This is a genomic window from Vibrio sp. R11-SG3-ISO9 (assembly GCF_059834255.1).
The window spans coordinates 1-51,875 of sequence record NZ_JCBDGU010000041.1 but is presented as its reverse complement, the minus strand read 5'-3'; the positions used below and the strand labels follow the sequence as shown (position 1 = coordinate 51,875).

At 45.4% G+C, this 51,875-nt stretch carries 43 protein-coding genes, 1 rRNA gene and 1 other annotated feature; of the genes, 26 read left to right on the top strand and 18 right to left on the bottom strand.

The features are described from left to right. The first annotated feature begins 372 nt into the window (after nucleotides 1-372). The 3 genes from AC6R05_RS13620 (at nucleotide 373) to AC6R05_RS13610 (ending at nucleotide 1,357) form a co-directional block, all read left to right on the top strand. On the top strand, nucleotides 373-495 hold the full coding sequence (locus AC6R05_RS13620) for a hypothetical protein (RefSeq protein WP_263641666.1): 123 nt from the start codon (nucleotides 373-375) through the stop codon (nucleotides 493-495). Nucleotides 496-602: 107 nt separating this feature from the next. Beyond that, the gene (locus tag AC6R05_RS13615) at nucleotides 603-854 is read left to right on the top strand and encodes a hypothetical protein (protein ID WP_032553167.1); all 252 of its coding nucleotides are present in this window, start codon (nucleotides 603-605) and stop codon (nucleotides 852-854) included. A 191-nt stretch (nucleotides 855-1,045) separates the two neighbouring features. Continuing rightward, a complete protein-coding gene (locus AC6R05_RS13610; protein ID WP_032553168.1) occupies nucleotides 1,046-1,357 on the top strand; it encodes a DUF6482 family protein in 312 nt (103 codons plus the stop codon). Between the two features lie 22 nt (nucleotides 1,358-1,379). On the opposite strand, the gene mutH is transcribed toward AC6R05_RS13610, so the two are convergent. Further along, nucleotides 1,380-2,045, bottom strand: a complete 666-nt coding sequence (gene mutH / locus AC6R05_RS13605; protein ID WP_032553169.1) for a DNA mismatch repair endonuclease MutH — start codon at nucleotides 2,043-2,045, stop codon at nucleotides 1,380-1,382. A 614-nt stretch (nucleotides 2,046-2,659) separates the two neighbouring features. On the opposite strand from mutH, the gene rppH reads away from it, so the two are divergent. From rppH to AC6R05_RS13580, 5 genes are read left to right on the top strand one after another with little or no spacing between them, the layout of a single operon-like run. Continuing rightward, nucleotides 2,660-3,178 carry an RNA pyrophosphohydrolase gene (rppH, locus tag AC6R05_RS13600; protein WP_032553170.1) on the top strand — a complete coding sequence of 173 codons (519 nt, stop codon included), beginning with the start codon at nucleotides 2,660-2,662 and terminating at the stop codon, nucleotides 3,176-3,178. 2 nt (nucleotides 3,179-3,180) lie between these two features. Continuing rightward, nucleotides 3,181-5,430, top strand: coding sequence for a phosphoenolpyruvate--protein phosphotransferase (gene ptsP / locus AC6R05_RS13595; RefSeq protein ID WP_500647679.1), 2,250 nt, complete (start codon nucleotides 3,181-3,183; stop codon nucleotides 5,428-5,430). A gap of 8 nt (nucleotides 5,431-5,438) precedes the next feature. After that, complete coding sequence (locus tag AC6R05_RS13590) at nucleotides 5,439-6,230, top strand: sulfite exporter TauE/SafE family protein (protein WP_500647678.1); 792 nt, start codon at nucleotides 5,439-5,441, stop codon at nucleotides 6,228-6,230. A gap of 53 nt (nucleotides 6,231-6,283) precedes the next feature. Then, nucleotides 6,284-7,105 carry a prolipoprotein diacylglyceryl transferase gene (gene lgt, locus AC6R05_RS13585; RefSeq protein WP_032553173.1) on the top strand — a complete coding sequence of 274 codons (822 nt, stop codon included), beginning with the start codon at nucleotides 6,284-6,286 and terminating at the stop codon, nucleotides 7,103-7,105. Nucleotides 7,106-7,114: 9 nt separating this feature from the next. Further along, nucleotides 7,115-7,966 carry a thymidylate synthase gene (locus tag AC6R05_RS13580; protein WP_032553174.1) on the top strand — a complete coding sequence of 284 codons (852 nt, stop codon included), beginning with the start codon at nucleotides 7,115-7,117 and terminating at the stop codon, nucleotides 7,964-7,966. A gap of 801 nt (nucleotides 7,967-8,767) precedes the next feature. Here the strand turns inward: AC6R05_RS13580 and AC6R05_RS13575 are convergent. After that, the gene (locus tag AC6R05_RS13575; RefSeq protein ID WP_285467718.1) at nucleotides 8,768-9,913 is read right to left on the bottom strand and encodes a Na/Pi symporter; all 1,146 of its coding nucleotides are present in this window, start codon (nucleotides 9,911-9,913) and stop codon (nucleotides 8,768-8,770) included. Between the two features lie 388 nt (nucleotides 9,914-10,301). Between AC6R05_RS13575 and nhaR the strand changes: the two genes are divergently transcribed. Both nhaR and AC6R05_RS13565 read left to right on the top strand, forming a co-directional pair. Next, a complete protein-coding gene (gene nhaR / locus AC6R05_RS13570) occupies nucleotides 10,302-11,192 on the top strand; it encodes a transcriptional activator NhaR (RefSeq protein ID WP_032553176.1) in 891 nt (296 codons plus the stop codon). A gap of 104 nt (nucleotides 11,193-11,296) precedes the next feature. Next, nucleotides 11,297-11,593 carry an ArsR/SmtB family transcription factor gene (locus tag AC6R05_RS13565; RefSeq protein ID WP_150870993.1) on the top strand — a complete coding sequence of 99 codons (297 nt, stop codon included), beginning with the start codon at nucleotides 11,297-11,299 and terminating at the stop codon, nucleotides 11,591-11,593. A 134-nt stretch (nucleotides 11,594-11,727) separates the two neighbouring features. On the opposite strand, the gene rpsT is transcribed toward AC6R05_RS13565, so the two are convergent. Further along, nucleotides 11,728-11,988: a 30S ribosomal protein S20 gene (rpsT, locus tag AC6R05_RS13560; RefSeq protein WP_032553178.1), complete on the bottom strand. Its 261-nt coding sequence runs from the start codon at nucleotides 11,986-11,988 to the stop codon at nucleotides 11,728-11,730. Nucleotides 11,989-12,239: 251 nt separating this feature from the next. Between rpsT and murJ the strand changes: the two genes are divergently transcribed. From murJ to ispH, 6 genes are all read left to right on the top strand, one after another. Beyond that, nucleotides 12,240-13,802, top strand: coding sequence for a murein biosynthesis integral membrane protein MurJ (murJ, locus tag AC6R05_RS13555; protein ID WP_032553218.1), 1,563 nt, complete (start codon nucleotides 12,240-12,242; stop codon nucleotides 13,800-13,802). A 70-nt stretch (nucleotides 13,803-13,872) separates the two neighbouring features. Further along, nucleotides 13,873-14,808, top strand: a complete 936-nt coding sequence (gene ribF / locus AC6R05_RS13550; RefSeq protein ID WP_150895806.1) for a bifunctional riboflavin kinase/FAD synthetase — start codon at nucleotides 13,873-13,875, stop codon at nucleotides 14,806-14,808. A gap of 63 nt (nucleotides 14,809-14,871) precedes the next feature. Further along, on the top strand, nucleotides 14,872-17,709 hold the full coding sequence (ileS, locus tag AC6R05_RS13545) for an isoleucine--tRNA ligase (RefSeq protein ID WP_150871002.1): 2,838 nt from the start codon (nucleotides 14,872-14,874) through the stop codon (nucleotides 17,707-17,709). Between the two features lie 219 nt (nucleotides 17,710-17,928). Beyond that, the gene (gene lspA / locus AC6R05_RS13540) at nucleotides 17,929-18,429 is read left to right on the top strand and encodes a signal peptidase II (RefSeq protein ID WP_032553182.1); all 501 of its coding nucleotides are present in this window, start codon (nucleotides 17,929-17,931) and stop codon (nucleotides 18,427-18,429) included. Nucleotides 18,430-18,556: 127 nt separating this feature from the next. After that, complete coding sequence (fkpB, locus tag AC6R05_RS13535) at nucleotides 18,557-18,988, top strand: FKBP-type peptidyl-prolyl cis-trans isomerase (protein WP_150895804.1); 432 nt, start codon at nucleotides 18,557-18,559, stop codon at nucleotides 18,986-18,988. Nucleotides 18,989-19,117: 129 nt separating this feature from the next. Beyond that, entirely contained in the window at nucleotides 19,118-20,074 is a 957-nt protein-coding gene (gene ispH / locus AC6R05_RS13530; RefSeq protein WP_500647680.1) for a 4-hydroxy-3-methylbut-2-enyl diphosphate reductase, read from the top strand. A gap of 98 nt (nucleotides 20,075-20,172) precedes the next feature. Here the strand turns inward: ispH and btsR are convergent, their stop codons facing one another. The 3 genes from btsR to AC6R05_RS13515 form a co-directional block, all read right to left on the bottom strand. Beyond that, nucleotides 20,173-20,904 carry a two-component system response regulator BtsR gene (btsR, locus tag AC6R05_RS13525; RefSeq protein ID WP_032553185.1) on the bottom strand — a complete coding sequence of 244 codons (732 nt, stop codon included), beginning with the start codon at nucleotides 20,902-20,904 and terminating at the stop codon, nucleotides 20,173-20,175. Nucleotides 20,905-20,962: 58 nt separating this feature from the next. Further along, entirely contained in the window at nucleotides 20,963-22,633 is a 1,671-nt protein-coding gene (locus AC6R05_RS13520; protein ID WP_500647677.1) for a LytS/YhcK type 5TM receptor domain-containing protein, read from the bottom strand. Between the two features lie 198 nt (nucleotides 22,634-22,831). Continuing rightward, nucleotides 22,832-24,319, bottom strand: coding sequence for a carbon starvation CstA family protein (locus AC6R05_RS13515; protein ID WP_032553187.1), 1,488 nt, complete (start codon nucleotides 24,317-24,319; stop codon nucleotides 22,832-22,834). A 290-nt stretch (nucleotides 24,320-24,609) separates the two neighbouring features. Here AC6R05_RS13515 and AC6R05_RS13510 point away from each other — a divergent pair, with 290 nt between their 5' ends. After that, a complete protein-coding gene (locus AC6R05_RS13510) occupies nucleotides 24,610-24,960 on the top strand; it encodes a DUF2799 domain-containing protein (RefSeq protein ID WP_500647676.1) in 351 nt (116 codons plus the stop codon). 59 nt (nucleotides 24,961-25,019) lie between these two features. On the opposite strand, the gene murQ is transcribed toward AC6R05_RS13510, so the two are convergent. Together murQ and AC6R05_RS13500 are read right to left on the bottom strand one after the other, a co-directional pair. After that, nucleotides 25,020-25,946, bottom strand: coding sequence for an N-acetylmuramic acid 6-phosphate etherase (murQ, locus tag AC6R05_RS13505; RefSeq protein WP_500647675.1), 927 nt, complete (start codon nucleotides 25,944-25,946; stop codon nucleotides 25,020-25,022). Nucleotides 25,947-25,977: 31 nt separating this feature from the next. Continuing rightward, nucleotides 25,978-27,093: an anhydro-N-acetylmuramic acid kinase gene (locus AC6R05_RS13500; RefSeq protein ID WP_500647674.1), complete on the bottom strand. Its 1,116-nt coding sequence runs from the start codon at nucleotides 27,091-27,093 to the stop codon at nucleotides 25,978-25,980. A 99-nt stretch (nucleotides 27,094-27,192) separates the two neighbouring features. On the opposite strand from AC6R05_RS13500, the gene nagZ reads away from it, so the two are divergent. From nagZ to tyrA, 3 genes are all read left to right on the top strand, one after another. Further along, nucleotides 27,193-28,185, top strand: coding sequence for a beta-N-acetylhexosaminidase (gene nagZ, locus AC6R05_RS13495; protein WP_500647673.1), 993 nt, complete (start codon nucleotides 27,193-27,195; stop codon nucleotides 28,183-28,185). Between the two features lie 244 nt (nucleotides 28,186-28,429). Next, on the top strand, nucleotides 28,430-29,503 hold the full coding sequence (locus AC6R05_RS13490; protein ID WP_150895798.1) for a 3-deoxy-7-phosphoheptulonate synthase: 1,074 nt from the start codon (nucleotides 28,430-28,432) through the stop codon (nucleotides 29,501-29,503). A 42-nt stretch (nucleotides 29,504-29,545) separates the two neighbouring features. Continuing rightward, nucleotides 29,546-30,673: a bifunctional chorismate mutase/prephenate dehydrogenase gene (gene tyrA / locus AC6R05_RS13485; protein WP_500647672.1), complete on the top strand. Its 1,128-nt coding sequence runs from the start codon at nucleotides 29,546-29,548 to the stop codon at nucleotides 30,671-30,673. 158 nt (nucleotides 30,674-30,831) lie between these two features. On the opposite strand, the gene AC6R05_RS13480 is transcribed toward tyrA, so the two are convergent. From AC6R05_RS13480 to ettA, 3 genes are all read right to left on the bottom strand, one after another. After that, a complete protein-coding gene (locus tag AC6R05_RS13480; RefSeq protein WP_500647671.1) occupies nucleotides 30,832-31,869 on the bottom strand; it encodes a M23 family metallopeptidase in 1,038 nt (345 codons plus the stop codon). A 38-nt stretch (nucleotides 31,870-31,907) separates the two neighbouring features. Then, entirely contained in the window at nucleotides 31,908-32,285 is a 378-nt protein-coding gene (locus AC6R05_RS13475) for a PilZ domain-containing protein (RefSeq protein ID WP_032553196.1), read from the bottom strand. Nucleotides 32,286-32,370: 85 nt separating this feature from the next. Continuing rightward, nucleotides 32,371-34,038 carry an energy-dependent translational throttle protein EttA gene (gene ettA / locus AC6R05_RS13470; RefSeq protein ID WP_032553197.1) on the bottom strand — a complete coding sequence of 556 codons (1,668 nt, stop codon included), beginning with the start codon at nucleotides 34,036-34,038 and terminating at the stop codon, nucleotides 32,371-32,373. A 264-nt stretch (nucleotides 34,039-34,302) separates the two neighbouring features. On the opposite strand from ettA, the gene sltY reads away from it, so the two are divergent. Together sltY and trpR are read left to right on the top strand one after the other, a co-directional pair. Then, complete coding sequence (gene sltY / locus AC6R05_RS13465; RefSeq protein WP_500647670.1) at nucleotides 34,303-36,252, top strand: murein transglycosylase; 1,950 nt, start codon at nucleotides 34,303-34,305, stop codon at nucleotides 36,250-36,252. A gap of 141 nt (nucleotides 36,253-36,393) precedes the next feature. Then, nucleotides 36,394-36,687, top strand: a complete 294-nt coding sequence (trpR, locus tag AC6R05_RS13460) for a trp operon repressor (RefSeq protein ID WP_032553199.1) — start codon at nucleotides 36,394-36,396, stop codon at nucleotides 36,685-36,687. Nucleotides 36,688-36,789: 102 nt separating this feature from the next. On the opposite strand, the gene yjjX is transcribed toward trpR, so the two are convergent. From yjjX to AC6R05_RS13425, 7 genes are all read right to left on the bottom strand, one after another. After that, nucleotides 36,790-37,314, bottom strand: a complete 525-nt coding sequence (gene yjjX / locus AC6R05_RS13455; protein WP_390519974.1) for an inosine/xanthosine triphosphatase — start codon at nucleotides 37,312-37,314, stop codon at nucleotides 36,790-36,792. 17 nt (nucleotides 37,315-37,331) lie between these two features. Next, a complete protein-coding gene (locus tag AC6R05_RS13450; protein ID WP_500647669.1) occupies nucleotides 37,332-39,680 on the bottom strand; it encodes an EAL domain-containing protein in 2,349 nt (782 codons plus the stop codon). Between the two features lie 188 nt (nucleotides 39,681-39,868). After that, entirely contained in the window at nucleotides 39,869-40,945 is a 1,077-nt protein-coding gene (locus AC6R05_RS13445) for an ABC transporter substrate-binding protein (RefSeq protein WP_500647668.1), read from the bottom strand. Between the two features lie 125 nt (nucleotides 40,946-41,070). Beyond that, entirely contained in the window at nucleotides 41,071-42,246 is a 1,176-nt protein-coding gene (pheA, locus tag AC6R05_RS13440) for a prephenate dehydratase (protein WP_032553201.1), read from the bottom strand. Between the two features lie 12 nt (nucleotides 42,247-42,258). Continuing rightward, nucleotides 42,259-42,380 (bottom strand) — a sequence feature (Phe leader region). A 111-nt stretch (nucleotides 42,381-42,491) separates the two neighbouring features. Next, nucleotides 42,492-42,827, bottom strand: a complete 336-nt coding sequence (gene hpf / locus AC6R05_RS13435; protein WP_032553202.1) for a ribosome hibernation-promoting factor, HPF/YfiA family — start codon at nucleotides 42,825-42,827, stop codon at nucleotides 42,492-42,494. Between the two features lie 424 nt (nucleotides 42,828-43,251). Next, a complete protein-coding gene (locus tag AC6R05_RS13430) occupies nucleotides 43,252-44,673 on the bottom strand; it encodes an MltF family protein (protein ID WP_500647667.1) in 1,422 nt (473 codons plus the stop codon). A 142-nt stretch (nucleotides 44,674-44,815) separates the two neighbouring features. Then, nucleotides 44,816-45,544 carry an outer membrane protein assembly factor BamD gene (locus AC6R05_RS13425; protein WP_032553203.1) on the bottom strand — a complete coding sequence of 243 codons (729 nt, stop codon included), beginning with the start codon at nucleotides 45,542-45,544 and terminating at the stop codon, nucleotides 44,816-44,818. A 138-nt stretch (nucleotides 45,545-45,682) separates the two neighbouring features. Here AC6R05_RS13425 and rluD point away from each other — a divergent pair, with 138 nt between their 5' ends. The 4 genes from rluD to AC6R05_RS13405 form a co-directional block, all read left to right on the top strand. Then, a complete protein-coding gene (gene rluD, locus AC6R05_RS13420; RefSeq protein WP_032553205.1) occupies nucleotides 45,683-46,657 on the top strand; it encodes a 23S rRNA pseudouridine(1911/1915/1917) synthase RluD in 975 nt (324 codons plus the stop codon). 2 nt (nucleotides 46,658-46,659) lie between these two features. Then, complete coding sequence (pgeF, locus tag AC6R05_RS13415; protein WP_500647666.1) at nucleotides 46,660-47,400, top strand: peptidoglycan editing factor PgeF; 741 nt, start codon at nucleotides 46,660-46,662, stop codon at nucleotides 47,398-47,400. Between the two features lie 116 nt (nucleotides 47,401-47,516). Then, entirely contained in the window at nucleotides 47,517-50,090 is a 2,574-nt protein-coding gene (gene clpB / locus AC6R05_RS13410) for an ATP-dependent chaperone ClpB (protein WP_032553208.1), read from the top strand. Nucleotides 50,091-50,588: 498 nt separating this feature from the next. Continuing rightward, nucleotides 50,589-51,875: ribosomal RNA gene (locus AC6R05_RS13405) — 16S ribosomal RNA — on the top strand; the annotation flags it as partial.

Here is a 51,875-nt window from a genome sequence, read left to right as displayed (position 1 = left end):
CGCGCTACCATGTATCGCTTGCTCAATAAACACAGCCTGATATCTGAAGGGCTAGTCTAAGCAATACTATTATTTGAAAGCCACGCACAGCGTGGCTTTTTTTTGTTTTTGCTCGAAGCTTTCTATCTGACTGAAAAGTTTGAACAGAGATAAGCTCTACAGATTTATATAATCATAGTGAATATCTTATGCTCAATGTTATATGCAACTAAGATTTTAGGTGAATGCTTTGTTTTAAGATTGTTAATAGATAAGTGGTTGAATAATGTTCTCGTTTGGATAGAATTTAATCGTGAAAGCAATGGTTTAATATCAAACCAAAAGCATTCGAATCACATCTTTTTGGATTAATTAATTAGCTTGGAGGCGCAAATGAAACATTTCGATTTTATTCAGCACATTTGCGCGTCGTTTGATCCTAGCACTGACATGGTGGCCGCTATGCCACGTCTATCAGTGATGGCCGATCGCAACACCCAAGATAAATCTAACTAATTAATCCGTATCCTTACTTGGCTGCGGAAAAATAGCAGCTAAGACATCTCTATCTCTTATTTCACGCTATTTTTCCCCAGTTTAATTCCACTACTGGAGAATACATTATGCGTCACTCAGTTTACCTAAAATTAGCCACAGTTCTTATTCGCGCCGATCTTCGTCATGAAGAGCGAGCCTGGAAACGGAAAGTGCGTCGTAGTGCTTACGATCTTCCATGGGAGAACGCACACTTACTTAAAGATATCGGTTTAGAAGCCGATGGACGACCAATCGGATTTTCAGAGCCTGAAGCTGTCACTATTGAACGTCGTGTTCGTCACCTTCGTCGTGTTCTAAGTGCGCGAATACTGACGTAATCAGAGGGAGTGATGGCACCTGTCACTCCCTAGGATAATGAAATAGGTGCTGGTTATGGCGTCGGAGGGAGATCTCTGAATCAGTACCGCTAAAAAGAGGAGCAATAGACTCCTCTTTGCATATTTTTTAAAGGGTTATTTAGCAAACAAAAGCAGTTCGACTAAGCTAAAGATATTGAGGGAGGTGAGGTATGCAAAAGCATCAACTAGATATGTGGTTGCATGGCGATCACAAAGACTCTTATCGAACACCTAAGGTTTATGTTATCGGGTGTTCTGATATCCCAGAGTACCTATTAGCAGTGGAATACAAGCATAAATTAGAGCCGGTGAAGCAAGGTGGAGAGCCAGTACACTTTGGATCACTTGATCAAGTCAAAGAGGAGCTCCTCAGACTTGGTTTCGATAAGGCCTATTTACGCCTCCACAACACGTATGACGAGTTTGGTAGTGAGCCCAGTCAACGCTATTGCGATATAGAGTTAGCGCTTAATCCACATTAAGTTATTGTAAAGTAGCTCGTTATCAAGCGTAGTGTTTTGTCAGTAGCTGGTGAGTAAACTGAGTTCTCAGATAGAAGCCGCGTGGCTTGGTCTTAATTGGCTTGCCACTCGCCCCGTAGGCCTCGGTTAAGACTCGGCTGTGTGCCGCTTTTGGACGAAGATGCAATGCTTCACCATGACGTGCAGTGATCTGCTCGACGTTACCTAAAACGATCAACTCCATCAGTTCTTCCCAATCTCGTTTGAGAATCTCTTCTTCCTCTTCACTTGGTGTCCACAACAGTGGTGATCCTACGTGACGATCTGCCAACGGGATCTCACGCTCTCCCTCAACTGGGATCCACAAAACTTTGGATAACTTGTTGCGAACGTGACTGGTTTCCCAGGTCAGGCCTTGAACGCCCATCAGAGGTGCCACACACACAAAAGTGGTCTCTAATGGCTTGCCACTGTAACTGATCGGAATACTTTTAAGTTCAATACCTAAATGCGCGAAGTCCTGCTCTGGTTTACTCCCAGCGGGGGCGCCTAGGTGCCACTCCAATAGCTGCCCAACCCACCCTTTATCTCGCTTAAGATCTTTAGGCATGGTCATTTCAGCTTCCTCTGCCAGTTCTTGAAAGGTCATACCGGCAATGGCGTAGGCTCGGTCTAGCAGCTCAGCTTCAGTTTGTGGTTCAGGTTTCATAAGACTTCGAGTTGGTAAAACGCCGATTTTATCAGATTCAACTGAAAATGCAGTGTGGTTAATAAATGATCACAGTGGCGATTTACGGATCAATCCTACGGTTATCCACAGGCTGAGAGGCTAAAATCCAATAAAAACAAACTAATGGATAAATAAACAGGGGTTTTAAGGGGATAAAATGCTTGCTAAATGGCGTACAAAATGAATCTTTTAGTGATGAGTGTGGATAAAGCTAAGGGTGGTTGATCTTTAACCATGTTGAGTTTTTAAAAGATCATTTGAAAAATGTAATTTTTGTTTAGCGTAAGATTTGTTTTAAGTTCATGATTATTATGTTTTATTTACTTTGGTTGGTTGCAGCTTGTTTTGGTTGTTGATGAAAGTATGGATTAAAAAAAACGTTTGCGGTGAATTCTTCACATAGTTATTCACAGAAAAGGTGAATAAATGTGGTCTATGTCTCACTATTGTGTGGGTAACTATTTTATGAGCAAAAGTTATCCAGTTTTAAGAAATTATTCATAAATATCGCCCTAATCACGTCACGAAGTTTGCTCCGCTTGGGGATATGTGGAAAAATCAGTGTAATTAAAAATTTAAATAGAGGTTGGCCAGTGATAGATGGCGATGGTTACCGATTAAACGTTGGTATTGTAATCTGTAACAACCATGGTCAGGTCTTCTGGGCTAAACGATACGGGCAACATTCATGGCAATTCCCTCAAGGGGGAATCGATGAAGGTGAAACTCCGGAACAGGCAATGTACCGTGAGTTATATGAAGAGGTTGGCCTTACCAAAAAGGATGTAAAGATCGTCGCGACAAGTCGTCATTGGTTACGCTATAAGCTACCCAAACGACTGGTTCGATGGGATTCAAAACCTGTCTGTATTGGACAAAAACAGAAGTGGTTTCTTCTGCGTTTAGACTGCGATGAATCGCGTATTAACATGCAGCGCGGAAGTACACCTGAGTTTGATGGTTGGCGTTGGGTAAGTTACTGGTACCCAGTTCGACAAGTTGTTTCTTTCAAGCGAGATGTTTACCGTCGTGCAATGAAAGAGTTCGCTTCTTTAGCTATGCCATTTAAAGAGCGAAAAATAAAAGGAAAACGCAAACAGCGTAGAGGTTAAGCATGCTCAGTCAACTAAGGGAAATAGTTGAACACGTATCTAGGGTTGAAGATGTCTCAACCGCATTGGATATTTTAGTTAAAGAGACGTGCAGCGCGATGCAGACTGAGTGCTGCACTGTGTACTTAGCCAACAATGATATGCAGCGCCTTGAGTTGATGGCAACTCAAGGCCTCATTTTTGAAGGGAACAGCATCCATATCGGGTTTAACGAGGGCTTAGTCGGCTTGGTTAAACGAAGTGCTGAGCCTATCAACCTAGCGCAAGCTTCTGCGCATCCTGCTTATAAGTTTTTCCCGGAACTTGGGGAAGACGTTTATCACTCATTTCTTGGTACTCCTATCATTCACCGCAAGCAAGTGCTTGGGGTTCTGGTTATTCAGCAAAAATCACCTCGCTTGTTCAGTGAAATGGAGGAGTCGTTTCTCGTTACTCTCTCTGCACAGCTGGCGGTTATTGTCGCTCATGCTCAAACGCAAGGTCTGTGGCTGCTTGAGCATCAAGATCAACCTTCGACTAAAGGTATCGCTGCTTCATCAGGTGTCGCCATTGGTGAGTTGTGGTGGGATAACACCCAGCCAGAGTTAACCGATGTTTATCCTGCTTCAACGCTTGATATCGAACGCGAACATGAATTGCTCGCGGTCGCAGTTGAGAACGCACTTAATGACTTTAAGCGCATGCGTAAGCGCTTAGACAGTGATATTAACAAAGACGCTCTGGCGATTTTCGACCTGTTTACGCACCTTTTGAATGACCCGATGCTGCGAAATGATCTCAAGGCACAGGTTCAGAAAGGGGATAAAGCCGATTGGGCACTGAGACAAGTGGTGGAGAGCTACTCAAGTCGTTTTGCTCGTATGTCTGATCTCTATCTGCGTGAACGAGCGCAAGACATTAGAGAGCTTGGACAGCGTCTGCTCTATTTCTTGCACAACTCAGAGCAAGAGCAGCGTTATTTAGAGAAGCCGATCGTATTAGTAGTACGTGAACTTACTGCCTCCGTGTTGGCTTCGATCCCGAAAGAGAAGCTACTTGCGGTGATCTCGCTAGAAGGGGCGGCTAACTCTCACGCTGCGATTTTGTCACGAGCATTAGGCATTCCATCGGTGATGGGGGTGACTCTTAATCTTGCTAATGTGAATGGCAAGCAGGTGATTGTTGATGGCTACAGTGGCGAGATCTTCATTGAGCCTACCCAGAATCTACTGAAAGAGTACCGAGAGCTGATCCTTGAAGAGACTGAACTCTCTTCAATGGTGAACCGTGATATTCACCTACCAGCCAAAACACAAGACGATCATCAGGTCGAGATTCTCCTAAATGCTGGCTTGAGTGCCGATACCAACATCGCGCTCAATCAAGGGGTTGATGGTGTCGGTCTGTATCGAACTGAGATCTCTTTCCTTCTGCAACAGCGTTTTCCTTCCGAAGACGAACAAGTAAAGCAGTATCAATCGGTACTCGAGAGTTACCCGGATAAACAAGTGGTGATGCGTACTCTGGATATCGGTGGTGATAAGGCTCTGCCTTACTTCCCGATTGAAGAGGACAACCCATTCTTGGGCTGGCGTGGTATTCGATTCACGCTCGACCATCCAGATATCTTTATCATTCAGCTAAGAGCCATGCTGAGAGCCAGCTGTGGCAGTCAGAACCTCAGCATTCTTCTGCCGATGATTTCTGGTGCTCGCGAGCTTGATGATGCATTGCAGCTTATCGAGCAGGCTTACGAAGAGGTGCATGAGCTTGATGACCGTGTTCGTATGCCACGTATCGGAATCATGCTTGAAGTTCCGTCAATGCTCTACTTGTTGCCATTGATTGCTGACCGTGTCGACTTCGTATCTGTCGGTACCAATGATTTAACCCAATATTTATTGGCGGTTGATCGGAACAATTCTCGTGTCTCTGATGTCTATGAATCCATGCACCCTGCAGTGATCATGGCGCTTAAGCAGATCCACGATACTTGTAAGCAGTATCAGCTGCCGGTGTGTATCTGTGGCGAGTTAGCAGGTGACCCGATGGGCGCGCTGTTATTGATCGGTCTTGGTTATCAAACCTTGAGTATGAACACCTCGAACGTGGCAAGAACCAAATATTTGATACGTCAGTCCTCATTGAGTGATTTACAAGATTTAGCAAATAATGCACTTGTACAGCCGTACGGCAGTGACATCTATAGTATGATGCTGTCCTATTTCGAACAGCGTGAATTTACCGGCTTTATCAGAGCGGGCAAAAAATAGGATTAAACGTGTCATACGAACTCATTGGTTTGCTAGCGGGCCTTGGCGCCGTCGTTGGTGTATTGGCTGGCTTATTGGGCATCGGCGGTGGCTTATTGGTAGTCCCTGCATTGTTGTTCTTATTGCCTAAAGCGGGTATCGCACAAGAGATTGCGATGCAAATGGCGCTGGCAACTTCCTTGTCGACCATTATTGTCACTTCTGGCTCTTCAGCATTGAACCACCTTAAACTTGGCAATGTTGAGATGTTCGTGGTGAAGTGGTTGATGCCTGGCGTTGTGCTTGGCGGCTTTATGGGTTCTTTTATTGCCGATTCGATTCCGTCTCAATATCTACCTAAAGTGTTTGGCATCATCGTGTTGCTACTGGCATTACAAATGCTGCTGTCGATACGCTCTAGCAGTCAAAAGGCCATGCCGGCACCGGCAAAAACAGTCGCGTGCGGTGGCGGTATTGGGGTGATCTCGAGCTTAGCTGGAATCGGCGGTGGTTCATTGTCTGTGCCTTTTCTGAATCACCATGGGGTTGAGATGCGTAAGGCGGTCGGCTCTTCGTCGGTCTGCGGTTGCGTGATTGCCATTTCGGGTATGATTGGCTTTATTTGGCACGGTTCGTCGGTTGAATCTTTGCCTGCGTACAGCTTGGGTTATGTTTACGTGCCTGCGCTGGTGGCTATCTCTTGCACTTCGGTGCTCACCACTCGAATTGGTGCTAAGTTAGCAACGCAGCTACCAACGCCCGTATTAAAGAAAGTGTTCGCCGTCTTTTTAATGTTTATAGCCGCGACCATGCTGCTGTAGTGTATTCCTCTTAGCCGTTGGCTAATTCTTTTATATTAGATAGAGAGCTAAATATGTCTCAGGGTTTTATCGAATTCCCCAATATCGATCCTGTTCTGATTGAACTAGGGCCAATTTCTGTTCGTTGGTATGGCTTGATGTACCTTGTCGGTTTTGTCTTTGCGATGTGGCTGGCTAATCGTCGTGCAGACCAACCAAACAGCGGCTGGACTCGTGAGCAAGTATCAGATCTGTTGTTTGCTGGTTTCTTAGGTGTTGTCATCGGCGGCCGTGTTGGTTACGTGCTGTTTTACAACTTCGACCTTTTCTTAGCGGATCCTCTGTACCTCTTTAAAGTATGGACTGGCGGCATGTCATTCCACGGTGGTCTGCTAGGTGTTATCACCGCAATGTTCTGGTATGCGAAAAAGAACGGTCGAACCTTCTTTGGTGTAGCCGACATGATCGCGCCATTGGTGCCGTTTGGCTTGGGTATGGGGCGTTTAGGTAACTTCATGAACAGCGAATTATGGGGCCGCGTGACGGATGTGCCGTGGGGCGTGGTATTCCCGAACGGTGGTCCGCTGCCACGTCACCCATCTCAACTGTACGAGATGGCGCTTGAAGGTATCGTCCTGTTCTTCATCTTGAACTGGTTTATTAAGAAGCCTCGTCCTCTAGGTTCGGTTTCTGGCCTGTTCCTTGCGGGTTACGGAAGCTTCCGTTTCCTAGTAGAATACGTGCGCGAACCTGATGCACACCTAGGTCTGTTTGGCGGATTTATCTCGATGGGTCAAATCCTGTCTCTACCTATGGTCATTATCGGTGTTCTTATGGTGGTTTGGGCTTACAAGCGCGGTCACTACAAAGATGAAGTCCCACAACAAACGAAGTAAGGAATTGGTGTGAAGCAGTATTTAGAACTCTGTCAGCGAATCGTTGATGAAGGCACGTGGATTGAAAACGAGCGTACAGGCAAACGCTGCCTAACGGTGATCAATGCAGACCTGACTTACGATGTTGGCAACAACCAGTTCCCACTTGTGACGACGCGTAAGAGCTTTTGGAAAGCGGCAGTCGCTGAGCTGCTAGGCTACATCCGTGGTTATGATAACGCTGAAGATTTCCGTAAGCTGGGCACCAAAACATGGGACGCGAACGCAAACCTCAATGAAGCATGGTTGAACAACCCTCATCGTAAAGGTGAAGACGACATGGGCCGTGTTTACGGTGTTCAAGGTCGCGCATGGGCAAAGCCTGACGGTGGACACATCGATCAGCTAAAGAAGATTGTTGATGACTTAACGCGTGGTGTTGATGATCGCGGTGAGATCCTAAACTTCTACAACCCTGGCGAATTCCACATGGGTTGTCTTCGTCCGTGCATGTACAGCCATCACTTCTCTCTACTCGGTGATACTCTGTACCTGAACAGCACGCAGCGCTCTTGTGATGTCCCACTAGGTCTTAACTTCAATATGGTTCAGGTTTACGTATTCTTAGCGATTATGGCGCAAATCACTGGCAAGAAACCGGGTGTGGCTTATCACAAGCTAGTGAATGCTCACATCTACGAAGACCAACTTGCGCCAATGCGTGATATACAGTTGAAGCGTGAACCCCTAGCACCAGCAACCTTCCACATTAACCCTGAGATTAAGTCTCTAGAAGATTTAGAAACATGGGTAACACTGGACGACTTCTGGGTAGAAGGCTACGAGTGCCACGAAGCGATTAAGTACCCATTCTCGGTATAACTCGCTCCTAAAATGATTTGAAAGGCTGCCATGGTGCAGCCTTTTTTGTATCTGAAGAACAGTGATGAGATACGAGTAAGCGAGATGCGAAGAGCTAGAAGTATTCGTCATTCCCTAGACTGACGGAGGAAGGAGTAGGGAATCTCTTTCGTTGCACGTCTGCGAGATTCCCTATCACGCTCGTCCCTCGCTGTAGGGAATGACGGTTCTTTTAGATACGAGTAAGCGGGATTCGAGATGCGAAGAGCGTGCTTAATCAGAGGGATACGCTGGAGACTAAAAACGATAATCATAGTTCGTGTTTTTCGTTACCCGTACCACGAATCTGTTTTTTGCTCTTCGCTACTCGTTTACTCGCATCCCGTATCTGCTTTTTGACCGCCGTCATTCCCTAGACTGACGGAGGAAGGAGTAGGGAATCTCCTTCGTTGCACGTCTGTGAGATTCCCTATCACGCTCGTTCCTCGCTGTAGGGAATGACGGTTCTTTAGATGTGAGGAAACGGGATTCGAGATGCGAAGAGCTAAGAGCGGATACGAGTAGACAAGATTAGGGATACAAAGAGCGTGTTCAATCTGAGTGAGCGAAACGTTAGAAACTAAATATGACGAATCACAGTTAATGCTTTTCGTTACTCGCTCACACCTAATCCGCTGCGGGCTCTTCGCTACTCGTTTACTCGCATCCCGTATCTGCTTTTATCTCTTCGCCACTCGTTTGCTCGAATCTCGAATCTGCCCTTAAAAAAGAAAAAGCCCGCAACTTTCGTTGCGGGCTTTGATTATGCGATGGACTTTTTGCTTAAGCAGTTAGCGCTAGGATAGAACCTGGTAGCACTAGGAAAACAGCGATTAGATAACCAGCTACGACTGCTTTGTTCTTCACAGCCATGTCTGAAATCATGTCTGCTGCTTTAACTGGTAGTTCACGTAGGAACGGAATACCAAAGATGAATACTGTTGCCATGATGTTGAACACTAGGTGTACTAGAGCAATCTGTAGTGCGAATACTGCGAACTCACCAGATACCGCTGTTGCTGCTAGTAGTGCTGTGATACACGTACCGATGTTTGCACCTAGAGTGAACGGGTAAACGTCACGTACTTTAAGAACACCTGAACCTACTAGCGGAACCATCAAGCTTGTTGTAGTCGAAGAAGACTGAACAAGAACAGTAACGATTGAACCAGAAGCGATACCGTGAAGTGGACCACGACCGATAGCGTTCTTTAGGATTTCACGAGCGCGGCCTACCATTAGGCTCTTCATTAGTTTGCCCATCACTGTGATAGCAACGAAGATAGTTGCGATACCAAGAACGATAAGTAGTACGCCACCTATTGTGTCACCGAATGTAGATAGTGGCTCTTTGATTGCACTTACTACAGGCTTAGTGATTGGTTTGATGAAGTTCAGGCCTTTCATGCTCATGTCGCCAGTTGCAAGCATTGGCGATACCAACCAGTGAGATACTTTCTCAAGAATACCAAACATCATCTCTAGCGGTAGGAAGATCATTACAGCTAGTAGGTTGAAGAAGTCGTGAATCGTTGCACTTGCAAACGCACGCTTAAACTCGTCCTTACAACGAACGTGGCCAAGACTAACAAGCGTGTTAGTTACCGTTGTACCGATGTTTGCACCCATGATCATAGGGATAGCAACTTCAACAGGTAAACCACCCGCAACTAAGCCAACGATAATAGATGTCACGGTGCTTGATGATTGGATAAGTGCGGTTGCAACCAAGCCGATCATTAAGCCTGCAACTGGGTGTGAAGCAAATTCGAAAAGAACCTTTGCTTGCTCGCCTGTTGCCCATTTAAAGCCAGTACCTACCATTGATACAGAAAGAAGTAGTAGGTAAAGCATGAATGCCAAGTTAGCCCAGCGTAGCCAGCGAGTAGTGCTCGAGATTGGCGCTGCTGCAGTAGTAGCTTGGTTCATAATGTTTTCTCCATGGACCGTTAAAGTCTGTGTTTGGTCTGTTAGTTAATCTGAGCGTGATGTTAGAGGGGAAATATTTCAGTAATATTACATTTTTATTGGTGCGGCTTTTTTTTGTGATGATTTGCTGTTTAAATATTTTGACAGCTAATTATATTGGTCTAAGTTTTTGTATTTTAAGGTTTTTATAACCTTTGGTTTATTGCGGGTTTGATCGAAAAAATTGAAAAAAAATCGATTTTCTATCATCGAATATGACAGTGTGAATCTTAATGTTTCGGTAAATGTATTGGTTTTTGTGTCTAACGGTTGTAAAAACCGAAGTTATTGAGGCGAGGTGTCATATTTGCTATAAAAGAGTGTCACATAACTCTATACGGCTTTAATCATGTCGCATCTTAATTACAACCACCTCTATTATTTCTGGATGGTGTGCAAGCAAGGTTCAATCACTAAAGCAGCTGAAGCGCTCTTCTTAACGCCTCAAACCGTCACCGGGCAAATTAAAGCTCTTGAAGAGCGAATGGATGGCAAGCTGACTAAACGTAACGGACGAAGTGTCGAGCCAACAGAACTTGGCCAACTGGTTTTCAAATACGCCGATCGTATGTTTGGTCTGAGCTATGAGATGCTGGATATCGTTAATTACAGCCAACACTCCAATATTCTGTTTGATGTCGGCGTTGCAGATGCGCTGTCAAAAAGGCTCGTCAGCAAGATCTTGATGTCGACCATTCCTGAAGATAACAGTATCCACTTACGCTGTTTTGAATCGACCCACGAAATGCTATTAGAACAGCTGTCGCAACATAAGCTCGATATGATCCTATCCGACTGCCCAGTTGACTCAAGCCAGAGCCCAGGGTTATTCAGTAAGAAACTGGGTGAGAGTGGTATGAGTTTTTTCTGTACAGGTAAGGTCGACAATGTAAGTTTCCCTGCAGTACTCGAACAGAGAAAGCTATTAATACCAGGTAGCCGCACTTCGATGGGGCGTAAGGTTTTGCAATGGTTTGATAGACAGGGTCTAAAACCGGATATTTTGGGCGAGTTTGACGATGCCGCATTAATGAAAGCCTTTGCTCGTTATCACCATGATGCCATTTTCTTAGCGCCGACACTCTACTTATCTGAAGTAGAAGAGGATACCTCGCTACAGATGTTGGGTGGTATTGATGAGCTGAAAGAAGAGTACTATGTCATTTTTGCTGAGAGGATGATCCAACATCCGGCAGTTAAAAATGTATGTGACGCAGATTTTAGTAATTTGTTCGAGTGAGTTAGTTTGTTAATGAATTGATATCGATTATCATAACTCAACAATATGCCGTAATTAGTACTGATAGCCCGTAGTTGGCGTTGAAGGTAGTAGGGAGCCAAACTATGAACTTGAAAGAAATGGAGAAAAACTCGGCACAAGCCGTTGTGTTGTTGAAAGCGATGGCTAACGAGCGCCGCCTACAGATTTTATGTCTATTACATGATAGCGAGTTATCGGTAGGTGAGTTGTGCAGCATGTTAGAGCTGAGCCAATCGGCTTTATCGCAACATTTAGCATGGCTAAGGCGAGATGGTTTAGTTGAAACACGTAAACAAGCTCAAACGGTTTACTACACATTGAGTAGTGAAGAGGTGAAGGCAATGATTACGTTACTGCATGGTATCTATTGTAAGAAATAGAGCGGTGTTGGATGTGAGTTTCAGAACACATGGATGTGTGTCATCACGGCCATCAAGAGAAAACGGCAAATCGCAGACATAAAAAAACCGGCCAAGGCCGGTTTTTTTCGTTTTGCTTTGAAATCAAGTATCTATTAAAGAGCTTTGATTGCAGCAGCGAAACGAGACTTATGACGAGCAGCTTTATTCTTGTGAATAAGGCCTTTAGTCGCCATGCGGTCTAGAAGTGGTGTAACTTCTACGAAAGCAGCAGTTGCAGCTTCTTTATCGCCAGCTGCGATAGCTGCGATAGTTTTTTTCATGTAAGTGCGCATCATAGAACGACGGCTAGCGTTGTGCTGGCGACGTTTCTCAGCTTGGATAGCGCGCTTCTTAGCAGATTTACTGTTTGCCAAGGGTCTAACTCCCAAAAACTTAGTTCGGTGACAATTTAAGGGCGAGGACTATCCCTCATTTGCGCTTAATTGTCAAATGATTTGTGCAAAAACCAATCGTAGCCAAACAAATTTTGGAATGGAAAGGTTATCGCGGTTAAGATGGCGGGGATTCTAACAGCATTTTTAGACCAATGCTAATAAATATGCTTCTAACGATCGGATAGTATTTATCCTCGCTTAGAACTAATCAATCAGTGTCAGAGGTTTTTGTGAGTAAACGACTATTAAAGTCAGGCATGATAGTAAGTGCGATGACTTTTGTTTCCCGTGTATTGGGACTTGTGCGCGACGTTGTCGTGGCCAATTTGATGGGTGCTGGGGCCAGTGCTGACGTTTTTTTCTTCGCCAATAAGATCCCTAATTTCCTACGTCGTCTGTTTGCTGAAGGCGCCTTCTCACAAGCCTTTGTTCCTGTTCTAACTGAGTATCACGCTGCGGGAGATAAAGATAAGACTCGCGAATTGATAGCTAGGGTGTCTGGTACGCTCGGGGTTCTGGTCTCGATTGTCACTCTTGTTGGTGTGATTGGTTCTGGTGCCATTACAGCACTGTTTGGTGCGGGTTGGTTTATCGACTGGCTTAATGGTGGTCCGTCGGCTCATAAATTTGAGTTAGCCAGTTTGATGCTCAAAATCACCTTTCCTTATTTATGGTTCATTACCTTCGTTGCTTTATCTGGGGCGATTCTTAATACCTTAGGTAAGTTTGCGGTCTCCTCTTTTACGCCTGTGTTCTTAAACGTCATGATCATAGGCTCTGCGCTTTTCATTGCACCGAATCTAGAGCAACCTGAAATTGGATTGGCGATTGGTGTCTTTTTAGGCGGCTTGGTTCAGTTTCTGTTCCAATTACCTTTTTTAATTAAAGAGGGCGTTTTAGTTAAGCCTAAGTGGGGTTGGCGCGATCCTGGCGTTGTTAAGATCCGTACTTTGATGATCCCTGCGCTGTTTGGTGTGTCAGTTAGCCAAATTAACTTGCTGTTTGATACCTTTATTGCCAGTTTCCTAGCTACAGGCTCTATCAGCTGGCTTTATTACTCTGACCGCCTTTTAGAGTTTCCATTAGGCTTGTTTGGTATTGCTATCGCAACCGTGATTCTGCCTGCGCTATCTCGTAAACATGTCGATGCACAAGGTGAGGGCTTTGCTCATACTATGGACTGGGGGGTGCGCATGGTTCTGTTGCTGGGGATTCCTGCTATGTTCGGCTTGATTGTGCTAGCGAAGCCTATGTTGATGGTGCTGTTCATGCGTGGTGAGTTTAGCCCTCATGACGTGGAGCAGGCTTCGATGTCTCTGGTCGCTTATGCGTCGGGTCTACTTAACTTCATGTTGATTAAGGTGCTAGCGCCGGGTTACTACTCACGCCAAGACACTAAAACCCCAGTTAAGTACGGTATTATCGCAATGGTAAGCAATATGGTGTTTAATGCCATCTTTGCTTATTTCTATGGTTACGTAGGTTTGGCGATTGCGACCGCGCTGTCGGCCTTTGTCAATATGGCACTGCTATATAGAGGCTTACATTTAGCTGGCGTTTACCACCTAACGAAAACGACTTTAGTCTTTAGCGGAAAGCTTTTACTTGCGGGTGGCGCAATGGTTGCTGTGATTTTATGGCAATTAGAGAGTATGCAACAATGGCTTGAGTGGAGCTTCAGTTACCGAGCGCTTATGCTCACTGGCTTGATTGCACTTGGCGGCTTTGCTTATATTGTCTCTGTGTTCGCTTTAGGTATCCGAGTAAAACATTTAAAAGCAGCGACAGAGTAATACTGATTAGTATATAATCCGTCGGTTTCACACAATGAATGATGCAAATAACAGATTTTAGCTGGTCGTAATGGAACTAATCCGAGGCATTCACAATATTAAAGCGCAGCATCACGGCTGTGTATTAACCATAGGCAACTTTGACGGTGTACATCTAGGACATCAGGAAGTACTGAGCCAGGTATCCAAGCAAGCTGCGGCATTGGGCTTACCCTCTGTCGTGATGACGTTTGAGCCTCAGCCCATGGAACTGTTTGCTCGTGACAAAGCCCCTGCACGTTTAACTCGCTTAAGAGATAAGTTCGTGCAGCTGAGTAAGCTGGATATTAGTCGTTTATTGTGTGTTAATTTTAACCACTACTTCGCGAACCTATCGGCGGATGCTTTTATTAAAGATCTGTTGGTGGACAAACTTGGTGTGAAGTTTTTAGTGGTGGGTGATGACTTCTGCTTCGGTAAAGGTCGCACCGGCAATTTCGCTATGCTTAAAGAAGCGGGTGAAAAATATGGTTTTGAGGTGGTTAGTACCCAAAGCTTCTGCTTAAACCAGCTGCGTGTAAGTAGCACTGAAATACGCAATGCTCTGGCGGTTGACGATTTAACCTCTAGCGCTGCCATGTTAGGGCGTGATTACAGTATCAGTGGTCGTGTGTCTCATGGGCGTAAACTGGGAAGAACTATAGGCTTCCCAACGGCGAATATCCCACTTAAACGTTGTGTCTCTCCAGTCTCTGGGGTGTATGTTGTTGAAGCAGTCGACATCGATGGTTCACCTGTCGGTGGTGTTGCAAATATCGGACAACGACCAACCGTAAATGGAGTTCGTCAGCAACTAGAAGTGCATTTTTTTGACTTTAAAGCCAATTTATATGGTAAACAGTTAGAAGTACGTCTTTTGCACAAATTGCGCGACGAGAAAAAGTTTGAATCGTTCGACGCACTAAAGAATCAAATAGAATTGGATGCTGAAGCAGCAAGGGTGTGGCTGCGTCAGCTAAAGAATTAATCGGTTGATTCCACCGATTAACATAATGTCTAACTTCGCCCAATATAACGGAATTAAGAATCGATGAGTGATTATAAAGATACCCTGAACTTACCTGAAACAGGGTTTCCAATGCGCGGTAATCTGGCAAATCGTGAGCCAGAAATGCTTAAGCGTTGGTACAAAGAAGATCTTTACGGCGAAATCCGTAAAGCGAAGAAAGGTAAAAAATCTTTCGTACTGCATGATGGCCCTCCTTACGCGAACGGCGATATTCACATTGGTCACGCGCTAAACAAGATTCTTAAAGACATTATTATTAAATCTAAGACTCTGTCTGGTTTTGATGCTCCATACATCCCAGGTTGGGACTGTCACGGTCTTCCTATCGAGCTGATGGTTGAGAAGAAAAAAGGCAAACCAGGTCAGAAGATCTCTGCTTCTGAGTTCCGTGAAGAGTGTCGTAAGTACGCTGCGGGCCAAGTTGAAGGTCAAAAAGAGAGCTTTAAACGTCTAGGTATCATGGGTGAGTGGGACAAGCCATACCGCACTATGGACTTCGGCACTGAAGCAAACATTATCCGCGCTCTAGGTAAAATTGCAGACAACGGCCACCTACTGAAAGGTTTCAAACCTGTTCACTGGTGTACTGACTGTGGTTCTGCTCTAGCGGAAGCGGAAGTTGAGTACAAAGATAAAGTTTCTCCATCAATCGACGTGAAATTCACAGCGGCTGATGAAGCTGCGCTAGTTTCTAAATTCAAGCTAGCTGAAGGTCACGAAGGCCAAGGCGATATCTCTATCGTTATCTGGACTACAACACCATGGACACTGCCTGCAAACCGCGCAGTATGTCTACGTGACGATCTTGAATACGTTCTAATCCAAGTAGAAGCGAATGGCGATCAAGCTGCACAGCGTATCATCGTTGCTTCTGAGCTAGCTAAAGACGTAATGGATCGTGCGGGTATCGAGCACTTCCATAACCTAGGCTTTGCAAGCGGCGCTGATCTTGAGCTAACTCAGTTCAACCACCCATTCTACGATTTCACTGTTCCTGCGATCCTTGGCGATCACGTAACAACGGATTCAGGTACTGGTGTGGTTCACACAGCACCGGGCCACGGTCAAGAAGACTTCGCGGTTGGTAACAAGTACGGTCTAGAAGTAGCAAACCCAGTAGGTTCAAACGGTGTTTACCTACCAGACACTGAGCTATTTGCTGGTCAACACGTATTTAAAGCGAACGACTCTGTACTTGAAGTACTGAAAGAGAAAGGCGCTCTATTACATCACCACGCTTACGAGCACAGTTACCCACACTGCTGGAGACACAAAACGCCAATCATCTTCCGTGCGACACCACAATGGTTCGTATCGATGGATCAAGCTGGCCTACGTGCTAAAGCTCTTGAGTCAATCAAGGGTGTTGAGTGGATGCCTGAGTGGGGTCAAAGCCGTATCGAAGGTATGATCGAAGGTCGCCCTGAGTGGTGTATCTCTCGTCAACGTACTTGGGGTGTGCCAATCGCTCTGTTCGTTCATAAAGAGACAGCAGAACTGCACCCGAACACGCTTGAGCTTATCGAGCAAGTTGCTCAACTTGTTGAGCAGAAAGGTATTCAAGCTTGGTGGGATCTAGAAATCTCTGATCTACTAGGCGAAGAAGCGGACAAATACGAGAAAGTACTAGATACGCTGGACGTATGGTTCGATTCAGGTGTAACACACTACTCAGTTGTGGACGCTCGTGAAGAGTACAACGGCAACAAAGCTGACCTATACCTAGAAGGTTCAGACCAACACCGTGGTTGGTTCCAATCTTCTCTAATTTCATCTATCGCGATGAAAGACGAAGCGCCATACAAGCAAGTGCTAACACACGGCTTCGTAGTAGATGGTAACGGCCGTAAGATGTCTAAATCTATCGGTAACGTTGTTGCACCTAAAGATGTAACCAACAAGCTAGGTGCAGATATCCTGCGTCTATGGGTTGCTTCTACAGACTACACAGGTGAAGTAGCGGTATCTGATGAGATCCTGAAGCGTTCAGCAGATGCTTACCGTCGTATTCGTAACACAGCGCGTTTCTTCCTAGCGAACTTGAACGGTTTCAACCCAGAAACTGACCTAGTTCCAGCTGAAGAGATGGTGGCACTAGACCGTTGGGCTGTAGGCCGCGCACAAGCTGCACAAGAAGAGATCGTGAAAGCATACGGTGAGTACAACACTCACGGTGTAACTCAACGTCTAATGCAGTTCTGTTCTATCGAGATGGGTTCTTTCTACCTAGATGTAATCAAAGACCGTCAGTACACAGCGAAGAAGGGCGGCCACGCTCAACGCAGCTGTCAAACTGCGCTTTACTACATCGTAGAAGCTCTGGTTCGTTGGATGGCACCTATCATGTCGTTCACAGCAGACGAAATTTGGAACGAAATGCCAGGTCAACGTGACAAGTTCGTATTCACAGGTGAGTGGTTCGAAGGTCTATTTGGCCTAGCGGAAGGCGAAGAGCTAAGCAACGAATTCTGGACTGAAATCCAATCTGTTCGTGGCGCAGTGAACAAGCTTCTTGAAGATGCTCGTAAAGAGAAAACTATCGGCGGCGCACTGCAAGCTGAAGTGACTCTGTACGCAGACGATGCACTAGCAGCGAAAATCAACAAGCTAGAAGACGAACTACGTTTTGTTCTTCTAACTTCAGCTGCTGTTGTTAAGCCTCTAAGCGAGAAGAGCGATGCAGCACAAGCGACAGACCTTGAAGGTCTATTCGTTGAAGTTGCAGCGACAGAGAACGAGAAGTGTGACCGTTGTTGGCACCACACGCCAGACGTTGGCACAATCGAAGGTCACGAGAAAGTGTGTGGTCGTTGTGTGACTAACGTTGCTGGTGAAGGTGAAGTGCGTAAGTTCGCATAATCTAAAGCAGTGATTAATTGAACTTTGCTTAGTTTTTATAGCCCCAGTATCTACTGGGGTTATTTTTAGCTGGGATAAAATGCCGAGTGATACGGCTGGTCATTTTTATGCAGTGGCGCGCAACATCAAAGCGGATGGAGGTTCAGCCATCATATTGGTCTTTCATGTGTGCATCTCGCTGTATAGAATAGAGAAGTTCATAGATTTATAGGAATAAGCATGAGTGATTTTTCACTAAAGCAGTCGGGCGTACGTTGGTTATGGCTGGCTTTATTGGTCTTTCTCGCGGACATTGGCATCAAGCTGTTTGTGATGGACAATATGGGTTACGGCTGGGCAAACCGTATTGAGGTATTGCCATTCTTTAACTTCTTGTATGTTCATAACTACGGTGCTGCTTTCAGCTTTTTGAGTGATCAAGGTGGCTGGCAACGTTGGCTGTTCACAGGTATCGCGTTTGTAGTTACGGGTATGCTGACCTACTGGATGAGCAAACTGCCGGCGACAGAGAAGTGGAATAACATCGCTTATGCAATCATCATTGGTGGTGCGGTAGGTAATGTATTTGACCGAGTTGTTCACGGCTTTGTTGTGGATTACTTAGACTTCTACTGGGGCACATACCACTGGCCTGCATTTAACCTTGCTGATATGGGTATCTGTATCGGTGCTGCGATGATCATCTTAGATGGATTCCGCAAAAAGGATGAGAGCAAATAAGCTCTACAAGTCACTTAATGACTCACAGAATATAATAGCCCTAAGCGCTGTCGGTTGATTCCGGCGGCGCTTTTTGTTTATTCTCTGTGAGGAAAAATAATAATTGATACAACCCAAGGAAAGTAACGTGACAGCAATTAAGAATGACTCAGCAGTAACACTTCATTTTACGATTAAGATGAAAGACGGTTCCGTTGCTGACAGTACTGAAAACATGGGCAAGCCAGCTAAATTTGTAATGGGTGATGGTAGCTTGAGTGAGAACTTTGAGCAGTGCCTATTAGGACTTGAAGCGGGTACGCAAAAGTCGATTGATTTAAAAGCAGAAGATGCGTTCGGTTTGCCTAACCCAGATAATGTTCATCACATGGATCGCGCACGTTTTGCTGGCGACACTGAGATTGAAGTCGGCACTATCATGGCTTTCTCTGGTCGTGATGGTATGGAAATTCCAGGCATCATTACTGACATTGCTGGCGACTCTGTCACTGTGGACTTTAACCATCCACTGGCAGGCCAAGACGTGACGTTTGACGTTAATATCTTAGCGGTAGAATAGACGGCGATTCATCTTTGCCAACAATTCGAAGCTTCACTGTTTTTGCGCTTCCCTGTAGAATGCCCGCTTCGCTAAACGCGAACTGTAGAATGATCTTGGTCGCGCTGTAAGCGATTCGCAATAAAAGAACTGAGCAATAAAATGAAAATAATGTTAGCTAATCCGCGTGGATTTTGTGCCGGTGTTGATCGAGCGATCAGTATCGTAGAACGCGCACTGGAATTGTATCAACCACCGATTTATGTTCGTCATGAAGTGGTGCACAACCGTTTTGTTGTCGAAGGTTTGAAACAGCGCGGTGCGATTTTCGTGGAAGAGCTTCATGAAGTGCCAGACGATAGCATTGTTATCTTTTCTGCTCACGGCGTGTCTCAAGCGGTTCGTAAAGAGGCCAAAGAGCGCGACCTAACGGTTTTTGATGCGACTTGTCCTCTGGTAACCAAAGTACATATGGAAGTGGCTCGTGCGAGCCGTAAAAATATGGAAGTGGTTCTGATTGGTCACGCAGGTCACCCTGAAGTTGAAGGTACCATGGGCCAATACGCTAGCGATACTGGTGGCATGTACTTGGTTGAGAAACCAGAAGATGTGTCAAAGCTAGTGGTCAAAGATCCAAGCAACCTTCACTATGTAAGCCAAACAACACTGTCTGTTGATGAGACGGCTGATGTGATCGAAGAGTTGCGTCGCGTGTTCCCTGAGATCCAAGGCCCACGTAAAGACGATATCTGCTATGCAACACAAAACCGTCAAGATGCGGTTCGTGATATGGCGAACGATGTTGATGTGGTGATTGTTGTTGGTTCTAAGAACTCATCAAACTCAACACGCTTGAAAGAGCTGGCTGAGAAGCTCGGTACTCCAGGCTACTTAACGGATTGCCCAGAAGACATTCAACCAGAGTGGGTTGAAGGTAAAAAGAAAGTCGGCGTGACGGCGGGTGCTTCGGCGCCAGAAGAACTGGTTAATCAAATTCTAGATCGTATCCGCGAGCTAGGTGCTGAAGGTATCGAAGAGATCCAAGGCCGCGAAGAGAACATGTTCTTCGAAGTACCAAAAGAGCTTCAGATTAAACAAGTTGATTAATCATCGCGTTTGATGAAAGTTTTGAACTAAAAAGCCAACCTTTGCGTTGGCTTTTTTGATCTTGTTGTCAGTGAGTTGAAGTACATTGAACGAAAAGGTTAGTGGATACCAAGCTGTTCTTTGAGAGTCTTCAGGTAGCGACGACTAACAGGTACTTCAAAGCCAGTTAGAGTGATGATCTCCGCAAGACCGTTTTCCAGAAGCTTGATCTCTTGGATCGCTTTTATATTTATCAAATATTGTCGATGACAACGGATCAGATCGGTCTTCTCTTCCAGGACTTTTAGAGTCAGTTGAGAAGAGGCGGTTTGTGACGCGCTGCGAACGTGAACACCACTCAGGTCAGAATAGGCGCACTCGACCGTTTGGCTTGCCATGATCACAATGCGGTTGTGACCGATACACGGAATCTGCTCCAAGTGTGATGGCGCAATAGCATTGATGTCTTGTTCAGGCGGTTGTTGGCTCTGCTTAATCACCTTACATAAACGTGAAACGCTTTTGTTTAGTCTGCATGGTTCAACCGGTTTGAGGAGGTAATCGAAGGCGTTATCCTCAAAGGCTTGAATCGCATATTGGTCGTAAGCGGTAACGAACACCACGTAGGGCATGTTCTCAGGGTCGAGCATACTCAGTAGCTCGATACCGGTGATCTGCGGCATTTGAATGTCTAAATAAACGACGTCTGGTTTGAGGTGGTTGATCTGCTTTAGCCCTTCGATGGCATTACTCGCTTGACCTATCACATCCACTTTTTCTGTTTCAGTGAGCAGCTCAATCAACTCTTCACGAGCGAACAGCTCATCATCTATGACTAATGCCTTTAACATCCAATTACCTTAATTCCAATCTACTGTGTCAGTATACGCTGTTATGTTGAATCGCGCGTTACAGCGCCTTTGGAATGATAAAGCTCATACGCGTAAATTGCTGTGGCTGAGATTCTATTTTTAGAGCAGAGTCTTGTCCAAAGAAATTGGTTAGGCGTTTGTCCACGATCTCCATACCTAAGCCTACATGATCGCTACTTGGCTTTTCGTAGCTGCCTGCGTTGTCTTCCACTGTGATTCGGTAGTTGCCTTGATGGAGTTCGCTATAGATCTTTACTGTTCCCCCCTCAAGAAGATTAGATATCCCGTGCTTGATGGCGTTCTCAACCAGAGGTTGAAGGGTAAAGCTTGGTAGTTCGACCTCATAAAGCTGAGGGTCAATATCCCATTCAATTTCTAAGCGATCGGTAAAACGCGCTTTCTCGATCGTGAGGTAGGCATTAACGTGCGCTAACTCATCTTTCAGTTTGACGGTGTTGATGTTCTGTTTGAGGTTACTTCTAAAGAAGTGTGATAAATGCTGAATCAGCTCTCGCGCTTTATCTGGTTCACGCCTTGTGACTGCACTGATAGTATTCAGAGCATTGAATAAGAAGTGTGGATTGACTTGCGCATGCAGTAGTTTAATTTCAGCCTGCGTCAGCAAGGTTTGCTGTTGTTGATAGTTGCTAAACAGAATCTGGCTCGATAGCAGCTGAGCGATACCTTCACCCATCGACATATTGATGGTCGAAAAGAGTTTAAGCTTCGGCTCGTAGAGTTTGATGGTTCCGACAACCTCGTTCCCCGCACGCAGTGGGATAATCAAAGCAGAGCCTAGCTTACAATCTGCTGAGAGGGAACACTGATATGGGTTCTCTTTGCCATCTAAGTAGATGATGTCGTTCTTCTCCATTGCCGTTAAAGTGCTTTGAGACGAGATCGGAGTATTAGGGATATGGTGCTCATCGCCAATACCAACAAACGCGAGAATCTTCTCTCTATCGGTAATTGCCACTGCGCCAACGTTGGTCTCTTCATAAATAATACGAACAATCTTTTGTGCGTTGTCTGAGTTAAAGCCGCCATGAAGAATACCAACCGAGCGCTCGGCAATGGTCAGTGCGCGGCGCGAAAAGGTCGCAGAGTATTTTTCAAAGATGGTTTTTCTGTCTTGGATGATGCTCATGAACAGCGCAGCACCGACTGAGTTTGCAATGATCATTGGCGCTGCAATGTCGGACACCAGAGCGTAGGCTTGGGCGAATGGCTTAGCGACCGCTAACAGAATCAGCATCTGAATGATTTCAGCAAACAGGGTGACGGAAAACACCACCATCGGATTGAACAGCTGACTCGCTTTGTTCTTACGCACCAGATAGACGTGCAGTAAGCCACCGATTAAGCCCTCTGCTGTGGTCGATATGGCACATGCAAGGTCTGTGAAGCCACCTAAGGTGTAGCGATGGATACCGCCAGTTAAACCGACGGCAAAGCCAACTACAGGCCCACCAAACAGGCCGCCCATTACAGCCCCCATTGCGCGTGTGTTAGCGATGGCATCGTTGATCTGCAAGCCAAAGTAAGTGCCCATAATGCAGAACAGTGAGAACAGTATATAACAACTGACTTTATGACTGAGTCGTGAAGAGATACTCAGCAGTGGCAGGATCAGCGGTGTTTTGCTGATCATATAAGCCAGTACCAAATAGACACAGGTTTGTTGAAGTAGCGAGAGAATCAGTTCCATATATCCACTAATAAAAAGTTCTGTATGGGTTGAGGCGAAGCGACATAAGCTTTATGCACGAGGTAATACCGCATTGGTTATAGGTATAGTTTAAGGGTCATCTACCCAGTAACGCAAAGCCCATCACTAGGATGGGCTTTGTAGAGTTTCCAACCTTAATTTAAGTTGGAGCAAGCGAAGGGGTTTGCACCCGATAAGCTAGGCTGTTTTTGTTACGCCTTTTGCTTCTTTTTCTTCATCAGCAAGGTCAGTTTCGCCTTTGCCTTTTGAAATCTTAATCACGTAAGCTGCAACACCTAGTGCACTAATCACACCAACGATAGTTGAGATTTGCATTGGTAGACCGAAGCCCAGCTGGCTGTTGTTCAGGATGAATGTGATACACACAGACGTCATGAAGATAGCTGGAACCGTCGTTACCCAGTGCAGTTTGTTGTGACGTAGTAGGTAAGCTGACGCTGTCCACAGCATCATTACTGCTGTTGATTGGTTAGCAAAACCGAAGTAGCGCCAGATGATACCGAAATCAACTTGAGTCAGGATACCACCGATAACGAACAGCGGTAGCGCCATCAGTAGACGGTTACGCAGTGTCTTCTGTTCCATGTTGAAGTACTCAGCAAGGATAAGACGGCTTGAACGGAATGCTGTGTCACCAGATGTGATTGGTAGGATAACCACACCTAGGAAAGCAAGGATACCGCCAAATACACCTAGCAGACCAAATGAAGCGCTGTATACCACATTACCTGGACCACCATTTGCTACTGCTTCAGATAGTGACTCAACTGAACCGAAGAACGATAGTGCAAGTGCACACCAGATAAGAGCGATGATGCCTTCACCAATCATTGCACCGTAGAATACGAAGCGACCGTTCTTCTCATTTTCCATACAACGCGCCATTAGTGGAGACTGAGTTGCGTGGAAGCCAGAGATAGCACCACAAGCGATAGTGATGAATAGAGCAGGCCAAAGTGGTAGGTCGTTCGGGTTCATGTTAGTGAACATGTCGCTGATTTCAAAACCACCCATGATTTGGTGTTCATCAGAGAAGCCAATTGCTGTGATTAGGCCAACAGACATAAAGATAAGCAGCGCGCCGAACAGTGGGTAGAAGCGACCAATGATTTTATCAACAGGGACAATTGTTGCGATGATGTAGTAAGCGAAGATAACCACAACCATCGTTGTTGCAGACATCGCGAAGTCAGTTTGGTCGTTTACTAGGTTCGTGATCATGCCTGCTGGAGCTGATACGAATACCACGCCCACAAGAAGAAGCAGAACAATGGCAAAGATATTCATAAAGTGTTTTGCGCCATTGCCTAGGTAACGTCCTGTGATGGTTGGAACCGAAGCACCGCCATTACGGATAGATAGCATACCTGAGAAGTAGTCGTGCACGGCACCTGCGAAGATACAACCGAGCACAATCCAAAGCATTGCTGCTGGGCCGTATAAGGCACCCATGATAGGGCCGAAGATTGGACCAACACCTGCAATGTTAAGCAGTTGCACAAGGTAAACCTTTGGTGTCGACATTGGAACGTAATCCACACCATCTTGTTTTGTATGAGCCGGAGTTTGGCGTTTTTCGTTTATGCCGAACACCTTCTCAATGAAAGTGCCATAAAGAAAGTAACCGCCGATGAGTGCCGCAACACAGGTTAGAAACCACATCATAATCTGTTATCCCTGAATGTATTAATTAAGTCAGGGTGGATAATAAGCGAGCAGTTGGCGAGAAGCTTGTGCTTAAGACGTTAGTGGTCGTATAGCGATTTAAGTGGCGCTGTGGTTGATTGAGTGGTTTTCAGATTTGTTAAGCGGTTGGGTGTCAGGGTAAGTGGTTTTGTCTCGAACTAAGCGGCGACTTAGGGGAAGCTGTGGACATTTTAGCGGGTTAAGCGGAGAATCGAGATACGTCGGCTAGTGATAGCACCTAATGAATAATAAGAAGATAAGGGATTCAAATGAAGAAAGTAACCGTAGCCTTGCTATTGGCTCTAGGTATGGCAGGGTGCGCGACAAACGTGCAAGACTTAGCAGCTGAGGGAAATTGGCAAGAGATTGGCTACCGTGATGGCGTAAGAGGTAACACTCAGCGTTCCTATTCTGAGATGACTAAGCTAGGCGCAGTCGATCAAGCGGCATACAGCGAAGGTTACTACCAAGGTGTCAGTGAATACTGTAACCCTAACTATGCTTATCAGATCGGTCTTTCTGGTCAGGTTTATGAAGGTGTCTGTTCTGGTACTGAAGATGCGCAGCGCTTTCGTATGGAGTGGCAACGAGGCTGGGATGAGTTCTCGAACGAGCACTAAGCTGATACACATCATCAAAAAAGCACCGATTCGTCGGTGCTTTTTGTATTCAGTCTTTGCTAGTTAGACTGGTTATGTTCAACCGCTTTACGAAGAAATCCATCTTGCTTCTTAAGTTGTTGCTTCGCGACTTCTAGCTCTAGCCCGGTGAGTATCATTAAAATTGCCAGTTTCACGTCGTAGCTGGTCTTCTCAAGCGTTTCTCTTGCTACCTCTTTGTCGCAATCTGTAGCTTGCATAACAATACGGGCAGCGCGCGCCACTAGTTTCTCATTGGTGGCTTTAACATCCACCATTAGGTTTTGATAGCTTTTTCCAATGCGGATCATACTGGCAGTGGTCAGCATGTTGAGCACCAGTTTTTGAGCGGTGCCTGATTTGAGACGGGTCGAGCCAGTGAGCGCTTCAGGGCCCACCACTGGGCTGATAGGAATTTTAGCCAACTGAGCGATAGGTGAGTCAGGGTTACAAGAGAGTGACACCGTGGTCGCGCCAATCTCATTGGCGTATTTGAGCGCACCAATCACATACGGAGTGCGACCGCTCGCTGCAATGCCAACGACGACATCTTTGGCATTAAAGTGAATGGCTTTAAGATCCTCAACACCGAGAGTGAGTGAGTCTTCTGCTCCCTCTTTTGCTTTTAATATCGCTTCTGGGCCTCCTGCAATTAGTCCGATAACGAGCTGGTCGGAAACGCCAAATGTCGGCGGGCACTCTGAAGCGTCGAGTACGCCGAGTCGGCCACTGGTGCCAGCGCCCATATAGATAAGGCGACCGCCGTTACGAAAGGCGTCGGCGATATGGTCAACTGCGTTGGCTATCTGTGGTAGCTCACTTTCGATGGCGAGTGGTACCTGTTTGTCTTGTTGGTTGATTTTCTCTACTACTTCCAGAGAGGAGAGCAGATCAATGTCCATGGTTTCAGGGTTTCTACCCTCAGAGACTAAGTGTGATAGTGCTGAAATAAGAGCGTCGTTACTCATAAATATCCTTAAATCTAATCTCTATTGATGGTCAGTTTGCGCGGTACAGCACGCCAAGAGAAGCGCTTTGTGAAGCTCCTGTCACCTCGGGAAGGTTGCTTGGTAGCTTATGTACGTAACGTTGAGCCAGCCATGCAAATGCCATGGCTTCCATGTAATCGGCATCGACTCCTTTAGCGGAAGTCGAACTCACTTGCCAGTCAGGAAGCAGCTTCGCAAGGCGCTCCATCAAAAGTGGGTTTCTGACACCTCCACCACATACATATAAGGCAGGGGATGAGCCAGATTGATGCTTCACGACTTCATTAGCTATGGTGATGGCACTGTACTCACAAAGGGTGCGCTGTACATCGGGTACCAATATTGCTGGCAATGACTTTAATTTGTTTTCTAGCCACGGCAGATTGAACAGCTCTCGCCCTGTGCTTTTCGGTGGTAGCTCGGCAAGGTAGGCTTCTTCAAGCAGTAAATTCAGTAGCGCCGAATTTACTTGGCCACTGCGAGCAAACTCGCCATCTTGGTCGTACTTTTTACCGCAGTGTTTGTTTATCCAAGCATCCATCAACATGTTGCCCGGGCCTGTGTCATAACCCAGCGTTGGTTTGTCTGGTTGAAGTACTGAAATATTCGATATTCCACCAATGTTCAGTACCACTACGCTGCTCTCTTTGGCCTCAAATATGGTTCGATGAAATGCAGGTACCAAAGGGGCTCCTTGTCCACCCAACGCCATGTCTTTGCGACGAAAATCGGCTACAACATCAATATTGGTTTTCGTCGCAATGATATTGGCATCACCTAACTGCATAGTAAATGGGTGATTCCCACTAGGCTGGTGAAACACGGTTTGGCCATGGTTGCCAATTGCGGTGATTTGAGAGGCGCAGATATCATGCTTTGATAGCAGCCGTAGAACCGCATCTGCAAACAAATGACCAAGCTGGTGGTCAAGCTCGCCTATCGCGATCAGGTTGGTCTGCTGGCCGATACAGACATCAAGCAGCTGTTTTTTTGTCTCTTCGGGCATAGGGAATTCGTCGTGGGCAATCAGCCTAATTTGCTGGTCGTCGATACTGACCAAAGCGGTGTCGATACCGTCCATACTGGTCCCAGACATAACCCCGATGTATAGCTCTTTATGATCCATTCCTAAACTCTTCTGACCGTGAATTAAAAACATTGTAATGCAAATTCAAACGGAATAATCTCGTGAAGATTATCAATTTTGGCTTAGTAAGGGATAAATATGGGACCGTTGTGGGTAGATGTTGAAGGCTGCGAGCTCACTGCTGAAGATAGAGAAATTCTTGAGCACCCAACCGTAGGTGGGTTGATCTTTTTTGCTCGTAACTATCATGACAGCAAGCAGCTAGCGGCACTCACCAAAGAGATCCGAAAAGCGGCTAAACGACCTATTCTCATAGGTGTCGATCAAGAGGGCGGCCGAGTACAACGCTTTCGCGATGGTTTCTCCATTATTCCTGCAGCGCAAGAGTTCGCCAAACACAACAACGGTGAACAATTGGCTGAGCAAGCTGGTTGGTTGATGGCAGCAGAATTAGTGGCTCATGATATCGATTTGAGCTTCGCGCCAGTATTGGACAAAGGTCATCAATGCAAAGCGATTGGTAATCGTGCCTTCGGTGAGGACATCGATACTATTGTTCGTCACAGTAGCGCCTTTATCCGTGGGATGAAAAGCGTCGGAATGGCTACGACGGGCAAACACTTTCCAGGTCATGGCGGTGTGATTGCAGACTCTCACCTAGAGACACCTTATGATCCAAGAGAAGATATCTTTGAAACTGATATGGCGATCTTTAAGGCTCAAATTGAGGCTGGCATTTTGGATGCGATGATGCCTGCACATGTGGTTTTTTCTCACTATGATGATAAACCAGCCAGCGGTTCACACTATTGGTTACAAGAGGTGTTGAGAAAACAGCTTGGATTTAAAGGGCTAGTTTTCTCTGATGATTTGACGATGGAAGGTGCGGCGATCATGGGTGGTCCGGCACAAAGAGCGCAAGCCGCCTTGGATGCTGGATGTAACATGGTGTTGATGTGTAATAAGCGAGATGCACAAATAGAGGCTTTAGATAAGCTAGAGATACAAAGTGTTCCCCTTGCGCACTCTTTATTGAAAAAACACACCTTCGACCTTTCAACGCTACAGTCAGATGTTCGATGGAAAGAGGCTTCTGAGCAGATGAAGCGTGTTTTAGATAACGGGCAATAAATAGACACTTTTTAAGTTTTGCTAAGGCGATATGAGAAATATCGCCTTTTTTGTATCTATAAAGACTGATTTCTAACCCTTTTCTTGTTTTCTTTCCATAAATCTTAGGTGTAAATTTATTTTTACATTAAATGTTTTTTATTATTTACACTTGCAATCGTTTCTATAGCTGTTATTTTAGTTTTCAAAGATTGTTAGCCCATATTGGTTGCTTGGGTGTAAAGAAAAGAATACAGGTTGAGTTATGCAGAAAAGTGAATTAAGCAATGTCAATATCATCGACGAACAGGTACTGATTACTCCGGACGAGTTAAAAGCAAAATTACCTCTGAGTGATAATGCTCGTCGTTTTATTCAAGAGTCTCGTCAAACTATCGCCAACATCATCCACAAGAAAGATCACCGTATGCTAGTGGTGTGTGGTCCTTGTTCGATTCATGATGTTGAAGCTGCTAAAGAGTACGCAAAACGCCTGAAAGCACTTTCTGAAGAGCTAAGTGATCAACTGTACATCGTAATGCGCGTGTACTTCGAAAAACCACGTACAACTGTTGGTTGGAAAGGTCTAATCAATGACCCGCATCTAGACGGCACATTTGATATCGAGCATGGTCTTCACGTTGGTCGTGAACTGCTGGTTGAACTGGCAGAGATGGAAATCCCACTAGCGACTGAAGCTCTTGACCCAATCAGCCCACAATACCTAGCAGACACATTTAGCTGGGCGGCGATCGGTGCTCGTACTACTGAATCTCAAACTCACCGTGAGATGGCAAGTGGTCTATCTATGCCAATCGGCTTCAAAAACGGTACTGATGGCAACCTAGGTACTGCGATTAACGCGATGCAAGCGGCTTCTTCAAGCCACCGTTTCATGGGTATCAGCCGTGAAGGTCAAGTTGCGCTACTTACAACTCAAGGTAACCCAAATGGCCATGTGATCCTTCGTGGTGGTAAGCAGACCAACTACGATTCTGTTTCGGTGCATGAGTGTGAAGAAGAGCTATCAAAAGCAGGTCTAGGTGCTGCACTTATGGTTGATTGTAGCCACGCTAACTCTCGCAAAGACTTCCGTCGTCAACCACTGGTTGCTGAAGACGTAATCCACCAGATTCGTGAAGGCAACAAATCAATTATCGGTTTGATGATTGAAAGTCACCTTAACGAGGGCAACCAATCTTCTGACATTCCTCTCGATCAGATGAAATATGGCGTTTCAATTACCGACGCGTGTATCAATTGGGATTCAACTGAGGCACTATTGAAGCGTGCACACACGGAACTAGTCCCATTCTTGGAAAATCGTCTAAAAGGCTAGTGCCAGCACAAATCGAGGCTTAAGGATTAGAAAGGAAGAAGAATGGCCGTTGAACTGAACGAATTACGCGACCAAATTGACGTTGTCGATAAACAGATGTTAGAGCTTCTTGCTCAGCGCTTGGCGCTGGTTGAGAAAGTAGGTGAGGTGAAAAGCGAGCACGGTTTACCGATTTATGTGCCTGAGCGTGAGGCTGCAATGCTTGCATCTCGCCGTGCAGAGGCTGAAAAATTAGGTGTGCCGCCACAGCTTATTGAAGACATTCTGCGTCGTACTATGCGTGAGTCGTACGCAAGTGAAAAGGATTCGGGCTTTAAGTGTCTGAACCCTGAACTGCGTTCAGTTGTTGTTATCGGTGGTAACGGCCAGCTGGGTGGTCTATTTGGGCGTATGTTCAAGCTATCTGGCTACGATGTAAAAGTGCTAGGTAGTAGAGACTGGGACAAGGCTGATGAGTTGCTGAAAGATGCTGGTCTTGTTGTAGTTACAGTTCCAATCCATCTGACAGAAGGCGTGATTGATAAGCTGGGCAACTTGCCTAGTGACTGTATTCTGTGTGACTTAACATCGATCAAGTCTAAGCCATTGCAACGCATGTTAGCGGTTCACCAAGGCCCTGTAGTGGGTCTACACCCAATGTTCGGCCCGGATGTGCCAAGCCTTGCAAAGCAGGTGATTGTTTACAGCGATGGCCGCGGTCAAGAAAGCTACCAATGGTTGTTAGAGCAATTCGCTATCTGGGGTGCAAGCCTATGCAGCATGGATGCTCAAGAACACGATCACGGTATGACGTTAATCCAAGCGCTGCGCCATTTTACTTCATTTGCTTACGGCCTACACCTAAGTAAAGAGAACCCGAATATTGATCGCCTGCTTCAATTGAGTTCACCAATCTACCGTCTTGAAATTGCGATGGTTGGTCGTCTGTTTGCCCAAGACCCGAACCTGTACGGGGATATTATTCTCTCCTCAGACGAGAACATTGCGATGATTCGCCGCTTCCACCACTGCTTTGGTGAAGCTCTGAAGATTCTGGAAGGCAAAGATAAAGCTCAATTCGTGGAAAGCTTTAATGAAGTGAGCGAGTGGTTTGGTGATTACTCTCAGCAGTTCTTGCAAGAGAGCCAAAGTCTTCTTAAGCAAGCACATGACTCGATTCATCGCGGCTAGCCTGCGCTGGAGTTAGCTCAAATAATATTGAGTCAAGAATAGATAGAAAAAGAGCCACCTAATTTAGGTGGCTCTTTTTTTATTTAACTATCATTGATTTAAAAGTAATTGGCCTATTGTAGGTAAAAAGATCATCATAGGCTAAAAGCTCTTAATCCTTAGTTGGTTGCGAGTGTTGTCTTTGCCTTGGTCTCATCACTTGATACGGTTTCAATCGATGAGTTGGTGTAAGGCACGTTAGTCAGGTTGATTTGCAGACGTACAACATTATCGATCAGCTGAACCAGAGGTCCCCACTTCACCTTCTTCTCTTTCTCAAATACGTAGTTAAAGTTCTCTGGTGTCCAATCCATCAAGTATTGTGGATTCAAAGAGCGCCCCAAAAAGCGTACTTCGTAATGCAGGTGTGGGCCGGTTGAGTTTCCTGAGTTACCACAGCTTGCAATCACATCACCCTTACTCACAAACTGACCGCTGCGAACCTTAAACTTCTGCAGGTGAGCGTAAGAGCTCATGAAGCCAAAAGAGTGGCGCATGGTCAGGAAGTTACCAAAGCCTTTCTTACTCGGGCGCACGGTTTCAATGACACCGTCAGCAGGAGCAAGGATATCTTCACCGCGCTTACAGGTGAGATCGATACCGGTGTGAGTATGACGCTTGCCTGTAATAGGATTGATACGACTTCCGTATGATGATGAGATGCGCTGATAAGCCATTGGGCTATCGTTAGGGATTAAGCGGAACATGGTTGCACGTACCGCCGAGTCAATGGCCGCAGCGTCGATTCGCTCTTCAAGAGAGGTCTCATCGTTAACCAGTTCTTCATCGGCAAGGCCAAGTACTGACTCAACGTCGAATACACGCTTGCCGAGCAGTTGAATAGTGCCTTCTTTTTCTGTTAGAGCTTGTGCTAATGAGTGATTGGTTTCAATCTGCTCATCATACATAAACTCCATATTGTCTTTCTCAACAATCAAAGTCTCGATCAGCTTCTGTGCATCATGGGCCTGATCAGAGGCGTGTTGCTCAGATGCAGATAGCTTCTGCTGACCGTCGTAATGTAGATAGATTGCACCGCTAATTAAAAGGGGAACGGAAAAGATTGCAGAGGTACAAATGAGCACGGCTTTACGGCCGAAGTAAAATGTCTGCTCCCCTTGGTTAGAAGGAACAGTAATCGAAATTTTCTGAGACATGATGACGTATTAAATAAAAATGATTCGAAGAGCGTGCTCTATTCGGCAGACTCTTCGCCTAAATCTGTTAGATGTTCTATTTCTCGATAAAGTAACTCATCATCGCCAACGTTCAGCTCCACAAGGCGCTTAAGGTGGCTGATACTATCAATATCTAAATGCTCTATGCGTAAGCGCACTGAGGTATTGATGGTAGAGACAATAGAGGCTTCTAGTTGAATGTCGATATCACTGTCTGTTAATTGAAAACTAAGTTGAACAGGCAAGTGATGGTCTAATTGATGATGGTTTTCACAATCTATCAGTAAGCCTTGTAGTGACAAGTCTTGTATCGTGCCATCAACCACTAAGGTATCTTGGGTTAATTTGGTAGCGACTTGATAAACAATCCTTGAGAATCGACGCCTTTCTATCATAGATACTTCCTCATCTATAGGTTTGGAATGTCGTATCATATAAGGCCGCTAATTTAGCGGCCTTATAATAAATTACAAGCGAAACTTACTTAGTTACACGCTTGTATTTGATACGGTGTGGTTCAGCTGCTTCAGGACCAAGAGTCTTCTTCAACCATTCCATATATTCATTGTAGTTACCTTCGTAGAAGTTAACTTGACCTTCATCACGATAGTCAATGATATGCGTAGCGATACGGTCTAGGAACCAACGGTCGTGCGAGATAACCATTGCACAGCCAGGGAACTCTAGTAGTGCTTCTTCTAGCGCACGTAGTGTTTCAACATCAAGGTCGTTGGTTGGCTCATCGAGTAGCAGTACGTTACCGCCAGTCTTAAGTAGCTTAGCCAGGTGAACACGGTTACGTTCACCACCAGAAAGCTCGCCGATAATCTTCTGTTGGTCTGAACCTTTGAAGTTAAAGCGAGAACAGTATGCACGAGCTGGGATTTCGAAGTTGTTGATCTTGATGATATCAGCGCCTTCAGAGATCTCTTGGAATACCGTCTTCGTGTCATCCATGCTGTCACGGAATTGGTCAACCGAAGCCAGTTTCACTGTTTCACCTAGCTCAACAGTACCTGAATCAGGCTGTTCTGTGCCGCTTAGCATCTTGAATAGCGTTGATTTACCCGCGCCGTTAGCACCGATGATACCAACGATAGCACCCTTAGGCATGCTGAACGATAGGTCATCGATAAGAACACGTCCGTCGAAAGACTTAGTCAGGTTCTTCACGTCGATAACTTTGTCACCTAGACGCTCACCTGGCGGGATGAATAGCTCGTTAGTTTCGTTACGCTTCTGACGATCGCCGCTTTGTAGTTCTTCAAAACGAGCCATACGCGCTTTAGATTTAGACTGACGACCTTTCGGGTTTTGACGAACCCACTCAAGTTCTTTCTCGATGGTCTTCTGGCGAGCTTTCTCTTGAGACGCTTCTTGTTGTAGACGCGCATCTTTTTGCTCTAGCCAAGAAGTGTAGTTACCTTCCCATGGAATACCTTCACCACGGTCAAGTTCTAGGATCCAGCCAGCTGCGTTATCTAGGAAGTAACGGTCGTGGGTGATTGCCACAACAGTGCCGTTGTAATCCACTAAGAAGCGCTCAAGCCACGCTACAGATTCTGCATCCAGGTGGTTGGTTGGTTCGTCTAGTAGAAGCATGTCTGGCTTCTCTAGAAGTAGGCGACAGATAGCAACACGACGACGCTCACCACCCGATAGGTGTTCGATCTTAGCATCCCATTCAGGAAGACGAAGTGCATCTGCTGCACGCTCTAGAGCATTCTCTAGGTTGTGACCGTCTTTTGCTTGGATTAGAGATTCAAGTTCACCTTGCTCTTTTGCTAGCGCATCGAAGTCAGCGTCTGGTTCTGCGTAAGCTGCGTATACTTCGTCTAGGCGCTTCATTGCGCCAGCAACGTCTGAAACAGCTTCTTCAACGATTTCACGAACTGTTTTAGATTCATCAAGAACAGGCTCTTGAGGTAGGTAACCTACATTTAGACCTGGCTGTGGACGAGCTTCACCATCGATGTCTGTATCAATACCGGCCATGATACGTAGCAGTGTTGATTTACCTGCACCATTCAGACCTAAAACACCAATTTTGGCACCAGGGAAAAAGCTTAGAGAGATGTCTTTCAGAATTTGACGCTTTGGTGGCACAATTTTGCTCACTCGCGACATGGTATATACGTATTCAGCCATTGCCGATCGTTCCTACTTATTGTTCAAAATAAACGATTATTTTATACCAATCTGTCCAAAGATGTTACTCCCCGAGATGAAAAGGCTTTTCAGGGATAAATCTTGGCTTTTTATTGTCAAAAATCTCACTAAAAGCAGATTTCAAACGCTTTTGAGGTGAAGTGTTAAACTTTAATAATATTTACACTCAAACTCTTTACATTTGATGTGATGTAGGGCGTAAATAGCCGTCACGTATTCAAACACGCACTAAGGAAAGAGCGAATGTTTTTCCGACTTCTCAATAGAAAAATTGCTGTTGCTGCATCAGTAGTTTTGCCTTCTATTCTATTGGCTCCAGAGGCTATGGCGAGCCGTGCTTCTGAGCTAGAAATGCAGCGTGATACATACGACCAAGCACAAGACGTATTGGATAAGCGTGACCTTAAGGCATATGCCAAGTTGCGATCCAAAATTCAAACATACCCTTTGACGCCGTATATGGATTATCGGGCTTTCTTGATTGACCTGGGTAAGCGAACTCCGCAAGAGGTTGAAACATTTATCGAGAGCAACCGAGGTCTTCCATTCTCTAATCGTATTCGAGCACCCTATTTGGCGTCGTTAGAGTCTCAGAAAAAGTGGTCGACTATTCTCGAATTTCAAACTCAAGAACCGACTGGTGAAAAGTATCAGTGTATCTATTACCGAGCACACTATGAGCAAGGAAACCATGAACTAGCTTACAAGGGCGCGAAGCAGCTATGGCTGAGCGGTAACGGCGTTGATGATAGCTGTGATCCCCTGTTTTCTGCCTGGGATAAAGCGGGGCTGCGTAGCGATGAGTTGATTCTTGATAGGTTGCTACTGGCTTTTGAACAGCGTAACGGCAAGCTGATGAATTATCTGCTCAAGCAGTTTGATAGCGACAAGGCTGCCAAACAAGGCAAAGAGATGAAAGCCCTGTTCAGCAAGCCGGAGAGTGTGGCGAGCTTTGCTAAAAAGCACAAGGTGAACGAGTTCTATCAAAAGCAGACCGAGCTAGGGTTTCAGAAGCTGGCACGCAAAGATGCCAAAGCGGCACAGAAGGCATTTGATAAAGTGATCGAAGGCCAGAATTTTTCTAAAGAGAAGACTCAGCAACTGGCGGATTACCTCGCGTTTCGTCTGATCAATACCGACTCTGAGGAGATGATGGCTTGGCGAGATCAAGCAATAGAGACCTCCTCTAAGCAAGTATTGATCGAGCGTCGTGCTCGCCTTGCGATTCAACATGCAGATTGGGCAGGTTTGCAGCACTGGATTAGCAAGCTAGATGATAAGCACCAAAGTTCAATTCGTTGGCAGTACTGGCGTGGACGAGCTGAGCTAGCATCGGGGCAAGAAACTGAGGGCACTAAACGACTCACTGATATTCTTGGTCAGCGTAATTTCTACAGCGTTGCTGCGGCAAAGCAGCTTGATAAACCAGTGCGCTATGAAACGTCGTCATTGACGTATAATTCGCAAGTTGTAAAGCCATTTGATACCGCTCTGGTGCGTATTGATGAACTGATTACACGCGATAAAATTGCTGCGGCTAAGAGTGAGTGGCGTTGGTTGCTGGCAAACTCAAGTAAAGAGCAGAAATCCATGCTGGCTGCGTACGCCTCTCGTCAAGGTTGGAATCACCTAACGGTTACCGCGAGCATTTCTGCCAAAATGTGGGACAACCTGGAATTACGCTTTCCTGTTGCGCATAAGTGGTGGTTCAACTTCTACGCTGAGAAGCATGACATCGACCCTGTGACCTTGATGTCGTTAGCGCGTCAAGAAAGCGCACTGGATAGCGAGGCTCAATCTCCGGTTGGTGCACGCGGGATCATGCAAATTATGCCTGCGACGGCCAAATACACGGCTAAGAAGTACAAGCTGAAGTATCAAGGACGTGAGGACCTCTATAACGTTGGGAAAAATATTGAGATTGGCAGCCATTATCTTGATGGTTTGCTGAATCAATACGACAACAACCGTATCTTCGCTTTAGCGGCTTACAATGCGGGTCCACATCGAGTAAAACAGTGGCGCTCTCGTAGTGAGGGCAAGTTGGATGCGTTTGCTTTTATCGAGATGATTCCGTTTAAAGAGACGCGTGGTTACGTACAAAATATCTTGATGTTCGAAACTTACTATCGAGATATCTTGGGTGAGCAGGGACAATTCCTAGCAGCCCATGAGCGTGATGCAAAATACTAACCGTCAAACCTAAACCAGTGATTACTGATGGAATTCTTTTTTAAATTGGATTCACTATAGGGTTTCGGTATACATTAAAAGGCAGTCGCAGCGCGTCTGCCTTTGTTTAATAGAATGACAACAAGAGATAAGTGTAGGGATATGGCACCACAACCAGAGTACAGTAATTGGCAAGAGTTGATGGATTTAGTAAAGAGTGCCGCTGAAAATGATCAGCATGAGCTACTACTGACCATGATGATGACCCCTGATGAGCGTGAAGCTTTAGTCGCTCGCGTAAATATTCTGTGTGAACTGATGAAGGGCGATCTGTCTCAGCGACAAATCAGTCAAATGCTGGGAGTTGGTGTTGCAACCATAACTCGCGGTTCGAATGAGCTAAAAGCTAAATCGGAACAAGAAAAGCAAGAGATTGCCCAGCTATTGCTAAAGTAAGTGCGTCTACTTGTCAGTACAATCTAAAAACGCTAGCTTCGGCTAGCGTTTTTGCTTTCTGTAATATGGTTATCAGTATCGCGAATTTCGCTTTATTACAGGTTAATGGCTTGGGAAGTGTTCTGGGTTTACAAATGGGATCAGAGCTAAGATCAGCGCTTGATGGTATACCGAGCTTCGCGTGAGTTGGTTATGGGTAAGCAATCCAATCGCACCTCCCTTCTGTTTGATGTTGTCAGTACCAAACACCTCGTCCATAACATCACCAAGCTCGTTAGCGTGTGCAAGTTTCTCAATAACTTGCGGCGGTAGCATCAGGCTAGCAGAGCGAGATTCGCCGCGTTGGCCGTTAGATTCAATCACCATCCAAGCAAAGGTTACATTGCCTTCAATCCCTGCTTCTAAGCCGACGTAAAAATCGCCCTCTGGGATAGCTTGAGTTGCATTGCAAACACGGTTGACGGCACCTTGGTAGGTCTCTTCGTTGCTCATCGGCTGATCAGCAACACCACTCGCAACGCTGACGCCTTTGAAGTCAAATTCTTGCTGAGGGAAAGCCGCTTCAAAAGCACTTTTTACTGCGTTGATTTTAGCTGGGTTGAGTGACGCGATAATGACTGTTTTCATGATTCTCTTTCTTATCGTTATTTTGCTAGTGCTTTTTCTGTTGATGCACCCCATCGGGCTTGATGGCTTTTATACCATACACCGAGCTCTTCTAGTGGCATCGGTTTGCCAAAATAGTAGCCTTGTAAAAGGTCGCATTCTGCTTCAACTAACCACTGGTGCATGGCTTGCGTCTCAATACCCTCGGCCGTTACTTGTTTGCCTTGTGCGTGGCATAGCTCAATGACGGGTTTTACTATGTTCTGGTTGTCTGTTGCAATCAAGGTCTCAAGGAAACCTTTGTCCAGTTTTATTTTTTGAGTCGGGTACTGAACCAGCTGAGTTATAGACGTGAAACCAGAGCCAAAATCATCGATCGCTAACATGTAGCCCATTCGAGATAGTTCGTTAAGTAGCGGGAAGCCTTGCGAGCCTGATTCAAACGTCTCAGTGATTTCAAAATCAATTAAGTACGGAGGGATATTGTTCGCATCTGCGTGGTGGTCAATAAACTCGGCTAAGTGAGTTGATTCAATACCGGCAGAAGAGAGGTTAATTGATAGCTGAACGGGGCGCTCAAACTGAGATTGCAGTTGGTCGAAATCGCCAAAGGCGTGCTCAATTACCCATTTGTCGACTTGTTCGAATAGCCCAGTTTGCTCAGCAATCGGGATAAACTCGTCGGGAGCGACAAATCCCAACTGTTTTGAGTGCCAACGAAGCAGTACTTCGAAGCCGACAACGGTATCTCCATTCGCGTTCATATAAGGCATGTACACGAGACTGAACTCTTCATCATAGTTTTGATCGCGCAGTGCTCGCTCGATGTTAGCTTGACGCTGAATGACTTTGTCTAAGTCACGTGAATAGTAGGCTGACTGGTTTTTTCCTGCACGCTTTGCCTGATACATCGCAGTATCTGCACTCGACAGTAGCTTCTCAATTTCGACGCCATCGTCTGGGTAAGTCGCAACGCCAATACTAACCGTGATAGGAAAATTGCCAGCACGAGTTACAAAGCCCTGCTGCAGTGGCTCCAGTAATTGCTCTGAGAAGGCGCGATCAATGTCACCTGATACCGCAGGCGCGTTGATGAAAACCACAAACTCATCGCCGGACAGACGAGCAGGCATACAGTGAGCAAAGTGATTAGTTTGATATTCTCTACATAATGCCGTGATTCGCTCTGAAAATGCGATCAGGATAGAGTCACCGACTTGGTGTCCATACTTGTCATTAACGAACTTAAAGTTGTCGAGATCCAAGTAGAGGATCCAAGTATTGCTGGTGGGATTACTCTCTGGCAAAGCTCGTTGGACGAACGATTGAAATTGGTGACGATTGGCAATCTTGGTCAGAGGGTCGTTCTCAGCCAATATCTTAGTTTGCTGGTATGTATCATCAAGCTCTTGATACATATCGTAAAATCGTTCAGAAAGACGACCGATTTCATCGTTGCTACTCTGACGCTCAATGTTTGCTCTTTGGCGTTTTTCCACTTGTCTAAGTTGGCGATCTAACCTTGCTATTGGGTTAATCACGCTGCGAGAAAGTAGCATCAACAACAAAATAACCGTTACCAAGGCAGATAGGCCGAAAGAGAAGCTAATCTCATTCCATATTGAGCGTAGTTTGTTGTCGAGTAAGAATTTGGCCGGATCCACCGTGACGTAGAGACTCGGCGCCAGTTTCACTGATTGGGTTAATTCAGTTTCTGGTGCCACGGGAGCCGAAGAGAAAAACAGGCTAGTTTGGTATTCAAACTCTATCTGTTTGCGTAGAGCGTTGAACCTATCTAGAGAAACAGAAACCACTACGAAGAAAACGTCGTCCAATTGATAACTTAGTGGTGTCGAGATGGTACGTTTATCGAGAAGCTCATAGCGAACTAAGATACCTTCCCCTTGTGAATTTTGCGTGTAGCTGATGTCTGACGTAGCTGACGTCTCTAAGTACTTGTCATTGATGTATTTGAGAATCTTTGGATCCATCTCAGCAAATGGATCGCTGCTGTTCTCTGCGTAATAACTCAGGTTTCGATTGCCATCCAACAATGCCAGGCCAGTAAAACTCTCGTTGCCATCTTGAAGCAGTTGAATGGTTTGCTGCAAGTTATCGATGAGTTCCAATTCTCTATAAGGATTGTCACCACCTAAGAAATAGCGTTTGACGATGTCGCTTTTAGTGAGGGTATAAGAATAACTGTTGAGAAACGAGCGAGATTGACGAAAGTGCCCGGCCAGCTTTTCCATACTGAGCTGGAGGGCGTTGTCTTCGCGTTTGATAAAGCTGCTTTTCTGAGTTGTGTAGATGATGTAACTAGAAGCGGCAGCGCTACAAAGAATCACGGGAGCTATGAGAAGTAATATTTTAGTGCTTAGCTTCATGACTTTTCACAACATTATTAATGATTTTAGTTCTAAAGTTTATGTTATTAATGGTGAGTCTTCTATCAATTGCAATTTTGTTAATAGTTTACTGTGAAGTGAACAGTGTGTTGTCTTGGATATAGGGCCCTAGAAATAATGCCAGTGCGCAAACAGAAACCAAATCGAAAACAGTTTGGGAAAACGATCTAATCATCATCGTTGAGTTGTCGATGTTGAAGAATAACAGCATGGCTAATTCTGGTTCGAAGGGTCATCGATGTGTTGATCAACGTAGAGTAGAACTGCGCCTTATCGAGCAAGTTTTGGTCTGGGTAGAGGGCTAAATTCTGTTTCTCGTAGGGTGGTACGTGTTGATGCGCTTGACTATTAGTTGTGGTCATCGCTAAATCGAGAGCATTAAGTGCTGCGATGTCTGGGCGATGGAGAAAGTTCAAAAATCGCGCGGCCAAATCAGGATTCGGAGCAGTTTTCAGTACAGCAAGGCAGTCAACCCATAAAATGGTGCCTTCGTCAGGGACATGGAAGCCCCATTCATAGTCAGGCGTAAAAGTCTGTAACGTCACTGCATCGCCGCTGTAGCCCATCGCAAGATGGATGTCTCTCGCTCGTGATGGATCTTGTTCTACATAGGTCAACAAGTATTCATAAGTTTTGACATACGGGATCTGTGCCACTAGTTCTTGATATACCTCTTTCAACACCTCCTTGTTGGTGGTGTGAGCCGATACGCCACGCACGAACAGGGAGGGAAGTAGTAAATCACTGTAATCGCTCTGCATCACCAAATGCCCTTGATGCTCGGGCTTTGGTGTGAGGATGTCGTTCCAGCTAGTGGGCGGTGTAGGGAAGATATCCTTACGGTAGATAAGACCTATAGTGCCCCAAAAATAAGGAACAGCATGAGCACCACATTGGTTACGCCAAAGTTCAGGAATATGGGACTGATTAGTAATTAGCGGACTATCACTGAGTTTATTGAGCCGATTTTGACGAGAGAAGTTGCGAGCCGAAACTTCATCGAGAATCGCGATATCAATATCATTGCGAGTTAATTGATTGATGGTACTGTCGCGCTTGGTGTCACTATCGAAGTACACCTGTTTGATGGTAACGCCCGTCTCTTTTTCCCACAGAGCGATGACGTGATCAGAAAGGTAGTATTGCCAGTTGAAGATTGTGAGGATCGGGTCGTTCTTTGCCTGTGCAAGATATGGCATAGACAAAATAAGTAAGCCACTCACGAATGAATATAAAAAACGCATACATCACCTCTTAATAGGGTGATTGTACGGTTTCTATACTAATAAGTCAGTAGTTACTTATTTTATTTTTTAACTAAGTGAGCATTTTGTTAACAAGTTTCTGTCAGAAAACTCTAGCTCACAAGCTATGGAAGCTTAACTTGAGTCGCCTTAATGTTCTCGCTTGGGTAGCAACCTAAGACTTTCAGATGACGTGTAATTGTCGTTAGTTCGGTAATTGCTTGCTGCATGTTGTCAGAATCTAGGTGAGCTTCTAGATCAACATAGAACATCTCTTCCCAAGGATTACCCATAATTGGACGCGATTCTAGCTTAGTCATGTTGATACCGTAGCGTTGAAGAATCAGTAGTGTTTCCACTAGAGAGCCCGCTTCTTGCGAAGTTGACATGATCAAAGTCGTTTTCGCAGGGATTTGAGTTGATACTTCAACAGGCTTACGCGCAACCACGATAAAGCGAGTATGGTTTTCGGTTTGGTTGGCAATGTTGCCTTGAATTGGCTGAAGGCCATACAGTTTACCGCTTGAAGAGTTACCGATTGCAGCCACAGTGTCGTCATCGAGGTCTTTGACCTTCTTCATTGCGTCAGCAGTGCTTGCGCAAGACTCTAGAGTCACGCCTTTTAAACGACTCAAAAACTCACTGCACTGTTGGTGTGGCTGTGGGTGAGAGTACAGGGTCGTAATGTCTTCTAGGCGAATATCTTTTTTCGCAACTAAGCAGTGCTCAATCGGTTGTGATAGCTCACCCACAATGTAAAGCGTTGTGTGTTGAAGTAGGTCGTATACCTCATTGATTGAACCTGAACTGGTGTTCTCAATCGGAAGCACACCGTAGTCAGCATGACCAGACTCGACAGTGGATGTGACTTCTTTGAAGTGATTGCAGTTTAGCTCGATTAACTCAGTGTTGCGGCGACTGAAGTATTCACGGCTTGCAAGGTGTGAGTATGACCCTTTTGACCCCAGAAACGCGACACGAGCCAAAGGCTTACGGCTTTGTGGATTCGCAAGATTCTGCAAGTAAGACTGTTGAAGAAGTACCGAATCTTCAATGATGGTATGAAACAGTTTAGTGATGTACTGAGCATCAAGGTCGTACTTCTCTTTTCCATTACCGATCAGCTTCACTAATAGCTGTTGTTCACGAACGGCATCTCGAACTGGCTTTGATGTTTCTACTTTGCTTTTAGCCACCTCAATACTGAGTTTACGGCGTTCGGAGAGTAAGCTTAGAAGCTGATCATCAAGATCATTTAAGCGAAGGCGAATTTCATCAAGCGAAATGGGTTGGTCAGTCATAAATGGGTCCTTATAAAAAAGCCTCCCTTGAGTGGGAGGCTTTCTGTTCGTTTTTGACTTGTTTTTCTAAAACGATTTAGCCTCCGATTTACGGAAGGAAAAAGAAGTCAAAAATAAACAGAGTTTGAGTGTGCATAAAAATGGTTTGTTTTTTGAATGTTTAAACACAATAAGCAAGCGAGCTACAAGCGTCAAGCAAAAAAATAGCGCCGTATTGGCGCTATCTTCGAATCCTTTTATTTCTATTATTCTACTTCAGCTTCTAGCTCTTCAATTTGAGGCTTTTCAGCGCGGCGAGCTTCAGGTTTGTGTCTTAGCTTATTCAGTTGTCGTTCTAACTTTTGTTCAACCTCATTAACGGCAACGTATAGGTCATCGTGGATTGATGAAGCAACAAGCTTGCCTTTTGGTACGGTAATTACCGCTTCAAACTTCTTCTTCTTGTTAGGCTCTTCGCTAAAGCTTGCTTGGCAGCCGATGATGTCTACTTGCCATTTTTCTAGCTTCTTAAATTTACTTTCTATGTGCTCACGGATTGCAGAGGTGATGTCGATATTCTTACCAGTGATGTTCATTTTCATAGAAGTTTTCCTCTGTTGTATCCCTCATGGGTTAACTCCAGATTACGTTTTTGGATGGGAAAGAATGTGATCTAGATCTTGTTTTGGTGGCGGTTTTTTAGGATTGAAATCAAATGTGATCTCACGCAAAAATTGTTACGTTTTTCGAGAAAAATGCTTGTTATCAATAATAAAAAGGATAAATTGAAACCAAGGGTTCGCTAAAAATTACTTCAGTTTTTAGGGAAATCGTACAGCCTTTAAAAGGTGTGCGGTGAATAATTGAACAGTGTTGTTTTGTGATTTATGTCACACCAAGATATTCCCCGAAAATCTGTCAAATTTAAAAAGCCGCTTGAGTGCTATCTCAAGCGGCTTTTTGGTGTTTATGGACAAATTAATGGAGCCGTGAACTTGTCCTCAGTTTTACTAATATCGCCATTGTCTATTTAGGTTTATTGGCAGCGGTAGGGCCAATACCACGTATTGCGCCAATTGCCTCTAGCTGTTTGTAGATTACAAAGTAACGATTGATGTTGGTGACATAGGTTACTGGTTCGCGACTCACGTATTTTCTCGTCATGATCTCAACATTCTTAAACCAGACATTAGGGTCGTAGCCATGCTTTTTTGCAAGGTAGCGCATTTTACGAATTTTAGCGGGGCCAGCGTTATAGGCAGCGAGAGTAAAATAGAGCTGATTATCTGGTGATATTTCTGGATCACTGAAGTAGCGGTCCTTGATAAAGCGCATGTATTTCACGCCAGCATGGATATTGTTGTCGACCTTATGAATATTCCTAATGTTGACGTTTTTGTCTTTCGCAGTACTTGGTAGTACCTGCATGACTCCAATAGCGCCCTTGTGAGAAACACGACTTTGATCCAGCCCTGATTCTTGAAACCCTTGTGCAGACATCATCAATGGGTCGAATTCATAACGAGTCGAGTATTTTTCAAAGACGCCAGAGAGCTTAGCAACACGGTCAACCTTGTTTGGGTTTAGTGCTCGGCTCAGCCAACGTGTATCATCGATGTACTTTTGATAAATGACGTTCCCGAGCAAAGTTCCACTGCGAGCTTGGCGAACGTATTTGTTGAGCTCTTGTTTAAGCTGAGGGCTTTCCTTGCGTAGTGCCCAAGCTATCTGGCTGTTTTCACGCAACGGCAGTTCATGGTGAACTTGTATATTGTCCATCACGTTGGTCCATAACTTGGCTTTGTGGCTATCGAGTATCGTTGCTTGAATGTAGCCTTGATTGACCAGTTCGATAAGCTCGTAGTCTTGCAGTGTCTCTTCAATGAAGTGGACATATAGAGGTGGGAGGTTCATCTCGTCCAACTCTTTATTCACGCGTTGAACGCTTTCAAAGTAACTTGAACTAGCCCTTATCCACACTTCTTTGCCACTTAATTGAGATAGATCTTCGAGAGGTGCTTCGTCTTTACCGGTAATGATTAGCTCTTTAGCGTCTTTGATCATTGGCGCAGAGAAGTCGACTACCTGAAGTCGTTTTTCAGTGATAGTGAGGTTAGCGACCGCAACATCACCGTGACCAGATTGCAGTGAGGGAAGGAGATCATCACGCTGTACAGGAATGATCTGCACATTGATATACGGGTGCTTCTTTCTCAGGCTCTTCTCAAAGTGATAAAGCATCTCTGCGATGATGCCCTTTGGCTTACCATCTTCTATGAAGTAGAAACCTAAATCTGCGGAAACCAGCACTCGAACCATCCCTTTTTTGCTGAGTGTATCAAGGTCGCCTTTATATGGCTCATTACTCAAGGGAGATAGCTCTAAGGCATTTGAGATGGGGACATAAACCACCATCAAGATCAGTAATAACAACCTGCTCACATCCACGCTCCATGTTGATGTTTTGTTAATGGTTATTCATTAAAGATACCTTTTGATTGTTAATTCATCAATATTTACCACACGCAGTCCAAAAAAAAGCACACCATGTGAGGTGTGCTTTTCTATCAATTAGATTATAGAACGTTGGTTACGGAAGAGGGTTTAGCTCAATCAACTGTTCTGTTCTTGCCACAGCATCTTCAAGACCTAGTTGCTTGTAAGCTTCTAATTGGATCGCTAGAGATTTGCGTGCAGCAATGGTATCTGGATAAGTTTTCTGCAGCTCTTGTGTGCGGTTGATTGCAGCAATCCACGCCTCACGACGAAGATAGAAATCAGCCGTTGCTAAGTCATATTCAGCTAAACGGTTTTTCAGCGCGAACATACGTTTTTGCGCATCTTCCGCGTAAGGGCTTGCAGGGAAACGCTCTAGTAGCTTTTTGAAGTCTGCAAAAGCAAGCTTCACAGGCTCTGGATCACGGTCGCTACGATCGATGTTGAACAGGTCGTGCATGAAGTTACGGTCTTGCGCCATGTGCGTTAACCCGCGCATGTATAGAACCCAGTCTTGTTTTTCGTGCGTTGGGTTTAAACGTAAGAATCGTGAAATAGTCGCCAATCCCAGCGCTAGGTCATCGTTCTTGTAGTAAGCGTAGATAAGGTCTAGCTGTACTTGTTCTGAGTACGCACCGAATGGGTAACGAGAGTCTAGCGCTTCTAATTTTTCAATCGCAGATAACCAGCTACCACTTTGTAGAGATTCTTGTGCATCAGAATATAGAACCGATGGCGGTACATCTGGGACGATCTCTTCACTGCTACTACAACCAACTAACAGTGATACAGCTAATAGACCCGATAAAGTGAGGTGTTTCATGTCAGGCGTCGATTCCTTGAATTTAAATATTTTGTTCGCTTCCGTTACTTTCTAACCAGTAACAGATACAATGATGCAATTAATCTATTTTATCCATACTAATGGGTATTAGTCTCACGGTTTTTAAAAAAGTTCGATATGGCTCAGCAGATCACATTAACAGACACAGTAAAAAGCAGCCAGTTAGGTCAACGTTTAGACCAAGCTGTTGCTGAACTCTTTACCGATTTCTCTCGCTCTCGCATTAAAGAGTGGCTTCTTGACGGCAAAATCCAAGTGGATGGCGAAGTTGTTACTAAACCTCGTATCAAGGTTATGGGCGGTGAAGAGATCATCTTACAAGCTGAACTTGAAGATGAAGAGCGCTGGGAAGCACAAGATATTCCTTTGGATATCGTTTACGAAGATGACGATTTATTGGTGATCAACAAACCTCGCGATTTTGTTGTACACCCAGGTGCAGGTACGCCGGATGGAACCGTGCTAAACGCGCTCCTACACCACTACCCACAAATCGCAGAAGTACCGCGTGCAGGTATTGTTCACCGTCTTGATAAAGACACCACTGGCCTAATGGTGGTTGCGAAAACAGTACCAGCACAAACGCGTCTAGTTCGAGCGCTATCAAAGCGCCGTATTACTCGTGAATACGAGGCGATTGCGATCGGTAAAATGACAGCGGGTGGCATGGTTGAAAAACCGATTGGTCGCCACTCTACAAAACGTACGCTAATGGCAGTGAATGAGTTGGGTAAACCTGCGATTACTCACTACCGTGTTGCTGAACACTTCCGTGAGCACACGCGTATTCGTCTTCGTCTAGAAACGGGTCGTACTCACCAAATCCGTGTACACATGTCTTACCTACAGCATCCGCTTTTAGGTGACTTGGCATACGGTGGTCGTGCGCGAATTCCTAAAGGTGCTTCTGAAGAACTAACGCAAATGATCCGTTCATTTGATCGTCAGGCGCTTCACGCGGTAATGCTTCGTTTTGAGCACCCAATCTCTGGTGAAGAGATGGAGTTCCACGCTCCTGTACCACAGGATATGATTGTGATGGCAGAAGCGCTGCGTGTTGACGCACGAGACAATAAAGAAGACGACATCTAACCATGACGATGATTATCCCGAATTGGAACGCTCCAAGTAATGTAAAAGCCTTTGCTTCAACTCGAGTCGATGGTTTTTCGCAGGCTCAGTATCAAGGTCTGAATTTGGGTAGTCACGTTGGGGATGACATTAATCTGGTGCAAAAGAATCGAGACTGGTTACAGCAACAATCTCAGATGCCGAGTGCACCTGTTTGGCTTAACCAGACTCATTCAACAGATGTTGTTTCAGTGTTTGAGCCAACTTCCAAGATTCTCGATGCAGATGGCAGTTTTACTACTCAACAAGGCGTCGTGTTATCTGCGATGACTGCAGACTGTCTGCCAGTGCTATTAACGGACAGTAAGGGCACACAAGTTGCTGCGGTTCATGCCGGTTGGCGCGGCTTAGCGGGTGGGATTGTCGAAAACGCTGTGGCTAAGTTCACTAATATTGATGACAGTAATCCTTTATTGGCTTGGTTAGGGCCTGCTATTGGTCAAGACGCTTTTGAAGTTGGCCAAGATGTATTGGATGCTTTTGTTGGTTTTGATGTAAAGGCCGAACAGGCATTTCGAGTGAAACCAGATACTCAGAAGTGGCTAGCTAATATGTCTCAATTAGCAACTCAACGTCTTGCTAATATTGGTGTGACCCAAGTGTATGATTGCAATCTGTGTACCTACGCTGACCCTGATAATTTTTACTCTTATCGCCGCGATGGAATAACAGGTCGTCAAGCCACCTTTATCTGGCTAGATTAATCGCAAAAACAGTGAACTTTCTGCGTGATAGTTCACTCCCTTCCCCTTGAAAATGACAGATACCGTATCCATCTTCTATTCATAAGATAAACATATCTATAAGTAGGAAGGTTGGAATGCGTCTCGATCGATTCACCAGTAAATTTCAAATTGCGATATCTGATGCTCAGTCTCTCGCATTAGGTCGTGATCACCAATATATCGAACCTGTACACCTAATGGTGTCACTATTAAATCAAGATGGTAGTGCGATTCGTCCGTTGCTGACCATGTTGAATATTGATGTTGTTCAGCTGCGCTCTAAATTGAGCGAGATCCTTGATCGCGTACCAAAAGTGAGTGGCATCGGTGGTGATGTACAGCTATCAAGTGCGATGGGCACTTTGTTTAACATGTGTGACAAGGTGGCTCAAAAGCGTCAAGACACCTATATATCTTCAGAAATCTTCCTACTTGCAGCAATTGAAGACCGTGGTCCGTTAGGTAATTTGCTTAAAGAGCTTGGCTTAACCGAGCAAAAGCTATCTCAAGCTATAGAGCAGATTCGCGGTGGTCAGAAAGTGGATGATCCAAACGCCGAAGACAAACGCCAAGCTTTGGAGAAGTTTACGGTAGACCTTACCGAGCGTGCAGAGCAAGGCAAGCTCGATCCTGTAATTGGCCGTGATGACGAAATCCGTCGCACCATTCAAGTATTGCAACGCCGCACCAAAAACAACCCTGTGATTATCGGTGAGCCTGGCGTAGGTAAAACGGCGATTGTGGAAGGGCTCGCTCAGCGCATCATTAATAATGAAGTACCAGAAGGTCTGCGTGGTCGTCGAGTGTTGTCACTTGATATGGGCTCATTGGTCGCTGGCGCTAAGTATCGTGGTGAGTTTGAAGAGCGCTTGAAAGCAGTTCTCAATGAATTATCGAAAGAAGAGGGTAACGTCATCCTCTTTATAGATGAGATTCATACAATGGTTGGTGCCGGTAAAGGCGAAGGCTCTATGGATGCGGGCAACATGCTGAAACCGGCTTTGGCTCGCGGCGAACTTCACTGTGTTGGTGCGACTACGTTGGATGAATACCGCCAATATATAGAGAAAGACCCGGCATTAGAGCGTCGTTTCCAAAAAGTGCTGGTGGATGAACCAACGGTTGAAGATACCGTGGCAATCCTGCGTGGTCTAAAAGAGCGTTACGAATTGCACCATCATGTTGAGATCACTGACCCTGCGATTGTTGCGGCGGCGAGTCTTTCGCATCGTTATGTCTCAGATCGTCAACTACCGGATAAAGCCATCGACCTCATTGATGAAGCAGCATCAAGTATTCGTATGCAGATCGACTCCAAGCCAGAATCTCTGGATAAGCTAGAGCGTAAAATCATTCAACTTAAAATTGAGCAGCAAGCGCTGACAAATGAGAATGATGATGCCAGTGAAAAGCGTCTTAAAACTCTGGAAAACGAGCTGCTTGAGAAAGAGCGTGAATTTGCTGAGTTAGAAGAAGTGTGGAATGCAGAAAAAGCGGCACTATCTGGCACCCAACATATTAAGTCAGAGCTAGAACAGGCTCGTATGGATATGGACTTTGCACGTCGTGCCGGTGATCTAAACCGAATGTCTGAACTACAGTACGGGCGTATCCCTGAGTTAGAAAAGCAGTTAGACCTTGCCACTCAAGCGGAAATGCAAGAAATGACGCTTCTGAGAAACAAGGTTACGGATACTGAAATTGCCGAAGTGTTGTCAAAGCAAACCGGTATTCCTGTTTCTAAGATGCTTGAAGCTGAAAAAGAGAAGTTGTTGCAAATGGAGTCTGTACTTCATAAGCGCGTTATAGGTCAGGCTGAAGCAGTAGAAGTAGTTGCCAATGCAATTCGTCGAAGCAGGGCTGGCCTGTCTGATCCAAACAAACCAATTGGCTCATTCCTATTCCTAGGTCCGACAGGTGTTGGTAAAACAGAGCTATGTAAAACCCTAGCGAACTTTATGTTCGACAGTGATGACGCCATGGTTCGGATTGATATGTCGGAGTTCATGGAGAAACACTCGGTTGCTCGTTTAGTTGGTGCTCCTCCTGGTTATGTTGGCTATGAAGAAGGTGGCTATTTAACTGAAGCGGTAAGACGTAAGCCTTATTCGGTGATTCTGTTAGATGAAGTGGAAAAGGCGCACCCTGATGTTTTCAATATCCTACTTCAAGTGCTTGATGACGGTCGCCTGACTGATGGACAAGGTCGAACTGTCGATTTTAGAAATACAGTTGTCATTATGACGTCGAATCTTGGGTCTTCGCGAATTCAAGAAAACTTCTCAGCTTTGGATTACCAAGGAATCAAGAATGAGGTAATGGAAGTAGTTAGTAAGCACTTCAGGCCAGAGTTCTTGAACCGTGTTGATGAAAGCGTTGTGTTCCATCCATTGGGACAAGAACACATTAAGTCGATTGCTTCTATACAGCTAAAACATTTAAGTAAGCGAATGGAAGACAATGGCTATGAGTTGGAAGTGTCCGAGAAGGCGCTTGACCTGATTGCTCAAGTTGGCTTTGATCCAGTATATGGTGCAAGACCATTAAAACGAGCGATTCAACAGAGTGTTGAGAACCCGCTAGCGAAAGCGATATTGGCAGGTAAGGTTAATCCGGACAAAAAAGTTCAGCTGTTAGTCCATAACGATCGAATCGTTGCTCATCAATAAAAACTAGGTCGATTACAAGAGCGAACTAAACAAAATGGCTTAGTTCGCTTTTATTTTGCACGTTTTGTCTGCTTTGTGTTCGAACAGTTCGTAAAAGCGATTTTATTTCGAATTTACTCTTGTGCAGATCGGATTTGTCTCTATAATGCGCCTCCGTTGTCAGGGATAACCAAGCGGTTTGAACAAAGCAATTAAGACGGCATTAAGCATTTAAGATGCTTTGAAAAATTAGCGATAAAAAGTGTTTGACACTGAAAGCTAATTCGCTAGAATGACCGTCCACTTCGAGAGGCTCCAAGCGGAACTTTAGAAGTAAGCTCTTTAACAATTTAAACCTATCAATCTGTGTGGGCACTCGTTGATGAATATCAAAAAATGAAACTTCGGTTTCAACTTGATTTCAATGAACTGAGTGACCAATTCGAATCGTAAGATTCGGCACAGTCAATTCAACATTACTATGTAATGTAATCAGTATTCATTGAGTCACAAAATCTTAAATTGAAGAGTTTGATCATGGCTCAGATTGAACGCTGGCGGCAGGCCTAACACATGCAAGTCGAGCGGAAACGAGTTATCTGAACCTTCGGGGAACGATAACGGCGTCGAGCGGCGGACGGGTGAGTAATGCCTAGGAAATTGCCTTGATGTGGGGGATAACCATTGGAAACGATGGCTAATACCGCATAATGTCTACGGGCCAAAGAGGGGGACCTTCGGGCCTCTCGCGTCAAGATATGCCTAGGTGGGATTAGCTAGTTGGTGAGGTAATGGCTCACCAAGGCGACGATCCCTAGCTGGTCTGAGAGGATGATCAGCCACACTGGAACTGAGACACGGTCCAGACTCCTACGGGAGGCAGCAGTGGGGAATATTGCACAATGGGCGCAAGCCTGATGCAGCCATGCCGCGTGTATGAAGAAGGCCTTCGGGTTGTAAAGTACTTTCAGCAGTGAGGAAGGGGGTGTCGTTAATAGCGGCATCTCTTGACGTTAGCTGCAGAAGAAGCACCGGCTAACTCCGTGCCAGCAGCCGCGGTAATACGGAGGGTGCGAGCGTTAATCGGAATTACTGGGCGTAAAGCGCATGCAGGTGGTTTGTTAAGTCAGATGTGAAAGCCCGGGGCTCAACCTCGGAACTGCATTTGAAACTGGCAAACTAGAGTACTGTAGAGGGGGGTAGAATTTCAGGTGTAGCGGTGAAATGCGTAGAGATCTCGAAGGAATACCAGTGGCGAAGGCGGCCCCCTGGACAGATACTGACACTCAGATGCGAAAGCGTGGGGAGCAAACAGGATTAGATACCCTGGTAGTCCACGCCGTAAACGATGTCTACTTGGAGGTTGTGGCCTTGAGCCGTGGCTTTCGGAGCTAACGCGTTAAGTAGACCGCCTGGGGAGTACGGTCGCAAGATTAAAACTCAAATGAATTGACGGGGGCCCGCACAAGCGGTGGAGCATGTGGTTTAATTCGATGCAACGCGAAGAACCTTACCTACTCTTGACATCCAGAGAACTTTCCAGAGATGGATTGGTGCCTTCGGGAACTCTGAGACAGGTGCTGCATGGCTGTCGTCAGCTCGTGTTGTGAAATGTTGGGTTAAGTCCCGCAACGAGCGCAACCCTTATCCTTGTTTGCCAGCGAGTAATGTCGGGAACTCCAGGGAGACTGCCGGTGATAAACCGGAGGAAGGTGGGGACGACGTCAAGTCATCATGGCCCTTACGAGTAGGGCTACACACGTGCTACAATGGCGCATACAGAGGGCAGCCAACTCGCGAGAGTGA

Excerpts from the sequence above, each read along its gene's own strand:
- AC6R05_RS13620 (WP_263641666.1), top strand. The coding sequence starts at position 373 with ATGAAACATTTCGATTTTATTCAGCACATTTGCGCGTCGTTTGATCCT.
- AC6R05_RS13615 (WP_032553167.1), top strand. The coding sequence starts at position 603 with ATGCGTCACTCAGTTTACCTAAAATTAGCCACAGTTCTTATTCGCGCC.
- AC6R05_RS13610 (WP_032553168.1), top strand. The coding sequence starts at position 1,046 with ATGCAAAAGCATCAACTAGATATGTGGTTGCATGGCGATCACAAAGAC.
- mutH (WP_032553169.1), bottom strand. The coding sequence starts at position 2,045 with ATGAAACCTGAACCACAAACTGAAGCTGAGCTGCTAGACCGAGCCTAC.
- ptsP (WP_500647679.1), top strand. The coding sequence starts at position 3,181 with ATGCTCAGTCAACTAAGGGAAATAGTTGAACACGTATCTAGGGTTGAA.
- lgt (WP_032553173.1), top strand. The coding sequence starts at position 6,284 with ATGTCTCAGGGTTTTATCGAATTCCCCAATATCGATCCTGTTCTGATT.
- AC6R05_RS13575 (WP_285467718.1), bottom strand. The coding sequence starts at position 9,913 with ATGAACCAAGCTACTACTGCAGCAGCGCCAATCTCGAGCACTACTCGC.
- nhaR (WP_032553176.1), top strand. The coding sequence starts at position 10,302 with ATGTCGCATCTTAATTACAACCACCTCTATTATTTCTGGATGGTGTGC.
- AC6R05_RS13565 (WP_150870993.1), top strand. The coding sequence starts at position 11,297 with ATGAACTTGAAAGAAATGGAGAAAAACTCGGCACAAGCCGTTGTGTTG.
- ribF (WP_150895806.1), top strand. The coding sequence starts at position 13,873 with ATGGAACTAATCCGAGGCATTCACAATATTAAAGCGCAGCATCACGGC.
- ileS (WP_150871002.1), top strand. The coding sequence starts at position 14,872 with ATGAGTGATTATAAAGATACCCTGAACTTACCTGAAACAGGGTTTCCA.
- lspA (WP_032553182.1), top strand. The coding sequence starts at position 17,929 with ATGAGTGATTTTTCACTAAAGCAGTCGGGCGTACGTTGGTTATGGCTG.
- btsR (WP_032553185.1), bottom strand. The coding sequence starts at position 20,904 with ATGTTAAAGGCATTAGTCATAGATGATGAGCTGTTCGCTCGTGAAGAG.
- AC6R05_RS13520 (WP_500647677.1), bottom strand. The coding sequence starts at position 22,633 with ATGGAACTGATTCTCTCGCTACTTCAACAAACCTGTGTCTATTTGGTA.
- AC6R05_RS13515 (WP_032553187.1), bottom strand. The coding sequence starts at position 24,319 with ATGATGTGGTTTCTAACCTGTGTTGCGGCACTCATCGGCGGTTACTTT.
- AC6R05_RS13510 (WP_500647676.1), top strand. The coding sequence starts at position 24,610 with ATGAAGAAAGTAACCGTAGCCTTGCTATTGGCTCTAGGTATGGCAGGG.
- murQ (WP_500647675.1), bottom strand. The coding sequence starts at position 25,946 with ATGAGTAACGACGCTCTTATTTCAGCACTATCACACTTAGTCTCTGAG.
- AC6R05_RS13500 (WP_500647674.1), bottom strand. The coding sequence starts at position 27,093 with ATGGATCATAAAGAGCTATACATCGGGGTTATGTCTGGGACCAGTATG.
- nagZ (WP_500647673.1), top strand. The coding sequence starts at position 27,193 with ATGGGACCGTTGTGGGTAGATGTTGAAGGCTGCGAGCTCACTGCTGAA.
- AC6R05_RS13490 (WP_150895798.1), top strand. The coding sequence starts at position 28,430 with ATGCAGAAAAGTGAATTAAGCAATGTCAATATCATCGACGAACAGGTA.
- tyrA (WP_500647672.1), top strand. The coding sequence starts at position 29,546 with ATGGCCGTTGAACTGAACGAATTACGCGACCAAATTGACGTTGTCGAT.
- AC6R05_RS13480 (WP_500647671.1), bottom strand. The coding sequence starts at position 31,869 with ATGTCTCAGAAAATTTCGATTACTGTTCCTTCTAACCAAGGGGAGCAG.
- AC6R05_RS13475 (WP_032553196.1), bottom strand. The coding sequence starts at position 32,285 with ATGATAGAAAGGCGTCGATTCTCAAGGATTGTTTATCAAGTCGCTACC.
- ettA (WP_032553197.1), bottom strand. The coding sequence starts at position 34,038 with ATGGCTGAATACGTATATACCATGTCGCGAGTGAGCAAAATTGTGCCA.
- sltY (WP_500647670.1), top strand. The coding sequence starts at position 34,303 with ATGTTTTTCCGACTTCTCAATAGAAAAATTGCTGTTGCTGCATCAGTA.
- trpR (WP_032553199.1), top strand. The coding sequence starts at position 36,394 with ATGGCACCACAACCAGAGTACAGTAATTGGCAAGAGTTGATGGATTTA.
- yjjX (WP_390519974.1), bottom strand. The coding sequence starts at position 37,314 with ATGAAAACAGTCATTATCGCGTCACTCAACCCAGCTAAAATCAACGCA.
- AC6R05_RS13450 (WP_500647669.1), bottom strand. The coding sequence starts at position 39,680 with ATGAAGCTAAGCACTAAAATATTACTTCTCATAGCTCCCGTGATTCTT.
- AC6R05_RS13445 (WP_500647668.1), bottom strand. The coding sequence starts at position 40,945 with ATGCGTTTTTTATATTCATTCGTGAGTGGCTTACTTATTTTGTCTATG.
- pheA (WP_032553201.1), bottom strand. The coding sequence starts at position 42,246 with ATGACTGACCAACCCATTTCGCTTGATGAAATTCGCCTTCGCTTAAAT.
- hpf (WP_032553202.1), bottom strand. The coding sequence starts at position 42,827 with ATGAAAATGAACATCACTGGTAAGAATATCGACATCACCTCTGCAATC.
- AC6R05_RS13425 (WP_032553203.1), bottom strand. The coding sequence starts at position 45,544 with ATGAAACACCTCACTTTATCGGGTCTATTAGCTGTATCACTGTTAGTT.
- rluD (WP_032553205.1), top strand. The coding sequence starts at position 45,683 with ATGGCTCAGCAGATCACATTAACAGACACAGTAAAAAGCAGCCAGTTA.
- pgeF (WP_500647666.1), top strand. The coding sequence starts at position 46,660 with ATGACGATGATTATCCCGAATTGGAACGCTCCAAGTAATGTAAAAGCC.
- clpB (WP_032553208.1), top strand. The coding sequence starts at position 47,517 with ATGCGTCTCGATCGATTCACCAGTAAATTTCAAATTGCGATATCTGAT.